Below are 56743 nucleotides of genomic sequence, written 5' to 3' on the forward strand. Positions count from 1 at the left end.
CAGCACCAAGGTTCTTATGCTGGGTGCGCTCGGCGTTGTCTATGGCGATATCGGCACCAGTCCGATCTACGCTTTCCGTGAGGCGCTTCACGCTTCGCCCGGTATCGATACGCGCGCTCAGGTGCTTGGTGTACTGTCGCTGATCGTCTGGGCGCTAACGATCATCGTGACGATAAAATATGTCGCCTTCGTACTTCGCGCCGACAATAAGGGCGAAGGCGGTACGTTATCGCTGATGTCGCTGGCGCGAACCGCCTATCCCAAAGGTGCGCGACTTATTCTGGCGATCGGCCTTTGCGGCGCGGCGTTGTTTTTCGGCGATTCGATCATAACGCCGGCCATCTCCGTGCTGTCGGCGGTCGAAGGCCTCAGAGTGGTGACGCCGACGCTGGACGCCTACGTCGTGCCAATCACGCTGATCATCCTGGCCATCCTGTTCTCGGTGCAGCGCTTCGGCACGGGAAAGGTGGCGGCGGTGTTCGGGCCGGTGACCGCACTGTGGTTCCTGGCTATCGGCGTAGCAGGGCTCTATCACCTGATGGACGATCCATCGATCCTGCTGGCCATCAATCCCTATTACGCGGTCGCCTATCTCGCCAGCACACCCACGGCCGCCTTTGTCACTGTCGGCGCGGTGTTCCTGGCGGTGACCGGGGCCGAGGCACTTTATGTCGATCTCGGCCATTTTGGACGCAAGCCTATCGTGTTGGCGTGGTTTTCCGTGGTTTTCCCATGCCTGCTGCTCAACTATTTCGGGCAAGGTGCTTTTGTGCTGGCCAATGGCGGGAGGCCAACCAATCCATTCTTCCAGATGCTGCCTGACTGGGCACTGATGCCGATGGTGGGGCTGGCGACGGCCGCAACCGTCATCGCTAGCCAGGCAGTCATATCAGGTGCTTTTTCGCTGACCCGCCAGGCGGTACAGCTCAACCTCCTGCCACGCATAGAAGTGCAGCATACGTCCGAAATGCAACTCGGCCAGATCTACATGCCCCGCGTCAATCTGCTCATCTCCCTGGGGGTGATGCTGCTGGTCGTCGGTTTCGGCAGTTCGAGTTCGCTGGCTTCCGCCTACGGCATCTCGGTAACCGGCGAAATGCTGATGACGACGATCCTTTTGTTCGTCGTCATGCGCAAGCTGTGGAAATGGAGGCTGGCGGTCGCGCTGCCGCTGACATTGCTGTTCGGCATCATTGACAGCGGCTTTTTCCTGGCAAACATCGTAAAGATATTCGAAGGCGGCTGGGTGTCGATCACGGTTGCCTGCCTGATGGGGCTGATCATGTGGACCTGGATACGCGGCACGCGCTATCTGTTCGACAAGACCCGCCGCAACGAGATCCCGCTCGATTTTCTTGCCGCCAATCTGCTGAAGAAGAAGCCGCACCTGGTGCCAGGCACGGCTGTGTTTCTGACCAGCGATCCCTTGAGTGCACCGACAGCGCTGATGCACAGCCTGAAGCACTACAAGGTGCTGCATGAGCAGAACGTCATCCTTTCGGTGGTGACGGCGCCACAGCCGGTGGTATCAGACAGCGACCGGGTCAAGATGGAGACGGTCAACGAGCTGTTCATGCGGGTAACGCTGACCTTCGGCTATATGGAACAGCCCAACATTCCGCGCGCGCTGGCGATCTGCCGCAAGCGGGGCTGGAAGTTCGACATCATGACGACATCGTTCTTCCTGTCGCGGCGTTCGCTCAAGGCCTCGCCCAATTCCGGCATGCCGGTGTGGCAGGACAGGCTGTTCATCGGCCTGGCCCGCACGGCGGCCGATGCAACCGAATATTTCCAGATCCCGACCGGACGTGTCGTGGAAATCGGCACGCAAGTCGCTATTTAAAGGCTGATACGGCAGCTTTTATGGGCGCCAGCCATGCCCCGTGGCCGCGAATTCAGCCCGCGACCATTGGATTATAGGCCATTTCCCAAGGAGCCTAGCGTTGCCAACATGGGAGCCATCACGCTACGGCACTTGATATTGCATTGCAGCAAGCGTAGAGCACCGCGCGCTTATCGGAGTGTCGTCCATGGCCCTTGCCAACACTGGTAGTGAGGCAGAACCCGTCGAACAGTCGAGCCATCCGGAAATCGAACAGCATAGCACCAAGGTGCTGATGCTGGGCGCGCTGGGCGTTGTCTACGGCGATATCGGCACCAGCCCGATCTATGCCTTTCGCGAGGCGCTGGTGGCGTCGTCTCACGGCAGCGTTGCGCAACGCGGAGATATTCTTGGTGTCCTGTCGCTGATTATCTGGTCGCTGACGATCATCGTCACCATCAAATACATCATGTTCGTGCTGCGGGCCGACAACCGCGGCGAAGGCGGCGTACTGTCGCTGATGGCGCTGGCGCGCGGCAGTTTCCCCAAGCGCTCGGCGGTGATCCTGGGCATCGGCATTGTCGGCGCCTCGCTGTTTTTCGGCGATGCGGTCATCACGCCGGCGATTTCCGTGCTGTCGGCGGTCGAAGGCATGAATGTCGTCACCCCCACCTTCCAGCCCTATGTCGTGCCGCTGACACTTGTGATTCTCGCCGTGGTGTTCGCGGTGCAACGTTTCGGCACGGGCGGGGTGGGATTGGTCTTCGGACCGGTGACCGCCGTATGGTTTCTGGCGATCGGTCTTTCGGGCCTCAAGCACATCATCGCCGATCCGGAAATCCTGTGGGCGATCAGCCCGCACTACATCGTCGCCTTCCTGATCCATTCGCCCGACGTTGCCTTCGTCACCATCGGCGCCATCTTCCTGGCTGTCACCGGCGCCGAGGCGCTTTATGCTGATCTCGGCCATTTCGGACGCAAGCCCATCGTGCTTGCCTGGCTGTCGATCGTGTTTCCCTGCCTGCTGCTGAACTATGCCGGGCAGGGCGCCTTCGTGCTGGCCAAGAATGGCGTCGTCGGTCATCCGTTCTTCGAGATGAACGAGGGCTGGGCACTGATTCCGATGGTGGTGCTGGCGACCGCCGCGACGGTCATCGCCAGTCAGGCTGTGATTTCGGGGGCCTTCTCGCTGACCAGGCAGGCAGTGCAGCTCAACATGCTGCCGCGCCTCGAAATCCTGCACACCTCGGAAAAACAGTCCGGCCAGATCTACATGCCGCGTGTCAACCTTCTGCTGGCATTGGTGGTGATGATGCTGGTGGTCGGCTTCGGCGAGTCCAGCAAGCTCGCCTCCGCCTATGGCATCTCGGTGACCGGCAACATGCTGGTGACGACGGTGCTGCTCTATGTCGTCATGACCCGCATCTGGAAATGGCGGCTCTGGGTTGCGATCAGCTTGTCGGTGCTGTTTGCCTTCATCGATATCGGTTTCTTCGCCTCCAACATCGTCAAGGTGTTCGAAGGCGGCTGGGCGTCACTGCTGGTGGCCTTCACAATCGTGCTGGGTATGTGGACCTGGGTGCGCGGCAGCCGCTATCTGTTCGACAAGACCCGCCGCAACGAGATCCCGCTCGATTTCCTCGCCGGCAATCTGTTGAAGAAGAAGCCGCAACTGGTATCCGGCACCGCGGTGTTCCTGACCAGCGATCCCTTGAGTGCACCGACAGCGCTGATGCACAGCCTCAAGCACTACAAGGTGCTGCATGAGCAGAACGTCATCCTTTCGGTGGTGACGGCACCGCAGCCGGTGGTGCCTGACAGCGACCGGGTCAAGATGGAGACGGTCAACGAGCTCTTCATGCGCGTGACGCTGACCTTCGGCTACATGGAGCAGCCCAACATTCCGCGCGCGCTGGCGATCTGCCGCAAGCAGGGCTGGAAGTTCGACATCATGACGACGTCGTTCTTCCTGTCGCGGCGCTCGCTCAAGGCTTCGCCCAATTCCGGCATGCCGGTGTGGCAGGACCGACTGTTCATCGGCCTGGCACGCACGGCGGCCGACGCGACCGAATATTTCCAGATCCCGACCGGGCGTGTGGTGGAGATCGGCACGCAGGTGGCGATCTGAAAAGCTCGATCGCCTTACCTTGAAGCGGTGCGGAGGCGGGCATGAGCGGCGAATTGGTGCTTGTCACCGGCGGATCTGGCTTCCTCGGCGCGCACTGTGTCCTTGCCCTGCTGAACGCGGGCTACCGCGTGCGCACCACGGTGCGCTCCGCCAAGCGTGAAGCCGATGTTCTGGCCATGCTCAAGGCCGGTGGCATCGCGCCGGGCGACCGGCTGTCCTTTGCCATGGCCGACCTCATGAGCGACGCCGGCTGGCCGCAAGCGGTCGCCGGCTGTGACTATGTGCTGCACGTCGCCTCGCCATTTCCGCGCGGCATGCCGAAGCACGAGGATGATCTGATCATCCCGGCTCGCGAGGGGGCGCTGCGGGTGCTGCGGGCGGCGCGCGACGCTGGCGTCAAACGCGTCGTGCTGACCTCGTCCTTCGCGGCTATCGGCTACGGGAAGATGCCGCCAGAAGGCCGGCCGTTCACGGAGGAGAGCTGGACCGATCCGACGGCCAACGTCAGCGCCTATGTGAAGTCGAAGACGCTTGCCGAGCGCGCGGCCTGGGATTTCATTGCCACCGAGGGCGGCAGGCTGGAATTGGCGGTCGTCAACCCGGTGGGTATTTTCGGGCCTGTGCTCGGCTCCGACCATTCGACCTCCACCGAATTCGTCCAGCGCATGATGAACGGCGCCATGCCGGGGCTGCCGCGTCTGTCCTTCGGCGTGGTCGACGCACGCGACGTGGCGGACCTGCATGTGCGCGCCATGACCAATCCGGCTGCCAAAGGCGAGCGCTTCCTGGCGGTATCGGGTGATTTCATGACCGTGCGGGAAATCGCGCAGACCTTGAAGACGCGGCTCGGCGACGCGGCGGCGCGCGTCACGACGCGTGAGCTTCCCGATTGGCTGGTGCGGATCGTGGGGCTGTTCAATCCCGAAGCCGCGCAGCTGGTGACGGAGCTTGGCAAGGTCAAGAATGCCACCAACGCCAAGGCGGTGCGTGTGCTCGGCTGGGCGCCGCGCTCGCGCGAAGACGCGCTGGCCGCCACCGGCGAGAGCCTGGTCCGGCTCGGACTGCTCAAGAAGTAGCGCGGCGGCAGGGAGACCTCCCGCCGCTCCAGCTTTCCTGGGATTGCTCTGGTTTCAACCAGCCAGTGCGGCCTTATTGGCTTCGAGGAACTGCTTCAGCGTCCGCGGCTTCCTGCCGGAAAGCGTTTCGACCGCGTCCGTCACCATGTCGATGCGGCCGGACCGCGTGTTGGCATCGAACGAAACGATGACGCGAGCAAACTCCTCGGGAACGCCGGCCGCCTTCACGCCTTCGGTCAGGGCCTCGTCGGGCAGCTGGATGACGTCCAACGGCTTGCCGGTGACTTCGCTCACCAGGGCGGCGATTTCGGCTGTCGTATAGGCCCGCGGGCCTGTTAGCGTATAGGTCTTGCTGTCGGTCGAACCGGAGGCGAGACCCGCGGCGATGGCCGCGGCCATGTCGTCGCGTGAGCCATGGGCGATGCGGCCGTCGCCCGCCGACGTGTACCACTGTCCCGAGGCAATGGCGTGCGGCAGGGCCATGAACAGGTTCTCCTGGTACCAGCCGTTGCGGAAGATCGTATAGGCGATGCCGCTGGCCTTGATCGCCTGCTCAGTGCCGTAGTGGTCGCCGGCAAACAGCACTGGCGAAACCGGCTCCGGATTGGGCATCGAGGTGTAGAGCAGATGTGAAACGCCTGCTTTCTTCGCAGCGGCTACCGCCGCCTCATGCTGCTTCAGACGCCTGCCGGTTTTGAGATCGAGATCGCTGGTCGAAATGATCAGCACCCTGTCGGCGCCCTTGAATGCGTTTTCCAGCGAGGTCGCGTCGTTGAAGTCGGCGGCTCTGACAACGACGCCACGCGCTGCCAGATCGGCGACGCTTTCCGGGTTGCGGGTGGTGGCGATGATCTTTGCCGGCGGAACTTTGTGCGTGTCCAGGAGATAGCGGATGACGCTGCGGCCAAGCTGGCCGGCAGCACCGGTGACGAGAAGTGTTTCGGTCATTGGGAGGTCCTGTCGTTGCGCCAAGCGGCGAGTGCGTACATCGGTCTCAAAATGAGACCAGCACTAAAATAGGAATTGACCCGATGCCGTAAAGAAGGCAGTTTTTCGGGAGGTAGGCACACGCAGGGAACCAGCCATGGACAGCCGGATCGTCAATCTGAGATCCAAACTCGACGTCTACAAAGCCATGACCGGCGGTGGAAACCTTGCCGATTGTCCGGTCCGCGAGGTCATCCAGGGGCTCAACGGCAAATGGAGCTCGCTGCTGATGGCGGCGCTGGCTGAGAAGCCCTATCGCTTCGGTGAATTGCGGCGGCTGGTGCCCGACATCTCGCAGCGCATGCTGACCCAGACGCTCCACGATCTGCAGCGCGACGGCTATGTGCATCGCGAAGTGTTCCCGACCAAGCCGCCCAGCGTCGAATACAGGCTCACCGACCTCGGACGCTCGATGTTCGGCGCCTTGCATCATTTGATCCAGTGGGCCGAGCTCAACCACGATGCGGTGCGCGAGGCGCGTGCCGGTTTCGACGCGACGCAGGCTTGAGCAGCGCGACGGCGTTCGACGGCGCGACTTGATTTCACCAGGCGGCTGAAGGATTGTCCCGGCCAGTTCGGCTTGGGGGGATCGGTATTTCCTACGACATCGCAATTACAGGCGCCGGTCCGGCGGGGCTGGCCGCGGCGCTCTATCTCAAGCGGGCAGGGCACAGGGTCACCATCTTCGAGCGCTTCGAGGAGCCGAAGCCGGTCGGCTCGGGGCTGATCCTGCAGCCGACCGGCCTGACCGTTCTGGCCAATCTCGGCTTGCTCGACGACATACTGGCGCTCGGCGCCCGCATCGACCGGCTGCATGGCGCCGATGCCTCGACCGGGCGCACCGTGCTTGACGTCCGCTACGACGCCCAGCGCGGCCGCCGGTTCGGCCTGGCGGTGCACCGGGCGGCGCTGTTCGGCGTGCTTTTTCGCGCCGCCCGGCGCGAGGCCATCGCCATCGAGACCGGCGTCGAGATCGAGACGGTGGAAGCCGGCGAACGGGCGACCCTGATCCGGGGCAATGGGGCAAAGGCAGGGCCGTTCGATCTGGTGGTCGACGCCAGCGGTTCGCGCTCGAAACTGCGGCAGAGCGTGGCCAATGCAGGCGCGCCACGGTCACTCACCTATGGCGCGTTCTGGGCGTCGCTTGGCTGGCGCGGCGAAGGCTTTGACGAACACGCGCTGTCGCAGCGCTACGACAAGGCCAGCGTGATGATCGGGGTGCTGCCGATCGGCCGGCCGGAGCCGGGCGCAGAGAAGATGGCGGCCTTCTTCTGGAGCCTGAAGCCTGATGATGCCGACGCGGTGCGCGCTGTCGGCATCGACGCCTGGAAGGAGAGGGTCATGCGGCTGTGGCCACAAAGCGAAGCGTTCACCAGCCAGATCGACAGTTTCGACCAGCTGTCGCTGGCCCGCTACGGCCATCACACGATGAAGATGCCGGTCGGCCGGCGGTTGGCCGTCATCGGCGATGCCGCGCACTCGACCAGTCCGCAGCTTGGGCAAGGGGCCAATATGGCGCTGCTCGACGCCGCGGCGCTCAGCCATGCGCTGGCGCGCACGCAGAGTGTCGAGGCGGCACTCGAAGCCTATGCCAAGGCGCGGCGCTGGCACGTGCGTGTCTTCCAGGCGCTGTCGCTGGCATTCACGCCATTCTACCAATCGGATTCGGTGGCACTGCCCTTCATCCGCGACAGGCTGGTGGCGACCGTCGCGAAAATTCCGCCGGCGCCGCAGTTTCTGGCCTCGATGGTCGCCGGCACGGTGATCGACCCGTTCAGGCGGGCAGGATTGACGGAAACGCGATGGGATGTCGGACGAAATCTAGGTCATGATAGGACCGCTTCATAGAGTTTTTCGCCCCGGCAGGTTCGCATGCACACCATGTTCAGAACACGAGAATCGCAACATCTGATGCGCGTTGTTGCATCTGTCCTGGTGATGCTGGCGGCGGCGTTTCTCTCACCGCAGGCGCAAGCCCAGACGCCGGACCAAGCCAGCCAGCAGGGGGCGGCTGGCACTGAAGAGGCGCTGAAGGCCCGCATTGACGCGGCCTACAAACTGATGATGGACACAGGACGCTTCGATGAAGGCTATGCGCAATTGCGGGCCACGCTGCTCGATGCCGCCAGAAGCGACCTCTACGACTTCACCGTGGAGAGCTACTCGAATGCCGGCGCGACGTTCCTCAACAACCAGATTCTCGACTATGCCGAAGAGATTTTTGCCGAAGGGCTGAAAACCAGGGCGATGCAGCAGGATGTCGCCAAGCGCGCCGACTTTTATCTCAACTACGCGATGTTGAAGCAGGCCGAGAAGGACTATCAGGGCTTCGTTTCCATGTGCGCGACAGCCACCAATCTATACGCCCATTACCACGGCAAGGAATCCCAGGAACTCCTGTTTGCCAACGATGTGTTGGCGACCGGGGTCGCCGCATTCGGTCAAATCGCGTCGGCCATCAATATCGAGCAGCGCAATCTGAAGTTGGCTGCGCAGGTAGCCGGTACCGATGATCGTTTCATCTGGAAGCTGCAGAACAATCTGGCCGACATGCTGCGCCAGATGGGGGCTCCAACACGCGCCTTGCAATACGATCTGGCCGTGCTGGAGAAGCGGATCGGCTACTACGGCTCAGATCACTTCAACCTTTTGGTCACCGCCAACAACACGGCGCAGGACTATCTGGACCTTGGCAAATACGACGAGGCCTTGCGCTATTTCCAGCAGGATCGGGACATTGCCGTCGTTCTCAAGCAGGAAGGCAATCTGGTCGAACAGGCGGATGCCTGGCTGCTCTATACCAGGGCACTCTCTGGTGCGCAGCCGCTCGATCAGCCGACAATGGCAAGGCTGCAACAACTGACCACCGACCCGAACTATCCCGAAATACTGGCAATCAAGATCGCCAACCTGCTCGCCGCGCATTTCATCGCAGTAGGCGACACGGAAAACGGCATGAGCCAGCTTGAGCGAGCCCAAAGCATCGCCGAAGCGACGTACGGGGTGGTGCATCCGCTTACCTTTGCCGCGCGGCAGGCCATGGCCAATCTCAGGGCGAAGACGAGCCCGGAGAAGGCGGCTGCCGATTTCGCGACTCTCGACGAGGACATGCTGCGTTGGAATTGGTTCCAGGTAAGCACTGCCGGCAACCCAATCGTGGCCGAGGCCAGCCGCGCCCTGGCCGACGACATGCTGTACGACTATGCGCGCCTCGCTAAAGGCAATGCATCGGTGGTGCCGGCCTTTGCCGAAGCCGTGCGCCGCTGGCCGACGCTTGAAAATGAGAAACGCGATCTGTTGCGCAGACTGTCCCGCTTGATCGATCCGAACGATACGGAGACACGGTATTTGATCCAGACCGGGATTCGGCTGTCCTTGGCTTATCAGGAGTCGTCCTCCAGCGGTGACAGTTCCGACGATCCAGGGGCGGTGCAGCCGGGACAGGTTCAGGCGGCATACGAAAAGGCCACGGCCAGCGTCATGGCCAAATACAATTTCAGCCAGAGCGTGGTGGACAAGCCGCTGCCGTCGGCCGGCGCCCTGCTGAAGCCAAACGAGGCGCTGATCGACTACTTCATTGCCCGCAAGTGGCGGGCGGATCGGGAGAGTGCCGATCCGCTGGAAGACGAGCGCCTCTATGCGATCGTCACCCGCAAGGATCGGCAGCCGTCTCTCTATGATCTCGGCGATCCACGCCGGCTCATCCCGGCCGCTCGCGAAACACGCATGGCGAACCTGAGGTCGACGCGTTCCGCGCAGGAACGGGGCGCGGTGACCTTGGTCGATCTGAGCGCCACATTCACCGGGCTTTATGCCGGTCTGATCGCGCCGTTAGAGCCGTCGCTTGGTGGAGCCGATACGCTTTTCGTGGTGCCGGACGGAAAACTGTTTTCGGTGCCATTCCCCTTGCTGCAGGACGGCAAGGGCGCGTCGCTCGATGACCGTTTCGTCGTGCGCATGCTGACGCGGCCGGAATCGCTGTTGAATGCCGGCGTCGATCAGAGTTTTCCCAAGACGGGCAGAGCCTTGCTGGCCGGCGGGTTGGACTATGCGCGAGGTTCGGAAAAAGGGGCGGAGCCGCTGCCCGGCACCCGCAAGGAGGTCGACGCGATCGCCTCGATCCTGAGCGGTGATCACTATTCGGTCGAAATGCTCACCGGGACGGCGGCCAGCGAGCGGATGCTGCGCAAGGATATGGAGCGGGCGACGATTGCGCATCTGGCCACCCATGGCGCCTACCGTGATGAGAAAGAGGGCGGCGTGGGCGCCGTGAATGCGCTTTGGCAGAGCCAGGTCGTGCTGTCGCAGTCGGGAGACCGGCAGTCGATGAAACGTGATGACGATGACGGTCGGCTCTATGGCATGGAATTGATGAGCTGGGATTTGTCGGGCCTCGACCTGCTTGTCCTGTCCGCCTGTGAGACGGCTCGCGGCCAGGAGACATTCGTCGGCGGTTTGCGCGGCCTGCCGACGGCAATCGGCATTGCCGGCGCAAAACGCTCGCTGTTGACGCTGTGGCCTGTGGACGACGCCGGAACCGCTGCCTTCATGGTTGGGTTCTACGGTCATCTTGCCGCCGGACAAACCTATCCGGAAGCGCTGCGCCAGACCCGCCGCGATGCCCGCGACCGCAAAATATCAGGCGCCCAGGATCCGCGGGTCTGGGCCGCCTTTGTCATGTTCGAGAACTGAGGCCGCTCGAAGCGCATACTTGCTCACGATCCGTGCGTTCAAGCCGATCGTGCCAACGCAAATGGTCCGGCTTGATCGTTTCGGCGGATGAGGCTCGACAGAAAGGATCCCTTTGCTTGCAGAAAAGCATGCAGACGCTGCGGATAATCCGGCGCTACGGCGTGCTTGATCGACGGACGATCATTCAACGCCTTCCGCCAGGCCTGGACGTGCGGCTTGCCGTCCAGGATGCCGAAATCGCCGATCCGGTCGAAAGCGTCGAGATATCTGAAGACAGGCCCGTACACCGCATCGACCAGCGAAAAGCGGTGGCCGGCGAACCATGGCGCGCTCCGCAAGGCATCGTCCGCCAGTTCGGCCTCAAGGCGGTCAAACATTCCCGACAGCGTGCGGGACTCGGCAAGGAAACCGGCCTCGGTCGGTGCTGAATAGAGCCGGCCGATGGCGTTGAGCACGGCCGAGCCGTATTCGATCCAGGCACGGTGCCGGGCACGGGCGTAGGGGTCGGCCGGGTGGAGGGGATTGGCCTGTGTCTCCTCGAGGAATTCGAGGATGACCGCGGATTCGAAGATTGTCGTTTCGTCGCCATTTCGCTGGACGCGCAACAGCGGCACCTTGCCGAGTGGCGAGATCGCCTTGAACCAGTCCGGCTTGTCGGCGAGGTCGATGTCGACGCGCTCGAACGGCACGCCCTTCTCGGTCAACGAGATCGCCGCACGCTGGACATAGGGGCAGAGAGGGTGGCTGACGAGAATGAGCTTGTCGGTCATTTCACTCTCCCCAGACATAGTTCAACGCGCCGTTTTCGACGCGTGTCGACAGGAACATCAGACGGGAATTCTTCGGTGCCGGACCGTCGATGCGTTCGCCCGACAACATGTCGAATGCGGCGCCGTGCCATTGACAGACCAGCCTGCCATCCTTGCAGTTCAACGGCCCGCCGAAATGCAGACAGGCATTGGCGGCGGCGCGGATGCGTTCGCCGCTGCGCCAGACATGGACCTCGCGGCCGAAGAATGGGGCGATCAGGCTGCCTGTCTCGGGGACGTCGGCGATCTTGCAGATCTCGTGTTTCATGGGTTTGCCTTTCGATGTTGATGCAATTGCATTTATATAGATGCAGATGCATTTATCGTCAAGCTTGATGCATTTGCATCTATCGTCTAGGGTGGGCCATGACCGAGAAAGCCACGCCTTCGCCGGAAGCCATCACCGCCTGGGCCCGCCTGATGCGCGTTTCGCGCCAGCTGGTGGAGAATGCCGAGGACGCGTTGAAGGAGAGCGGCTTGCCGCCGCTCGCTTGGTACGACGTGCTGCACGAGCTCGCCGAGGCGGGCGAGGGCGGCCTGAGGCCTTTTCAATTGATCGAGCGCACTTTGTTTGCGCAGTACAACATCTCGCGGCTGCTGGCCCGGCTAGAGGCCGACGGTCTGGTCGAGAAGCTGCCGGTGGCCGATGATGGTCGCGGCCAGACCATCCGCATCACTGCCAAGGGGCGCGAGACGCGCCGGCGGATGTGGGCCGTCTATGGACGATCAATCGCCGACCTGGTTGGCGGCAAACTTTCAGCGGATGAGCTGAAGATGATGTCGGCGCTGCTTGGCCGGCTGCGTGATCCGGCTGTCCTCGACTGATCTTGGCTGCTGTGGCGCGACGCTTCAATGACAGCGCTGGCGCTCGCGGCCGTCGATCTTTTTCCGCGCCGCCCCCTTGCGCGCCGGGCCGGATTGCGCAATATGCCGAACCGTAACGTACGGTACGGCTTGCCGGGATAATCGGTTTGCCTGTCCGCGAGGGAAGAGCGTGTTGCACATCGTGCCTGACATCGACACCAGCGAGACGCTGACGGAGCGGCAGAAGGCCGTTCTGGATGCGGCGTTGCGGCTGTTGGTCGAGGAGGGCGATCAGCTGACCATGACCGCCGTGGCCAGGCGGGCCAGCTGCTCCAAGGAAACACTCTACAAATGGTTCGGCGACCGCGACGGGCTGTTGACGGCAACCGTGCAGTGGCAGGCCTCCAAGGTGCGTGTGGCGCCCGTCGACGCCAAGGGGCTCGACCTTGCCTCGCTGACGGCAAGCCTTGAGCGTTTCGCTTCCGACTGGCTGAAGGTGATTTCCAGCGATACTTCGATCGCGCTCAACCGGGTGGCGGTCGGGCATGCCGGCTCGGGTAAGGACGACCTCGGCGCCGTCGTGCTGGAGAATGGCCGCTTCGCGCTGGCCCGGCGGCTGAAGCCGGTGCTGGAGGCCGGGCGCCAGGCCGGGCTTCTGGATTTCGCGGATGCCGAGACGGCGTTCCGCACCTTTTTCGGGCTGGTCGCCCGCGACGTGCAGATCCGTCTGCTGCTCGGCGACCGGCTGGAATTGACTGAGGCGACGATCGGCGGCGATACCGTACGGGCGACGCAGCAGTTTCTCGCTCTTTTCGGAGCAAAAACCGGGCCGCAGGGCCTCTGATCTTAGAAACGGGAAGGAAGTAAAAAATGCGCGTCTATTACGATCGTGATGCCGATCTCAACCTGATCAAGGGCAAGAAGGTCGCCATCATCGGCTATGGCAGCCAGGGCAGGGCGCATGCGCTCAACCTCAAGGATTCCGGCGCCAAGGAAATCGCCATCGGCCTCAAGGCCGGCTCGGCGACCGCCAAGAAGGTCGAGGCCGACGGGCTCAAGGTGATGAGCGTGGCGGACGCCGCCAAATGGGCCGACCTGATGATGATGGCGACGCCCGACGAGCTGCAGGCCGACATCTACAAGAACGAGATCGCGCCGAACATCCGCGACGGTGCGGCGATCGCCTTCGCGCACGGCCTCAACGTGCATTTCGGCCTGATCGAGCCGAAGTCGACCGTCGACGTCGTCATGATCGCGCCGAAGGGCCCGGGCCACACGGTGCGCGGCGAATACCAGAAGGGCGGCGGCGTGCCGTGCCTGGTCGCCGTCAACCAGGATGCCTCAGGCAATGCGCTCGACTTGGCGCTGTCCTACGCCTGCGGCGTCGGCGGCGGCCGTTCGGGCATCATCGAGACCAATTTCCGCGAGGAATGCGAGACCGATCTGTTCGGCGAGCAGGTCGTGCTGTGCGGCGGCCTGGTCGAACTGATCCGTGCCGGCTTCGAGACGCTGGTGGAAGCCGGCTACGCACCGGAAATGGCCTATTTCGAGTGCCTGCACGAGGTCAAGCTGATCGTCGACCTGATCTATGAGGGCGGCATCGCCAACATGAACTACTCGATCTCGAACACCGCCGAGTGGGGCGAGTATGTCTCGGGCCCGCGCATCATCACCGCCGAGACCAAGGCCGAGATGAAGCGCGTGCTGAAGGACATCCAGACCGGCAAGTTTACTTCGGAATGGATGCAGGAATACCGCGCCGGCCTGTCGCGCTTCAAGGGCATCCGCCGCATGAACGACAGCCACCAGATCGAGGAAGTCGGCGCCAAGCTGCGCGCGATGATGCCGTGGATTTCGAAGAACAAGCTGGTCGACAAGGCCAAGAACTGATCGAAATCTGTTCTTCTTGATCAAAAAAACGGCGCCCCCAGGGCGCCGTTTTCATTTCCGCGTGGCGCGCTTACAGATCAGCTATAGGGCGACCAGCATTGCTGGCGCGGGCCGCCATAGGGCTGGAACGTGTTGTCCCAGGCACGATACGACCGGTAGCGGTTGTAGCACCACCGGACATGGGCATTCGAAAGCCGCCCGGCGCGGTAGTAGCGGCGCGGTGCCGGCGCATAGTAATCGTAGTTGTTGTAGTTGTTGTACATGCTGCCGAGGCCGAGCCCCAGGCCAAGGCCAAGGATCGCGGCACCCGCACCGTCATCATAGTAGCGGCGATGGTGATGGCGGCGCCAACGCCAGTCATCGCCGCCGTTCCAGTTTCCACGGTTCCAGTTTCCGCCATCCCAGTTGTTGCGGTTCCATTGCCGGCCACCGTTCCAGTGGCCTGACCGGCGCCATCTCCAGTCGTTGTTGAAAACCGGGCTATTGTTATTGCCACCAGCCCAGCTGTCGCGCACCGGCGTGACCGCCGGTGCTGTCGTGCTTGTGGGAAGCGCCAGATCCGGTTGCATGATCGGTCCGGCGGCCGATGGCGCCGTGATGCCGGAGACAATGCCGAGCGCAATCAGCCCGGATTTGATGGTGGATGAAAAGAGCGAGTTCATAACACTCTCCAAGAGCTAAAGGCCCCACGCCTACCCTGGAATGGGTCCACTGTGGATCTTTGCGTCTGAACGGCGGATGAACGGAAAGGTTCCGTCAACCATGGCGCGAATGCCGTCAGGTCCAAACGATCTTGGCTTGTGGTCTGCGATCTTGTGTTCCGGCGCTCTTGCAGGCAAAGGTCAGGGCATGTCGCTGCGCCTTGCCACCTTCAATGTCGAGAACCTGATGAACAGGTTCGATTTTTCCGGCTATCGCAACCAGCTCAACGAGGATCGGACGCTGGCGCTGTTCGACATCCAGAGCGAAGCCGAATACAAGATGCTGGAGCAGGCTCGCGCCATCGCGCAGTCCGACGACACGCGCCAGCTGACGGCGCTGGCGATCGCCGCCACCCGCGCCGACATCATCTGCATGCAGGAGGTCGACAATATCGAGGCGCTGAAGGCCTTCGAATACGGCTATCTGTTCAAGATGGTGGGGCAGGGCTATCGGCAGAAATACACCACCTCAGGCAACGACTCGCGCGGCATCGATGTCGCCGTGATGATGCGCAACGAGACCGCGCAGGGACAGCCGATCGAATTCGTGCGCATGACCAGCCATGCCTACGTCACCTACGAGCAGTTCGGGCTGCACACGCCTGAACTGGCGGCCCTCGGCAGCGAGGCCAATGAACGCATCTTCCGGCGCGACTGCCTGGAAGTCGACATCACCGTGGGTGGCGTGCCGCTGACGCTCTATCTCGTGCATTTCAAGTCGATGGGCTCGCCACGCAACGGGCTCGACGGACGCGAGGCGACGATGCCTGTGCGTATCGCCGAGGCGAAAGCCGTGCGCCGGATTATCGAGGAACGCTTCGGTGCGGATAATGCCGCCGACAAGCGCTGGGCGATCTGTGGCGACATGAACGATTACCGCCAGCGCGTGAAGATCGCCGGCGACGACCTCGACGGCTACCGTTTCGAGGTGGTCGACGAGGCGCAGTCCTGCATCGACGTGCTGACCGCCGGCGGCTTCTGCGAGAACGTCATCGAGCGTCGGCCGGAAATGGACCGCTGGACCTTCTATCACACGCGCGGACCCGAAGAGCGGCATCTCTGCCAGCTCGACTATATCCTGCTGTCCAGGGGGGTGGCGGCGAAGAACGCCACCGCCGTTCCCGACATCATCCGCAATGGCCAGCCCTGGCGCACGATCTTTCCGGCTGGCCAGGAAGTCGAGCGCTTTCCGCGCGCCGGCTGGGACCGGCCGAAAGCGTCGGACCATTGCCCGGTGGCGATCACGCTGGACATGGTTGGATAAGCATGATCGGGGCTCGATAGGCGGTATTGGGGCTTAGACGCATGAGTTTCGATCTTCCGCGCAATGTCATCCTGCCCGTCGATGCCGTCGACGTCCGGCTCGATCCCGGCCCGCATCCCTTCGCCAGGGATAATGCCGAGGCGATCGCCGAGAACTGGCAGCGCGAGATAGCAGCCAATCCGGCGCTGTTCGACGGCACGGTGGTGCTGCTGTCGCAGCTTGCCTGGCGTGACAACAGCCTGATCGGCCGCTGCCATGCGGTCAACTACTCCACCTTCATGCTCTGGCGGAAGCAGCGCGAGAATTCCGGAGCCGAGCATGCCTATGCCCATGCCATGCTGGTGGCCGGCGACAATGCGCTGGTGGCGATCCGCATGGGACGTCACACGGTCAATGCCGGCCGCGTCTATTTCGCCGCCGGTTCGTTCGAGCCGGTCGATTTCCGCGATGGGCTGGTCGATGTCGACTTCAACATGATCCGCGAGGTGCGCGAAGAGACCGGCCTCGACCTGTCGGCTGCTGAACGCGGCGAGCGCTACCACGCCTTGTCGACGAACAGCGGCACGGTGATCTTCCGCCGTTATCACGAGCCGGCGCCGGCTGATGAGATCGCGCGGCGAATCTCAGCCTTCGTCGCCAGCGAAACCGATCCGGAGATCGAAGGGCCGGTGGTCATACGCCATGCCGGCGACCTGCCGGACGGGCTGACATCGTATATGAAGCCGCTGATCGAGTGGCACTTTTCCGGCGTGGATTAAGGGCGCGCCTTCTCCTGCGCCGCCTTGCGGTCGTTGCGGGCCGCGACGAGAAACAAGATTAAGCCGATGCCCAGCAACCCACCCATGGCCATTCCCATGGTCTGGCCGACGACTGCCTGGAAATCCGACGTGACGCGATCGGGATTGGCCATGCCGAAGCGGGCGAGATACCACCAGATGCCTGCCAGGGCGGCCTCGATGATCACCATCGTCACGATCAGTCGTGTCTTCTTGCTCATGCGTCGTTCCTCAACCTGAGATGTCTTAGCATCGTCGACCAGAGGGCGACAGTGCTGCCGGTGCAGGCAAGCATCCAAGGTTGGGAATAGCCGTCGCTCGTGATGGAGCCGGCCCGGCTTTCTACTCGTGCCGCAGCGCGTCGATCGGATCGAGGCGCGCGCCACGCAGCGCCGGGAAGAAGCCGAACACCATGCCGATCAGTGCCGAGAAACCGACGGCCAGCAGGATGACCGCCGGGCTTGGCGCGAAGGGGATGGTCAGCGTCGCCGAGGCGAGGCCGGCGAGCCCCAGGCCGATCAGGATGCCGATGATGCCGCCGAGCAGCGACAGCACGGTCGCCTCGACGAGGAACTGGATCAGGATGTGCTTTTCATGCGCGCCGATGGCGAGCCTGATGCCGATCTCGCGCGTGCGCTCGGTGACCGAGACCAGCATGATGTTCATGATGCCGATGCCGCCGACCAGAAGGCTGACGCCGGCGACCGCGCCCAGCATGCCGGTCATGGTGGTGGTGGCGCTGGCCATGGCGTCGGCGATCTGGGTCATGTCGCGGATGCCGAAATCGCTCTCGCGATCCGGCGTGATGCGCCTGATATCGCGCAAAATGTCCTCGACGCGCGGCTGCAACTCGCTGGTCGGCGTGCGGTCGTCGGCGGCGATGTAGATGTTGTCGATGTCGCGGTTGCCGGCGATGCGGCGCTGATAGGCATGCAGCGGCATCAGGACGACGTTGTCCTGGTCCTGGCCGAAGCCGGTGTAGCCCTTGGGCTCGAGCAGGCCGATGATCTTGCAGGAGGTGCGGTTGACGCGGATGATCTCGCCTTCGGGATCGCCGGCGCCGAAGAATTGCTGGCGCACAGTCTCGCCGATCAGGCACACGCCGGTGCCCGAGCGGGTTTCGGAATCGCTGAACGGCCGGCCCGACACCAGCTTCCAGTCGCGTGCGTCGAGATAGGCGCTGTCGGTGCCGGTGACGCCTGAGGTCAGGCTTTCAGTGCCGAAGATGACGCGGACCTGCTTTTGCGAGGCCGGCGAAATGGCGCGCGCGCCGGTGAGATGCGCGACCAGCGCCGCGAGATCCTTCTCGGCCAGCGGCCGCACCATCTGGTCGAGCCCGGCCGGGCCGCCGGGGCCTGCTGGGCGTCCGGCACGAACGACCAGAAGATTGCTGCCGAGCTTGGAGATGTCGGCCTTGACCTTCTGCGTCGTGCCGGAGCCGATGGTCAGCATGGCAATGACGGCGGCGACGCCGATGACGATGCCGAGCAGCGTCAGGAACGAGCGCAGCACATTGCGGCGGATCGAGCGAAGCGAGAGGCGGATGGTTTCCCAGATCACGGTCAGGCCACCTCGACATTCACGGTGTCGGAGGCGACATGGCCGTCGAGGAAGCGGATGGTGCGTTCGGCATAGTCGGCGACATCGGCCTCATGAGTGACCATGGTGACTGTCAGGCCGAGCTCCTTATTGAGCTTTGTCAGCAGCTCCATGATTTCGTGCGTGCGTGCGGTGTCGAGATTGCCGGTCGGCTCGTCGGCGACGAGCAGCGTCGGCCGGGTGACGATGGCGCGCGCGATGGCCACGCGCTGCTGCTGGCCGCCGGAAAGTTCGGCCGGCGTGTGATGCTCGCGGCCGACCAGGCCGACCTGGGCGAGCGCCTGCATGGCAAGGTCGCGGCGCTCGCGGCTGGCCACGCCGCGATAGATCAGCGGCAGTTCGACATTTTCGGCCGCCGTGGTGCGCGCCAGGAGATTGTAGCCCTGGAAGACGAAGCCGACATAAAGGTTGCGCAGCATGGCGCGGCGGTTGCGGTCGAGCCGGCCGGCATCGACGCCCATGAAGGAGTAGGTTCCGGCCGTCGGCGTGTCGAGGCAGCCGATGATGTTCATCGCCGTCGATTTGCCCGAGCCGGAAGGGCCCATGATGGCGACGAATTCGCCGCGCCGGATGGCGAGGTCGACGCCGGCCAGCGCGTGAACCCGGGCCTCGCCCTGGCCATAGCTCTTCCAGACCTTGTCGAAGGTGATGAGGGGCGCGCCCGCGGCCACGGCCTCAGCTCCGCAGCTGCGAGGTGGTGATGACCTGCGCGCCTTCCTCCAGGCCGGACGTGATCTCGGTCAGCTCGCCATCGGTCGAGCCGATCTTGACGTTGACCGCATGCGGCCGGCCGTTCTCCAGCACATAGAGCGTGCGCGAGCCGTCGGTGGGGGCCGTTGCGGCCTGGCGCTGGCGATTGCCGCCCGGACGGCCCATGCGGCCGGTAAACAGGTCGCTGAAGCTCCATGCGCGGGCTGCTTGCTGCGTCGGGCGATAGCGGAAGGCGCTGGCGGGCACGGTCAGCACATCCTTGGCCTGTCTTGTGACGACCGAAACCGTGGCGGTCATGCCGGGGCGCAGCAACAGTTCGTTGTTGTCGACCTCGAGCCGTGCATTGTAGGTGACGACGCCGTCCGTCGTGACCGAAGCATAGGAGATGTCGCGGATCTCGGCGCCGAACGGCCGCTCCGGGAAGGCGTCGACGGTGAAGCGGGCATGCTGGCCAGTCTTGACGGCACCGATATCGGCCTCGTCAACCGCCGCCACCAGCTCCATGTTCCTCAGATCGGCGGCGATGATGAACAGCACCGGCGCCTGCAGCGAGGAGGCGACCGTCTGGCCGGGGTCGACCGAGCGCGTCAGCACGATGCCGTCGATCGGCGCGTAGATGGTGCTGTTGGCAAGGTCGGTCTGCTGCGATTTCAGATCGGCATTGGCGATGGCGAGATTGGCCTGCGCGCTATCAAGCGCTGCCTTCGAGCGGTCGCGCGTCGCCGTCGCTGCCTCCAGCGACTGGTCGGTCGCCATGCCGCGCTTGGTCAAGGCGGCCGCGCGCACCAGCGCGCTCTCGTTCTCGGCGAGCGTCACCGTGGCATCCTCGACATTGGCCGCCGCGCCCTTGGCGGAAGCCTCGGCGCGCTCGATTTGCACCTGCAGCTTGGTGGTGTCGAGGGCCGCCAGCACGTCGCCCTTCTTCACCTGCTGGTTCTCATTCACCGAGACCGAGCGGATGATGCCGGAGAGCTGGCTGGAAATATCGACCTGGGTGAGCGGCTGCAGTGTGCCCGTCGCCGAGACCTGGACAGTGAGGTCGGCCCTGGCGGCCGGCACGGTGGTATAATCGATCCTGGCGGGCGTGCCGGCATACCACTGATAGAGGCCAAGACCGGCGGCGAGCACGATCAGGGTCAGCAACGCATAGAGCCAGCCACGCCGGCGCGTCTTGCTCCGCCCCTTCTTATCGAGCCCGAGCGCCGTCTCGATGGCGGAATCCGATTCCGTCTTTGGCAGATTGACAATCTGGTCCACGTCGGACCCCTATGATGCGTAATGTCCCTGTCTGTGCACAGATCAGGGTTGCCGGTCCAAATATCAAATTAAATTTCGCCCATGTTGGGATTGAGGCAGGAATGCAAACCCGGAATTACTTGCTTTACGATGTGTTTACGACCGAGCGACTGGCCGGCAACCCGCTGGCCGTGGTGTTGGATTGCAAAGGTCTGGACACGGAAGCGATGCAGGCCATCGCGCGCGAATTCAACCTGTCCGAGACGGTCTTCGTGCTGCCGCCGGACAACCCCAAGCACAAAAACCGCATCCGCATCTTCACGCCGGACTATGAAATGCCGTTCGCCGGCCATCCGACAGTTGGTTCGGCAATCGCGCTGGCCGACCTGGCCGGCGAGGACGGAGCCGGCATCTTCGTGCTGGAGGAAAACATCGGCCCGGTGCGCTGCGCCGTCAGCAGGCATGACGGCGCCGCTTTCGCCGAGTTCGACCTGGCGAAATTGCCCGAGCCGTTGAAGCTCGAGGCCGATCCGCAGGCGATCGGTGCCGCCCTCGGCCTGGCGCCGCATGAGATCGGCTTCGAGAATCACCGCGTTGCCTTCTGGTCGGCGGGCGTGCCCTATGTGACCATTCCGGTCGCCAATCTCGAAGCGGCGGGCCGCATCCGGCTGGACAACCAGGCCTGGTCGGAGCTGGCGCCGCGCAAGAGCGAGTGGGCCTTCGCCAGCCCCTATGTCTATTGCCGCGAGACGGTGAACCATGAGAGCGCCTTCCATGTGCGCATGATCGTGCCCGGCACGCCTTCCTACGAAGATCCGGCGACCGGTTCGGCGGCGGCGGCCTTTGCCGGCGCCATCATGCATTTCGATGCTCCGACGGACGGCATTTCGCAGCTGTGGATCGAGCAGGGGCTGGAAATGGGCAGGCCGTCGCGCATCCGCCTGGAACTGACCGTACAGGGCGGAAAACTGGCCTCCGCGCGCATTGGCGGCCATGCGGTCAAGGTGGCGGAAGGCAGACTGTTCGTCTGATCGCGGTAAGGGTTTGTCGATTTGTCGGGAAATGATTCCGGCAGGGCTAGACATGACCGATGGTGGCGGCTATATGCCCGCCAACGCCGGCTTTTGCCGGCCGAGTGGGTGCGTAGCTCAGTTGGTAGAGCAGCTGACTCTTAATCAGCGGGTCCACAGTTCAATCCTGTGCGCACCCACCAAATTCCTTGAAGACTTGGTGGAGAGACCCTGAAAGCGAGACGTGTTTGGCGCGTCTCGAGCCATGCACATGACCGCGACGATGCCGCCACTTTCCCAGCCATGCGCCAGCAGAAACACGCCAGGGAATGGCCCGATGGCGGCCTGGGCATCGGCCATGGAGAAAGTTCCGAATTGAATGGGCCAGATCCCGCGTGGCGCTGCCCGGATCGCAGACCTGTAGCCATCCTCCGAGCCGCGATCGGAAACGCGGCGGCCTGGTTCCGTTCCAGATGCGATGGCTTCGTGGCGTGCCGCATGCCGGGATCGAGCGACGGCGTTCTTGCAGGTTTCGCGAGGGGACAGCAAGACGTCGGTATACCCCGTGCCTTGCCGGGCTGGTCACCGTCCTCGGTCCCGTGAAGTGGCACAGGCGATCCTGGTTCAGGCGTTGAACAGCTTGTTTTCTTTAGTTGTTGCGGAAATATCACGTCTGATGTGAGCGGGCTGTAGTATTATCGGTGTCAGGGTAGATGCTTCGTTCGAGGGATCAAAGGCATGCGGGCTTCCATTTTTATCGGTTCTGTATTCTGCGCGGCTCTGACGGCTGGCACGGCACTTGCCGCTGACCCGACGGTCGAGTTGCCGGTCGCATCGATCTACAACTGGACGGGCGGCTACATTGGCGCGCAGATCGGCGGCGGCTGGAGCAAGGTCGATCAGCCTTGGGGTTTTACCGAGGCTAGTCCGAACATCTTTACCCAGGACAATGCGGATGGAAGCGGTGTCGTCGGCGGCTTGCATGCCGGCTACAACTGGCAATCCGGCTCCCTCGTGTTCGGTGGCGAGGCGGACATCAACGCAACCGGCATAGATGGCGACGACGGCGGAAGCGGAGGCGACATTAATGGCTTCAAGGCGAGATGGGTTGCTTCCGTCCGCGCCAGGGCTGGTATCGCATTTGATCGAGTGCTGATCTACGGTACGGGCGGTTACGCCTACCTCAACGGAAAAGCAGACACTCGAGACGTCGGTCGACAGGAAAGTCACTCGGCTTCATTCAACGGATGGACGGTAGGTGCAGGCGCTGAATACGCTCTCACCGACAACATCACGGTGCGTGGCGAATACCGCTACGCAGATTTCGGCTCAAAGACCGTCGTCTTCAACAACTATGTCGAAGACATTAGCCCGGCCCTGCACACTGTCACGATAGGTGTGTCGTATAAGTTTTGACAGTCTTCGGCGCGGAAGACCGCCGCCCGTCGAGCAGGTGCAGCAAAGTCCTTGACCTGCGCGGTTCACCGTTTCACGCAAACGGGAACCACTCCAGCTCTTGTTTCGACGCAATTCCCAAGAGGGAAGCGCTACGCGCTTTTCCCACGAAAACCGTTACACGCTTCGCGGATTTGCCCTACTTTTCCGACACCCCGGCCTCGGCAAAGCTTGCCATCCTCGCATGGCACTCCAGCGCCGAGCGGACGATGTTGACAGCGAGGCAAGCGCCGGAGCCTTCGCCGAGGCGCATGCCGAGATCGAGCAGGGGGGGCAGGCCGAGCGCTTCGAGCAGGCGGCGATGGCCCGATTCGGCCGAAACATGGGCCGCGATGGTGTGGGAGAGGCCGGTCGGATGTAGTCTGGCCAGCGGGGCGGCGGCAGCCGTGCAGACGAAGCCGTCGAGCAGCACGGGTATGCCGAGATGACGGGCGGCCAGCGTGGCGCCGAAGATGGCGGCGAGTTCGCGGCCGCCGAGTGCCGCGGCAACGCCCAGCGGATCGGCGAGGGCTGCGGCGTGGCGCTTCAGGCCGGCTTCGATGGCGACCACCTTGCGCTTCAGGCCGGCATCGTCGACGCCGGTGCCGCGCCCGGTCCATTTTTCCGCGCCACCGCCGAACAGCGCCGCCGAAATGGCGGCTGCCGGCGTGGTGTTGCCGATGCCCATTTCGCCGAAGCAGACCAGATCGAGGTCCTTAGTCACCGCATCATAGCCAGCTGAGACAGCGGCAAGGAAGGCTTTCTCATCCATTGCCGGCACTTGCGTGAAGTCGCCGGTGGGATGGTCGAGGTCGAGCGGGATGACATCGAGCTCGGCGCCGGCGATGCGGGCGAGCTGGTTGATGGCGGCACCGCCGCCGGCGAAGTTCGCCACCATCTGCACGGTGACTTCTGAGGGATAGGCCGACACGCCTTGCGCGGTGACGCCGTGATTGCCGGCGAAGACGAAGACTTTCACCCGGTCGAGCCTGGGAATGTCGCGGCCCTGCCAGCGCGCCAGCCAGGCGGCGATGGTTTCCAGCCGGCCGAGGCTGCCTTGCGGCTTGGTCAGCGTGTCCTGGCGGCTGGCAACGGCCTTTGCCGCGGCATCGCTGCCGGCGGGCAGGTCGAGGCAGGCGGCGCGCAATTCATCGAGGGATTTGAAGGGCATGGGGGCAAGGTCTCCGAAAGGGAATCAGGTCAAGAGGAAAGCGCTACGGAAGCGACGAGAAGCACCGCGATTTCGCTGACCTGCTGCAGGGCACCGATCGTGTCGCCGGTCTGGCCACCGATCTGGTTGAGGCAAAGGGCATGGAAGGCGGCAAAGAGCAGGCCAAGCAGGATGAGCGCGGCAATGGCGCCACCGGCTCCGAGCAGGAGCAGCGTGATCGCGCCGAGCACGGCGCCGGCGATGGCAGTTTCAAGCGAGACGGTACCGGCGCCGGCCGAGAGGCCGTCAGACCGCGCCGGCGGCAAGAGGTGCATGAAGACGCCCAGCACGCCGCGCGAGGCCGCATGCGCGGCAACAAGGGCAAAGAGAGCCTGGGTGGGATCCACCAGTTCCGAAAGCACGTTCCAGCGGATCAGCAGCGACAGCGCCAGCGCCATGGCACCATAGGCGCCGATGCGGCTGTCGCGCATGATGTCGAGTTTGCGGCCGCGCGACTTGCCGCCACCAAAGCCGTCCGCGACGTCGGACAGTCCATCCTCGTGCAGGCAGCCGGTGGTGATCACGGTTGCAACGAGGGCAAGTGCCGCCGCCGGCCCCATGGCAAGGCCGAACCGTTCCGCCGTGGCAAAGACGATGGCGCCGATCAGCCCGACAAGGAGGCCGGCGACCGGTGCGGCCCAGATCGCGGCGGCAAGGCCGCGGCTGCGAAAGTCGAGGTCGGGCAAAGGCAGGCGGGTGAAGAAGACCAGGCAGAGCGCGACGTCGTCGAGGATTTGCCGGGGCGAAAGGGTCAAATTCGGGAGCTTCATGCACTGGCCCTCGCTATCGCATGGAAGAAGGTACCGCTGACATGACCACGCCGGTAGCCGGAAGCGCCGATCGGATTGCCCTGGCCGTCGGCAAGGTCGGCCAGAGGCTCGTCATTGCCGGTGGCCGTCATCTGCGCATAGTGGAATTCATGGCCGCGGATCAGCGCGCCTTGCGCGCCCAGCGGGCAATCGGCGCGCAACCGCGCCTCGCGATAGCCGAGATTCATCTTTCTCTTGGCGAAGCTGGTGGCATGGCCGAGCAGGCCAAGCATTTCGTGCGTCTCGCCGGAGGCATCCTCCAGCGCTTCCCCAAGCACCATGAAGCCGCCGCACTCGCCATGGATGGGCCTGGTCGCGCCGAAACGCGCCATTCCGGCATGGAAATTCGCAGCAGCGGCAAGCTTGCCGGCGTGAAGCTCGGGGTAGCCGCCGGGCAGCCAGCAGACGTCGCAACTGTCGTCGGGCGCCTCGTCGGCGAGCGGCGAGAACGGAACGATCTCCGCGCCGGCCTTGCGCCAATAGGCGGCAACGTGCGGGTAAAGGAAAGTAAAGGCGCCATCCTCGGCGAGCGCGATGCGTTGACCGGGCGGCTGCAGCGCGTCGGCGAAGCCGCCAGCCGCCGGAGCGAGGGGCGTCGCCAGCCTCATCACGGCATCGAGGTCGAGCGACTTCTCCGCCATGTCGGCCAGCCGGTCGAGATGCGCCATCAGATCATCATACTCGCCAGCCTGGACGAGGCCGAGATGCCGTTCGGGCAGGTTCAGCGTGGGATCGCGCAAGATGGCGCCGACGACAGGCAGGCCGATCGCCTCGATGGCGTCGCCTGACAGCTTGCGATGGCGTTCGCTGCCCAGCCGGTTGAGCACGACGCCGGCCATGCGCACATCCGGATCGTAGGTGGCGAAGCCCTTGGCGACAGCGGCCGCCGTGGTCGACTGGCCCGACACGTCGAGCACCAGCAGCACCGGCAGGCCGTAGAGCCGGGCAAGGTCGGCGGCAGAACCGGTTCGCCCAGGCGCGGCCGGAATGCCGTCGAACAGGCCCATGGCGCTTTCGAGGATGACGAAATCGGTGTCGTCGGCCTGTTGCGCGGCCAGCGCATTGAGCAGCGACGGCGGCATGGCCCAGCTGTCGAGATTGACGCCGGACAGGCCGGTGGCGGCGGTGTGGAAACCGGGGTCGATATAGTCGGGGCCGGATTTGGCGCCGCGCACCTTCAGGCCGCGCCGGGTGAGCGCGCGCAAGATGCCGATGGTGACGCTGGTCTTGCCCGAGCCGGAGCGCGGCGCGCCGATGATGATGGCGCGGGCGGTCATGCCTGCCCCGTCAGTGCCGCGCGCATGGCGACGATGCCGCCGACGACGATCAGCGCCGGCGAGGTCAGCCCTGCTGCGGCCGCTTCCTCGGCGATTGTGGCGAGCGTAGCGACGACGGTCCGCTCCTGCGGCGTGGTGGCGGCGACGATCACCGCCGCCGGCGTCGATGGAGCCAGCCCGCCGTCGAGCAGAGCTGCCGCGATCAAAGGCAAATTGGCCATGCCCATATAGACCACGACTGGCTGGCCGGTGCGGGCGATCGCCGCCCAGTCGATGTCGTCGTCGGTGCCGGCGGCGTGGCCGGTCGCCAGGATCACCGCCTTGTTGATGCCGCGCATGGTGGCCGGGATGCCGGTGGCGGCGAGCGCGCTCAGGCCGGATGTCAGGCCCGGCAGCACGCGGAATGGAATGGTTTCGCGTGCGAGCGCCAAGGCTTCTTCGCCGCCACGACCGAAAATATAGGGATCGCCGCCCTTGAGCCTGATAACGCGGCGGCCTTCGCGCGCCAGCCGGACCAGCAGAGCGGTGATGTCATCCTGCTTCATCGACGGCTGGCCGCCGCGCTTGCCGGCAAAGAACAGCTCGGCGTTTGCGGCAACGGCGACGACATCCGGCGAGACCAGCGCGTCGTAGACCAGCGCGTCCGCCTCGGCCAAAGCCGCCAGCACTTCCAGCGTCAGGCAGCCGGGGTCGCCGGGACCGGCGCCGGCCAGCCAGACATGGCCCGGCTCCAGTGGGCGCGGCTTGAAGTTCAGCCGGGCGAGCGCCTGTTCGAGCGTGGCGTTGCCGCCGTTGTTTTTGCTGCTGCCGCTCACGATCCGTCCCGTCCGCGAAAACGCCGCTGATAGTGGGCGTCGTACAATGAACTTTCGCCGAAACCTTCCGCCGCCAGTGAGCGGCCGACGAAGATGATCGCGGTGCGCTCCATCGGATCGGCGGCCAGCTGCGCCTCGATCGTTTCCAGCGTACCGGTCAGCACCCGCTCGTCCGGCCAGGAGGCGCGGAAGACGATCGCCACCGGACAATCGCCGCCATAATGCGGCGTCAATTCGGCGACGACGCGGTCGATGGCGTGGATGGCAAGATGAATGGCGAGCGTGGCGCCGGTGCGGCCGAAGCCTGCCAGCGTTTCGCCGGGCGGCATTTTTGAAGCGCGGCCGGAGACGCGGGTCAGCACCAGGCTTTGCGCGACTTCGGGAATGGTCAGCTCGCGGCGAAGTGCTGCGGCGGCTGCAGCGAAGGAGGGGACGCCTGGCGTCAGCGTGTAGGGTATGCCGTGCTTTTCCAGCCGGCGGATCTGTTCGGCAACCGCGCTCCACACCGACAGGTCGCCGGAATGCAGGCGGGCGACGTCGTGACCTGCCTTGTGGGCCTCGACATAGGCCGCCTCGATCTCGTCGAGCGACATCGGCGCGGTGTCGATCAGTTTCGTCCCCAGCGCGCAATGCTGCAGCAATTCTGGCGCGACGATCGAGCCGGCATGCAGGCAGACCGGGCAGCTTGCCAGCAGCCTGGCGCCGCGCAGCGTGATGAGGTCGGCGGCACCCGGACCGGCGCCGATGAAATGAACGGTCATGGCGCGTCTCCGCTGATGGCGATGGCGCAGGTGACCGGGCCAAGCATGATGCGAGGGCCAAGCAGTTTTGCGCCGGCGCCGGCCACGGCAAGGGCGGATGCCTCGGAAACCGAGGGCGTGCCGGCGACTTCTTGCGACAGGTCGGAGTGGCTCAGCGTTTCCTCCGAGACGCCCCGAAGAGCCGCGTCATCGACGATGATGACCGGAAGGTTCAACGCGCGGCCGGCGGCGGCAATAGCTGCTTCATCCTTCTTAAGTGCGGCGGTGGCCAGTGCGGAAAGCGCCGTCATGGCCAGCCCATGCGCTTCCAGAGCGGTTTCAATCGCGGCAAGCACGTCTTCAACGCCAACGCCTTTTCGGCTGCCGATGCCCGCGACCATCATGGCTTCACCCAACTCCATTGGGTGACCGGCATGGCCGGCCGCCAGGCCTGCATCGAGCCGACCGGCGAGGCACGCGATATGTTTATCCGGATGAGGTCACCACCAAGCTTTGTGTGCTGCGCGAGAAGCAGGGCTTCCATCTCCAGCGTGACTGCATTGGCGACGAGCCGGCCGCCGGAACGCAGCGCCTTGATGGCAGCGTTCAACACGCCGGTATCGCTGCCGCCGCCGCCGATGAAGATCGCGTCCGGCGTGTCCAGCCTGGCCAGCGCCTTGGGTGCGCTGCCTTCCACCACGACAAGGCCGGGAACGCCACAGGCGGCGGCGTTGCGGTGGATGCGGGCGGCGCGGCCCGGATCGGCTTCGATGGCGATCGTGCGCATCAAGGGGTGGGCGAGCATCCATTCGATGCCGATGGAGCCCGAGCCGGCGCCGATGTCCCACAGCAATTCGCCGCGCCTCGGCGCCAGTGACGACAGGGTGACGGCGCGGATTTCGCGTTTGGTGATCTGGCCGTCATGGTCGAACAGATGATCGGCAAGACCAACCGCGAGTGGCAGGATGCGGGCTTGCGGATCCGAATCAATTTCTATGGCCAGCACATTGAGCGGATTGATGTTTTCGAGGTCGAAGGCATCGGCTCGAGTCGAGCGCTGGTTCTCCCTTGGACCGCCCAGAGCTTCCAGAACCGTCAAGCGCGAGGCGCCGAAATCGAGCTCGGTGAGCAAGCGGGCAATCGCAGCTGGCATTTCGGCATCCGACGTCAGCGCCAGGATGCGTGCTTCGGGCTGCAGCAGCGGCCGGATCAGGTCGAGCGGCCGGCCATGCAGCGAGACGATCTCGATATCCTGCAGCGCCCAGCCAAGGCGGGCGGCGGCCAGCGAAACGGCCGACGGCGCGGGGATGACATGCATCTCCCGGGGCTTGACCTTGCGGGCGAGGGTGGCGCCGACGCCGTGAAAAAAAGGATCACCGGAGGCGAGCACACAGACGTTTCTGCCGGCAAGCGCCAGCACATCGGCCATGCCGGCATCGAAAGGAACCGGCCAGGGCCGCGGCTCGCCCTTGGCGAAGGACGCGACCAGCGCCAGATGCCGCTTGCCGCCGAAGATGATCTCGGCCTTGGCAATCCGCTGCTTGGCCTCGTCGCCGAGACCCGCTAAACCGTCCTCGCCGATGCCGATCACCGTCAGCCATTTCGGCTTGGCGCGGCGCGAACTTTCAGCAGGCATGATGACCCACCGCATTCTGATCCTCGGCGGCACCACGGAAGCCCGGCAACTGGCCGGCAAACTGGCGGTACGCGCTTCGGTCACGCTGTCTCTGGCCGGCCGCACCGAAAGCCCGGTCGCGCAAGGCGTGCCCGTGCGAAGCGGAGGCTTTGGCGGCGCCGAGGGGCTGGCGGCCTATCTCAGGGAGCCCGGCACCGACCTGATGATCGACGCCACGCATCCTTACGCGGCGCGAATCTCCGCCAATGCCGCGCAAGCGGCGCGGCTGACCGGCGTGCCGATCCTTGCTTTGCGCCGTCCGGGCTGGGAGCCAGTCGAAGGCGACCGCTGGACTGAGGTCGATACAACAGGCGAGGCCGCGCAAGCGCTTGGTCCGGCGCCGCGGCGCGTCTTCCTGGCGCTTGGCCGGCAAGAGGTTGCCGCTTTCGAAGCAGCCCCCCAGCATCACTACCTCATTCGCAGCGTCGATCCCGTCGAGCCGAAGCTGGCCGTGCCGGATGCGAGCTATCTGCTGGCGCGCGGGCCGTTTGGCGAGGCGGACGAACGCGCGCTGCTCGAAAAGCATCGCATCGACGTGGTCGTCTCCAAGAACAGCGGCGGCGCCGCCACGTACGGCAAGATTGCCGCCGCGCGAGCGCTTGGCATCGACGTGGTCATGGTCCGCAGGCCGACTTTGCCGGACGTGCCTTCGGCTGAAACCGTCGATGAACTCGCCGCGATGGTCGATCATTTTGTCGAGCCCGCTGCCGAGCGCGGGGTGTAGACCAGCGCCCGTTTATCGCCGCGCTTGATGATGCGTGTTTCCGGCGAGCCGATGATGATGCAGGTCGCCATGTCGGCCTTTTGCGCGTCGACGTCAGCCAGCAGATAAACCTCGATGCGCTCGTCCGGACGGCCGGCGGCGCGGCCGAAAATCACCGGCGTGGTGCCGGGCAGGATCGCGGTCAGGCATTCGAAGGCGCGGCCAAGCTGCCAGGGGCGCGCCTTGCTGATCGGGTTGTAGAGCGCGATGACGAAGCCGGCGCCGGCCGCGGCCAGGAGGCGCAGTTCGATCAGCTCCCACGGCTTCAGATTGTCGGACAGCGAGATGGCGCAGAAATCATGGCCGAGCGGCGCACCGATGCGGGCGGCGACGGCGAGCATCGCGGTGATGCCGGGCACGACGGCGACATCGACGGCGCGCCATTCGGCCGGTCCGGCCTCGATCGCCTCGCAGACGGCGGCCGCCATGGCAAAAACGCCGGGATCGCCGCCGGAAACCACGGCGACGTCGTGGCCCTCGGCGGCCTTGATCAAGGCATCCTTGGAGCGGGCGAGTTCCTCGCGATTGTCGGAGGCGACGCGGGTCTGGTCCGGGCGCAGGTCCAGCCGGTCGAGATAAGGTTTATAGCCGTAGAAGAATTTCGCCTCGGCCACGGCGCGGCTGGCTTCCGGGGTGACCTGGTCGGCATTGCCGGGCCCGAGCCCGATGACGGTGAGACGGCCGCTCATGCCTGCGCTCCCAGCGCGCCGGGCCGGCCGGACCAGCCGGCGACCAGCACAATGGCGAAGTAGGGGGCCTTGTCGTCCTGTTTGTCGGCGAGCTTCATCGAGACGCTGCCGGCCATGGTGCCACGCTCGACATAGACGGCACGCGTCAGCTTGCCTGTGGCCTCCAGCGCACGCCTGATCTTGGGCAGGTTGCGGCCGACCTTCATGATGACGGCGGCATCGGTGTCGGCCAGCCGACGGGTCAACTCGAACTCGCTCATCGTGCCGGGCAGCACGGTCAGCACATCGTCGCCCTGGACGATCGGCACGCCGGTCTGCGACCAGCAGCCGGACATTGCGGTGACGCCGGGGATGACCTCGGTCGGGAAACGATGGGCGAGGCGCACATGCAGATGCATGTAGGAGCCGTAGAACAGCGGGTCGCCCTCGGACAGGACGGCAACCATCCTGCCGGCTTCGAGATGTTCGGCGACCTTTTGCGCCGACTCCTCGTAGAAACCGGTGATCTGCGAGCGGTAGTCGTCGTGATCCTTGTCGATCTCCGTGGTGACGGGATAGAGCAGCGGCAATTCCAGCATGTCCGGCCGGAAGCGCGCCTCGACGATGGCGCGCGCGTTGCTGTTGTTGCCGCGCTTGGCGAAATAGGCGACGACATCGGCCTCGGCCAAGGCCCGCGCGGCCTTCAGCGTCAACAGTTCAGGATCGCCGGGACCGGTTCCGACGCCGACAAGGCGGCCTTTTGCAAGCGCGTTCACAGGCCGGGCCTCGCCAGCGAATTGAGCGCTGCGGCGGTCATGGCGCTGCCGCCAAGCCTGCCGCGCACGATGGCGTAGGGTACGCCATAGGAATTCTCTGCCAGCGCATCCTTCGATTCGGCCGCACCGACGAAGCCGACCGGCATGCCGATGATGGCCGCCGGCTTCGGTGCGCCGTCGCGCAATTTTTCCAGGAGGTAGAAGAGTGCGGTCGGCGCATTGCCGATGGCGACGACCGAACCGCCCATACGCTCGCCCCACAGGTCGATCGCGGCGGCGGAGCGGGTGTTGCCGATCTCCTTGGCAATGCCGTGCGTGCGCGGGTCGCGCAGCGTGCAGATCACCTCGTTGCCGGCCGGTAGCCTGGCGCGGGTGACGCCATGGGAGACCATCTCCGCGTCGCAGAAGATCGGCGCGCCGGCGGCAAGAGCCTTGCGCGCGGCGGAGACGAAGTCGGGCGAAAAGACGAAATGGCTTGATGCTTCGACCTGGCCGCAGGCATGGATCATGCGGGTCGCCACATCGGCCTCGGCGTCGGAAAAGCGCGACAGGTCGGCCTCGGCACGGATGATGGCGAAGGAGCGCTCGTAGATCGCTGTGCCGTCGTGGATGTAGTCGTAGGCGGCCATGCTCATTTCCGTTTTTTAGTTTGGGCCTGTCGGTAAGTCTCGGCGATTGCCGCCGGCCCGAGCCTTGTCAGGCAGGCGGCGGCGGTCTCGCCCTGGAATCGTGCGCTGCGGATCAGCGCAGCGACGCGACTGAAGCCGCGCGCGGCGTCATAGCCCGGCCTGTAGCCGGCAGGAAGAGCCTTTGCCGTCGCGTTCACGACAAGTCCGGCTCCATTTTCGCCGCCGACGATTGTGAGCGCCGCCGGGCCGGGATGCGCGCAGCCCTTGGCGCAGCCGGAAATGTGCAGGGTGAAGTCAAGGATGTCGGCGTTTTCCGTGGCGATCGTCTCGGCGATGTCGCGGGTGGCGATGCGGCCGGAGGCGCAAGCCGGCGTGCCGGGGCAGGCGGCGATGCGCGTGCGCGGGTCGGCGGCGGAGGTGACGAAGCCGAGGGTGGCGGCGATAGTCTGGAGGGGTTGGTTGGTGTCCGTCGGCTGGCCAAGGAAGAGCAGAGCGCGGCCTGGGGCGAGGCGGATTTCGGTGGTGCCGAGGGTGACGGCGCTTTGCGCAAGGTCGATGATTTTATCCGCCGGCATGCTGCCGTAGGGGAGGGCAATGCCGAGGGTGAAAGTGTCGCCGGCTAAGGGAAAAGGGCCGATAGGTTTGCGCGAGGCGCCCCCCTCAGTCCTGCCGGACGCCTCGCGCAAACCTGTCAAGCATAGCCAACCTGCTAGAGACACCAACTGCCGCTCCGACAAGTCCCGCGCATGCGCCTCACGGCCTTTTTCAGCGACCATCCTGAGTGCAGCCACGGCTATGTCTCTGGCGGCATCCGCATCGACCGTTGCCAGCACCTTCGCGTTTTGGCCATCGCCGGCAACCGATACGCTCCAAACGATGCCGTTGTCGGCCCGTACCGCCTTCAGCCGCACATCGGCCGTCACCGCATCCATCGTCAGTTGCCCGCCGCCATCCACCACGACAGACACCTTCGGCCCGAGCCTTGGCGTCAGCCCGGCCTCGTCAACCGCCACCCTGACCCGCTCAGCCAGTGGTCGTGGATCGGCAACCTCCTGCGGATCGATGCCCGCCAGCGGCCCCGTCTCGACCGGCACGCCGGTGCGCACTGCAATGCCCAGCGCGTCGACCTCCGCCGCCAGCAGCGCAGCGCTATCCGCCGTCAACCCGCGAATCTGCAGGCTGCCGCGCGCTGTCACTTCCATGATGCCGTTGCCATGCCGCAGGGCGGATTCGGCCAGACCGATCAACAGCTTCGGCGAAAATGCTCCAGCAACCGGGTTGAGCCGCACCAGCAGTCCATCGCCGGTCTGCATCGGCGCCGACAGGGCCGGGCAGGCGCCGCGACGTGAGAAGGCGTTCATGCCGCCACTCCCAGCGCCTCGGCCTCTGCAATCAGCGCGGCGAGATCGTCGTCGATGGAATTGCGCAAGGGATGCCAGAGGCCGCGCCGGCGCGCCGACAGGAAACGCTCGGCAATGACTTTCGCCGCCGCCGGGTTTTCCCGAAGGATAAAGGCGCGAACATCCGCGTTGCCGACATAGGCGTCGTGCACGGCCTCGATCAGCGCGCCCGATATGGCATGCGTGGTTTCGGCGAAGCCGACCAGCCGGTCGACCGTCTCGGCGAATTCAGAGGCGCCGCGTGGGCCGTGCCGCATCTGGCCTGAGATGAAGCGGGCATTGACAGCGCGGGCGCGCACCACGCGCGATACGGCCTCACTGATCGAGCGCGGCTTCGGCATTTGCGGGTCCGTCGTATCGAGCACGATGACGTCGGCATTCCGGCCAAGCGCCGCAAGCGCGGCTGAAAAGCCGCCGATGAAGGCGACGTCGGCGGAGCCTTCGAGAATGTCGCGGCCGGGGTCGTCGCCGGTGTGGACCAGAAGATCGGCCTCGGCGATGCGGGTTTCGAAGGCGCCGGGCGCGGAGACGCCTTCGCCGCTTTCGCCGCCATAGGCGTGCGAGGTGGCGTCGAGATAGGCGCGGCCGATCTCTTCACGCGCGCCCCAGTCGCCGCTCGACAGGAGATTCTCGACGCCGGCGCCATAGGTGCCGGGTGAGGTGCCGAAAATGCGCGGGCTGATCTTGCCATCGACGCGGGTCCGGGCCGCGAGCGGGTTTTCCGAATCTTCTTCATCGCGGGCGGCAACGGCGTTGGCGGCGGCGTCGATCAACGCGATCTGGGTCGGGAACATGTCGCGGAACAGGCCCGATATGCGCCAGGTGACGTCGACGCGCGGGCGGCCGAGCGTCGCCGGCGGCAGCACTTCGATGCCGGTGATGCGGCCGGTGGCGGCATCCCATTGCGGCCGGCAGCCCATCAGCGCCAGGCCTTGCGCGATCTCCTCGCCGCCGGTGCGCAATGAGGCCGAGCCCCAGAGATCGATGACCAGCGAACGCGGCCAGTCGCCGTGCGATTGCAGATAGCCGCGCACCACTTCTTCCGCCGCCGCCTTGCCCAGATCATAGGCGGTCGGCGTCGGCATGGTGCGTGGATCCGACGTGAACAAATTGCGGCCGGTGGGCAGCACGTCGGAACGTCCGCGCGCCGGCGCGCCGGCCGGGCCGGCCTTGACGTGGCGGCCATCGAGCGCGGCAAGCAGCGCCGACCTTTCAGCCTCGGCACTTTGGCGGCGCATAGCGTCGGGCTCGTCGTCAGCCGCGCGGCCATAGATATGCAGGCCATCCTTGATGGCGAAATCCTTGAGGTCACAGAGCCAGGCATCGATGCGGCGCAGCGCTTCGTCGGGCGCGTCGGTCCTGGCGACACCGGCTTCGGCGGCGAGGCCAGTTTTCTGCGCGGTGTCGACGATCAGTTTTGCCAGGCGGTCGCGGCGGCGGCGGTCGAGGCCGTCGGCCTGGGCGTATTCATCGACCAGGCGCTCAAGTTTGTGCTGATCTTCGTCAAGTCCCGCACCGGCCAGCGGCGGTGGCAGATGACCGAGGGTGACGGCGGCGATGCGCCGCTTGGCTTGTGCTGCCTCGCCGGGATTGGAGACGATGAAGGGATAGATGACGGGCATGGCGCCGGTGACGATCTCGGGGAAGCAGGCCTTCGACAGCGCGACAGTCTTGCCCGGCAGCCATTCCAGCGTGCCGTGGGCGCCGACATGGATCAGGGCGTGGACGCCGAGAGATTTGCGCAGCCAGAGGCCGAAGGCGAGCAGGGCGTGGCGTGGCGGGAGTGTCGGGTCGTGGTAGTCGGCGCGGCGGTCGGCCGAGCGGCCGCGGTCGGGGGCGAGGGCGACGGTGATGTTGCCGAAGGTCGTGGCGCGGAAGGGGAAGTGCAGCGAGGTCGGCGCTTGAACACCCCCCTCTGTCCTGCCGGACATCTCCCCCGCAGGGGGGGAGATTACGCTGTCATCTCTGCCCTCGCCAATCTCCGACGTTGCAAGAGTGGCCTTAGCGCTGAAACTGCCAATCTCCCCCCTTGCGGGGGAGATGTCCGGCAGGACAGAGGGGGGTGCCTCGCGCAAACCTGTCTTGTCTTCCGCTTTCCCCCACGCCGCCTCAACAGCAGTCATTGCCTCGACAGGCAGGTCTCGTGAAAGGTCGAGATACTCATCCAATCCCAACCCACCATCGCCCCGCTCCAGCAAATCCAGCAATTCCCGAGGCGATTGCGGGATCCCTTCAACCCCGTAGCCCTGTTCCTTCAGGTCATGCAGCATCGCCAGCACGCTCGACGGCACGTCGAGGCCGACGGCATAGCCGGTACGGCCAGGCGCGCTGGGATAGTCCGGGATCAGGATGGCGAGCTTGCGCGTCGCGCGGGGCGTCTCCTGCAGGCGAATGAAGGCTGCCACGCGGTCAGCGACCTGCGCGACGCGATCCGGTTCCGACCGGTTGGCGAAGGCGCGGTGGCCAAGCGCGGGATCGACATCGCTTTCACCCTTGAAGGAAATCGCGCCGGCGAGGATGCGGCCGTCCAGTTCTGGCAGCACGACATGCATGGCGAGGTCGGCGGGCGCCAGGCCACGCTGGTTATTCTCCCAGATGTCGCGGCGGGTGGTGGCGACGATGACCTGGAAAACGGGCACGCCGGCGCGGTCGAACAGGGTTTCAACGCCGGGTTCGGCGCCGGAAGCGAAGGCGGTCGCGGCGATGATGGCAACGGGTCTGAGCTTGGCGATGGCGGTTTCCGCGAAGGCCAGGGATGTCGGGTCTTTGAGGCCGGAGACGAAGATGGGGACAGGCGTCATGCCGCGCTGCCGCAGCGCATCGAAAAGGGCGTCGATGGGTGCGACGTCGGCGGCCAGCAGCATCGAGCGGTAGAAGAGAATGGGCACGACCTTTCCCTCTCCCTCGAGGGCGAAGGGGACGACGCCGCGGCCTGGCTCGTAGTAGCCGGCCTTCGGCACCGCCACCGGCTCAACAACGGCCGCGTCCTGCCCAGCCAGCCTGGCCAGCCGCTGCACCAGCGCGCCCATATTGGCCGGGCCGCCCTCGCGGAAATAGCCGAGCAGGGCGTCCAATTCCCAGCGCGGCAGCGTCGAGGCTTCGATCAGCCTGATATCCTCGTCATGGCTTTCACCGGGCAGCAGCGCCAGTTTTATGCCGCGTTCCCGAGCGGTCGAGGCCAGCTGGTCGCAGCCGTAGCGCCACCAGTCGTAGCCGCCGAGGATGCGTACCAGGATGATCTTGGCGTGGCGGGCGACGCTGTCGACCCAGAGGTCGACGGACATAGGGTGGCGCAGGTCGCGAAGCGCCGCCAGCCGCATCGAGGGCAAACGGCCGGCATCCGCCTTCCAGGCGGCCGCCAGTCCGGCGAGGTCGCTGTCGGTGAAGGACAGGGCCACGATATCCGCCGGCGTCTGCCGCAGATCGACCGGCTCGGCGAGATCGTCGAGCGAGGCGGAGGTCGTGGTGAGGATATGCATCGCGGCCCGTGTCTGAAATCAGCCGGCGAGTATACGCTCGATTGCCGGGCGGTTCAGCCCCTTGAGGCCGATGACGACCAGGCGCGAACGGCGGTTGTCCTCGGCGGTCCAGGCGCGGTCATAGTAATGATTGACGCGCGGGCCGACGGCCTGCAGCAAGAGCCGCATCGGCTTGCCGCCGACCTCGACGAAGCCTTTCACGCGCAGCACGTTTTCCTGTTCGGCGGCGGCGGCGACGCGTTGTGCCAGCTCATCCGGATTGGCGATCGAGGGAATGTCGACGATGAAGGTGTCGAAGTCGTCATGCTCGTGGTCGAAGGCGCCGTCATGATGGGATTTGCGGTTCTCGATGTCGTCCTCGACGGCGAGACCGAGCCCGAGCAGCACGGAGGGATCGACCTTGCCATGCGAGGTCGGCACGATCTTCACGGCACGGGCGGAGTGTTCGCCGATGATGGCGTTGGCGCGGGCCGAACCGGCGGCGTCCATAAGATCGCTTTTCGACAGGATGATCAGGTCGGCGCAGGCGATCTGGTCCTCGAACAGTTCCTCGACCGGGTCGTCATGGTCGAGGCTATCATCTTGCGCGCGCTGCGCCTGCAAGGCGTCCATGTCGTTGGCGACCCGGCCTTCGGCCAGTGCGGGACCGTCGACCACGGCGATGACGCCATCGACGGTGACGCGGCTCTTCACCGTCGGCCACTGGAATGCCTGGACCAGCGGCTTGGGCAGGGCCAGGCCCGAGGTCTCGATCAGGATGTGATCGACCTTGGGGTTGAGCGACAGGATCTGGTCGAGCGCCGGCACGAAATCGTCGGCCACGGTGCAGCAGATGCAGCCATTGGCCAGTTCGACGATGTTTTCCTCCGGGCAGGTGTCGATGCCGCAGCCCTTCAGAATCTCGCCGTCGATGCCGATGTCGCCGAACTCGTTGACGATGATGGCAATGCGCTTGCCGCTGGCGTTTTCCAGGAGATGGCGGACCAGCGTCGTCTTGCCGGCACCAAGGAAGCCGGTGACGACGGTGCAGGGGACGCGGGTGACGGAAGCGCTCATGATCAATCCTTCAGCAGGTTGAGGGGAGGAATGCGGGCAACGAGGCCGCGCTTGAGGGAATCGGGCCGACCGCGCCATGGAATGAGGCCGTCGGTCGAGGCGGCGAAGATTTTGGCGCCGGTGACGAGGTCGGCGCCGCTGGTCGCGGTCAGGTCGCCGAAGACATAGCTCCAGCAGCCGTCGCGCAGGATCGCGGCGCTCAGCCGGCGCTTGCAATTGCCGAGGCACTCGACCGTGCGGATGCGGATGTCATCGCCTGCAGCGGCTTGGCGCGTGTCTTCGGCTAGCAGTTCGCCGGCGCGGGGATGGGCGTCGGAGCCGGTCTCGTCGCGGCAGGAGGCGCAGACGATGACGGTGACGCCGGCCAAGGCATCGCCGTCGGCGGACGAATTGTCCGCTGTGCCAGCCGAAAAACTGCTGTTCTGGTCCAAAAACCGGGCTCCTTGCCCGGAAACCCGCCGGGCGATCGGATTCTTTTGTCGCAGACGGCAGGTCTCCTGGCTCGCGGGTCATCGCCTTGGGTGCCGCCTTCCCGGGAACGTCCCAGTGGCTTTCGGCCTTGGCTCTTCGCTTACAGTTGCGGGGACAGCCGCGGATTTGAGATCGAAATCCCGCACCGCATTCCCTCTTAGCCCCTGCCGTTGCGGGCAAGGGACCGTCTGGAGCGGATTTAGGCTTTTGCAGGCAGCGGTGTCAACGCGCGGCTACGACATGGCGATGTCGGCGAGCGCCGGACCCAGATCGCCGGCGGGTGTCACTTCGATGCGTTGAAGGCCAAGCCAGCCCTGCATCTGCTGCAGTTCCTCGAAGAGTTGCGCGGCGGTTTCAGGTGGCGCGCCGGGTTCGGCGTAGGCGGCGTGGGTGCGCAGGACGCTGGCCGGCCGGTCAGCCTTGAGGTCGACGCGGGCGACGATCCGGTCGCCGAGCAGGAAGGGCAGGACGTAATAGCCGTATTGGCGCTTCTCAGCCGGCGTGTAGATCTCGATGCGGTAGTGGAAATCGAACAGCCGCTCCGAGCGCGAGCGCTCGAAGACGACCGGGTCGAACGGCGCCAACAGTGCGCGGGCCTCGATTTTCCGGGGCAGGCGGGCGTCCTTATGAAGGTAGGCCGGCTTGTCCCAGCCCTCGACACGCACCGGCAGCAATTCGCCCAACTCGACCAGTTCCTCCAGCCGGCCTTTCATGTCGGCCGGCGATAGCCGAAAGTAGTCGCGCAGGTCGCCTGATGTCGCCACGCCATGGGCGCGGGCAGAAATGCGCAGCAATTCGCGGTGCGCGTCCTCGGCTGGCGGCACGGGCAGGTCGAGGATCGCCTGCGGCAGCACGCGCTCGGGCAAATCATAGAAGCGCTCGAAGCCGCGGCGGTGCGCCGTGGTGATGCGCCCGGCCCAGAACAGCCATTCGAAGGCATGCTTGGCATGGCTCCAGCCCCACCAGCCGCCCGAACCTTTCTGACCTTCCAGCGCCGAAGCGGCGATCGGGCCGCGCGCGGCGACCTCGCGGTAGATCTCTTCTATATAGGCGGCGTGCTCGCGGCCCCATTTGGCCAGGCCCAGATACATCTCGTCGCCCTGCTCGGCGCGCTGCATGCGCCAGCGCATCAGCGGGTAGGTCTCGACCGGCAGGAAGGAAGCCTCATGCGCCCAGTATTCGAAGACGGTGCGCTTGCGCGTCACGGCGGCATTGTCGAGCAAGGTCAAGGGATAGGGGCCAAGGCGGGAATAAAGCGGCATATAATGCGCGCGCACCACCGCGCTGACGGAATCGATCTGCAGCAGGCCGGTGCGGGAGAGCACGCGGGCGAAGTGGCGGCGGTCGGGTGTGCCATTTGGGCGGGGATCGAGAAACCCCTGTGCGGCGAGCGCGATGCGCCGGGCCATGGCAAGCGAGATTTTTTCCTTCATGCAGGTATCACTCTGGGCGCTTCTGCTGTGGGTCTGACGGGTGATTCCAGCCCATGCTAGCAGGGTTTTAGCGGCAACCCTGTCAGGAGAGAAAAGTGGAGTATAAAACGAAGGAAATCAAACAGGAGCGGATCGGACCAGTTTCTCCGGATATGCCGTCCAGGTCGGCGTTTTGAACAAGGTTTGACTTGCTTCGCTGGAAGTGCTGCGCTAACCCTCGCCGCGTTGCAGCATAGGCCCCTTAAAACGGTTCAGCGGTTAATCTGTCACGCTTCCGCATTAAGGTCCGGTGCTGTAATCAAAGTGGATTGGCGCCAACGGAAAGCCGCTGCATGAACGCACTTCTCAGTTCGTACCTGCCCATCGTCCTGTTCATCGGCGTGGCGCTGGTCGTCGGCCTGGCGCTGCTGGCCGCACCGTTCCTGGTGGCTTACCGCAATCCCGATCCCGAAAAGCTTTCCGCCTACGAGTGCGGTTTCAACTCGTTCGACGATGCCCGCATGAAATTCGACATCCGCTTCTACCTGGTGTCGATCCTGTTCATCATCTTCGACCTCGAAGTGGCCTTCCTGTTTCCCTGGGCAGTGTCCTTCTCGAAGATCGGCATGCTGGGTTTCTGGTCGATGATGGTGTTTTTGGCAGTGCTGACCATCGGCTTTGCCTATGAATGGAAAAAAGGAGCGCTGGAATGGGATTGAACGACAGTTCAGGCACCCTCGTCGCGCCGAAGCCGAAGGGCATCATCGATCCCAACACCGGCAGGCCGGTGGGGGAGGACGATCCCTTCTTCCTCGAAATCAACAATGAGCTTGCCGACAAGGGTTTCCTGGTCACCTCGACCGAGGCGCTGATCACCTGGGCGCGCTCGGGCTCGCTGATGTTCATGACCTTCGGTCTGGCATGCTGCGCCGTCGAGATGATCCACACCTCGATGCCGCGCTACGACTCGGAGCGCTTCGGCGTCGCGCCGCGTGCGTCACCGCGCCAGTCCGACATCATGATCGTCGCCGGCACGCTGACCAACAAGATGGCGCCGGCGCTGCGCAAGGTCTACGACCAGATGCCGGAGCCGCGCTACGTCATCTCGATGGGCTCCTGCGCCAATGGCGGCGGCTACTACCACTATTCCTATTCGGTGGTACGCGGCTGCGACCGCGTCGTGCCTGTCGACATCTATGTGCCCGGCTGCCCGCCGAGCGCCGAAGCTTTGCTCTACGGCATTCTTCTCCTGCAGAAGAAAATCCGCCGCACCGGCACGATCGAACGGTAAATCCATGGCCGCATCCCTTAGCGAACTGTCGACCTATCTCGGCGAAAGGCTGATCGGTCGCGTCAATGGCGCTGACATTGCCTATGGCGAGCTCACCATTCATGTCGAGCCGCGCGACCTCATCGAAGTCGTGACTTTCCTGCGCGACGATGCGCGCTGCCAGTTCATCTCGATCATCGATGTCTGCGGCGCCGACTATCCGTCGCGGGCCAAGCGCTTCGACGTCGTCTATCACCTGCTGTCGCCGAAACAGAATGTGCGCATTCGCGTCAAGGTGCAGGCCGACGAGGAGACGATGGTGCCGTCGATCACCGGGGTTTTCCCCGGCGCCGACTGGTTCGAGCGCGAGACCTACGATCTCTATGGCGTGCTGTTCTCGGGCCATCCCGATCTGCGCCGCCTGCTGACCGACTACGGTTTCGAAGGCCATCCGCTGCGCAAGGATTTCCCGCTGACAGGCTTCGTCGAAGTGCGCTACGACGACGAAGCCAAGCGCGTCATCTACGAGCCGGTCGAGCTCAAGCAGGAATTCCGCAATTTTGATTTTCTTTCCCCTTGGGAAGGCACCGACTACGTGCTGCCCGGGGACGAAAAAGCCAAGACGAATTGAGGCGCCAGAATGGCTGAGACCTCCGTCCGCAATTTCAACATCAATTTCGGCCCGCAACATCCTGCGGCGCACGGCGTTTTGCGCCTCGTGCTGGAGCTCGACGGCGAAGTCGTCGATCGCGTCGATCCGCATATCGGGCTGCTGCATCGCGGCACCGAAAAGCTGATCGAGGCAAAAACCTATCTGCAGGCTGTGCCTTATCTCGACCGGCTCGACTATTGCGCGCCGATGAATCAGGAACATGCCTTCGCACTGGCCGCCGAACGCCTGCTCGGCATCGAAGTGCCGAGGCGCGGCCAGCTGATCCGCGTGCTCTATTGCGAGATCGGCCGCATCATGTCGCACATCCTCAATGTGACGACGCAGGCGATGGACGTCGGCGCGCTGACGCCGCCGCTGTGGGGTTTCGTCGAGCGCGAAAAGCTGATGGTGTTTTATGAGCGCGCCTCCGGCTCGCGCATGCATGCCGCCTATTTCCGGCCCGGCGGCGTCCATCAGGACCTGCCGCGCCAGCTGGTCGAGGACATCGGCAAGTGGATCGACCCGTTCCTGAAGTCGATCGACGACCTCGACAAGCTGCTGACCGGCAACCGCATCTTCAAGCAGCGCAATGTCGATATCGGCATTGTTTCGCTGGCCGATGCCTGGGCCTGGGGCTTTTCGGGCGTCATGGTGCGCGGTTCGGGCGCGGCCTGGGATCTGCGCAAGTCGCAGCCCTATGAATGCTATTCGGAAATGGATTTCGACATTCCGATCGGCAAGAACGGCGACTGCTACGACCGTTACCTCGTGCGCATGGAAGAAATGCGCCAGTCGGCCAGGATCATGCGCCAGTGCGTCGATCTTCTGCTCGGCAAGGAAAGCACCGGCCCGGTGTCGAACCTCGACGGCAAGGTCGTGCCGCCCAAGCGCGCGGCGATGAAGCGTTCGATGGAAGCGCTGATCCACCACTTCAAGCTCTACACCGAGGGCTATCGCGTGCCGGCCGGCGAGGTCTATGCGGCCGTCGAGGCGCCGAAGGGCGAATTCGGCGTCTATCTCGTCTCCGACGGCACCAACAAGCCGTATCGCTGCAAGCTGCGCGCGCCCGGTTTCGCGCATCTGCAAGCCATGGATTTCCTGTGTCGCGGCCACATGCTGGCCGACGTCACCGCCGTTCTTGGCTCCCTCGACATCGTGTTTGGTGAGGTCGATCGCTAAATGTCAGTCCGCCGTCTCGCAGAAGCCAGCGTCCAGCCAGCATCCTTCGCCTTCAACCGGGCGAACGCGGCAGCGGCGAAGCATTGGATCAAGAAGTACCCGAAGGGCCGCGAGCAGTCGGCGATCATTCCGCTGCTGATGCTGGCGCAAGAACAGGAAGGCTGGGTCACCAAGGCGGCGATCGAGACGATTTCGGACATGCTCGGCATGCCCAGGATTCGCGGGCTCGAGGTCGCGACCTTCTACACGCAGTACCAGCTCAATCCGGTCGGCACCCGCGCGCACATCCAGGTCTGCGGCACCACGCCCTGCATGCTGCGCGGCTCGGAAGCGCTGATGGATGTCTGCCGCTCGAAAATCCATCACGACCAGTTCCACACCAACGACAAGGGCACCTTGTCGTGGGAAGAAGTCGAGTGCCTCGGCGCCTGTGTCAACGCGCCGATGGTGATGATCTTCAAGGATACGTTCGAGGATCTGACGCCGGAACGCCTGGCCGAAATCATCGATCTCTACGATGCGGGCAAGGGCGCCTCGGTGGCGCCGGGACCGCAGAATGGCCGCACCGGCTCGGAGCCGGCCTCTGGTCTCACGACGCTGAAAAGCGAAAAGGCGATCCTCAAGTCGACCCGCGACCGGGAAGCCAGGGAGGCAGCGAAGGCCGCCAAGGCGGCACCCGACGCGATCATTGCGGCGCCCGTTCCGGCACCCGCTCCCGTCGCCCCGTCCAACGCCAGCAAGCCGAAGACCGACGCGCCTGAAACCAGCCCGGCGTTGAAGACACCCTCAAAGACCAAGGTGGCGCCGGCGGCGGAGAAGGCGGCGAGTGTTTCGGCGCCGCTGCATTCGGCCGCCAACGCCAACAAGGCAGCGCCGGAAGTCGAGAAGGTCTCCAAGCAGCGCAATGGGCCGAAGGCCAAGGCCGAACCGGCCTCTGCCTTCAAGGCGCCGGAAGCCAAGGCGCCGGCGGCAAAGCCCGCAAAACCGTCGCTGGAGGACAAGAACCGTCCGGCCGGTATCGACAGGCCGGCCGCGGTCGACGATCTCAAGCTGATCTCCGGCGTTGGCCCGAAGATCGAGGGCGTCCTGCATACGCTGGGCATCTTCACCTTCGCGCAGGTCTCTTCCTGGAAGAAGGCCGAGCGCGAGTGGGTGGACGGCTATCTCTCCTTCCACGGCCGCATCGAGCGCGACGACTGGGTCAAGCAGGCCAAGGCGCTCGCCAAGGGCGGCGTCGCCGAATACATCCGCGTCTTCGGCAAGAAGCCGGTCTGAGGGACGAAAAATGCTTCAGGATAAAGACCGCATCTTCACCAACATCTACGGCCTGTTCGACAAGTCGCTGGCCGGCGCCATGGCGCGTGGCGCCTGGGACAACACGCCCGGCATCGTCGCCAAGGGGCGCGAATGGATCGTCAATGAGATGAAGGCGTCCGGCCTGCGCGGCCGTGGCGGCGCCGGCTTCCCGACGGGCCTCAAATGGTCGTTCATGCCCAAGCAGAGCGATGGCAGGCCTAGCTACCTCGTCATCAACGCCGACGAATCCGAGCCTGGCACCTGCAAGGACCGCGACATCCTGCGCAACGATCCGCACACGCTGGTCGAAGGGGCGCTGCTCGCCGGCTTCGCCATGGGCGCGATTGCCGCCTACATCTATGTGCGCGGCGAGTTCATCCGCGAGCGCGAGGCGCTGCAGCGCGCCATCGACGAGGCCTATGAGGCCAAGCTGATCGGCAAGAACAACACGTCCGGCTACGATTTCGACGTCTACATGCATCACGGCGCCGGCGCCTATATCTGCGGCGAAGAGACGGCGCTGCTGGAAAGCCTGGAAGGCAAGAAGGGTCAGCCCAGGCTGAAGCCGCCATTCCCGGCCAATGTCGGCCTTTATGGCTGCCCGACCACCGTCAACAACGTCGAATCGATCGCGGTGGCGCCGACCATCCTGCGCCGTGGTGCAGCCTGGTTCTCGTCCTTCGGCCGGCCCAACAATGTCGGCACCAAGCTGTTCTGTGTCTCCGGCCACGTCAACAATCCGTGCACCGTCGAAGAGGCGATGTCGATCCCGTTTCGCGAGTTGATCGAGACGCATTGCGGTGGCATCCGCGGCGGCTGGGACAATCTGCTCGCGGTCATCCCGGGCGGCGCCTCGGTGCCGCTGGTTCCGGCCGAGCAGATCATCGACACGCCGATGGATTTCGATGCGCTGCGCGACCTCAAATCCGGCCTCGGTACGGCGGCCGTCATCGTCATGGACAAGTCGACCGATGTCGTGAAGGCGATCGCGCGGCTGTCCTACTTCTACAAGCATGAGAGCTGCGGCCAGTGCACGCCGTGCCGCGAAGGCACAGGCTGGATGTGGCGGGTGATGGAGCGGCTGGTGCGCGGCGAGGCGCAGAAGCGCGAGATCGACATGCTGCTCGACGTCACCAAGCAGGTCGAGGGCCACACGATCTGCGCGCTGGGCGATGCGGCGGCATGGCCGATCCAGGGCCTGATGCGGCATTTCCGCGGCGAGGTGGAGCGGCGCATCGACGAGTTTTCGCGCAACGCGCATCGAGCCGAACCGGTGATGGTGGCGGCGGAATAGAAGATTTTTGAATGCTGGAATAACGGGGCGGGGCGAACGAAGAAACGACCAGGAGAACTCTATGGCGCCTTATTCGACACCCTACCCATTGATGCCTAATTTGGACCAGATCGAGAAGATGAACCAGGACCTGACCAGGATGATGCCGAAGGAGATGGCCAGCGCCGTCAACCTTTTCGTGCACCCTGTCGCTGGTGCGGCGGCAATGTCGGCGCTTGGCATCGGGCTTGCCAATCATGCGTTCGGCGTCTGGCTGGGGGCACTCACAGGAGCCGCCGAGGCATCACAGCGCCTGATGCAGCCGCTGATCGAGGATTTCGAGGCGCGCGTCGAGCAATTCGAGGACGCGAGCTCGTCGTCCATCAAGGCGCGGGCGACGGCCAAAACCATGATTGCCGAGGCGCAGTCCTTCGCGCAGGAAGTGACCGACATCGCCGCCAAGGAAGCCGCCACCACGGTGCCTGCGGTAAATGTCGCTCCTGCAACGAGCGAGGCCGCCGACGTTCTGCTGCCCGAGGATTTCAGGCAGCCCAAGGCTATGGACAAGCCGGCGAAACCGTCCGACCTCAAGGCGATATCGGGCATCGGTCCGAAGCTGGAAAAGGTGCTGAACGGGCTCGGCATTTGGACCTATGCCCAGATCGCCGCCTGGTCGCCGCAAGAGATCGCCTGGGTCGACGACTATCTGTCGTTCAACGGCCGTATCGGCCGTGACGAGTGGACTGCGCAGGCGGCTGTGCTGGCCGCGAAGAAGTGAATGAAATGCCGGGCGCTGCGTCTGACGCGCCCGGGAAATGAGATTGCGGGAAATCCGCAGGGGTTTGAAGCGAATGGCAAAGCTCAAGGTCGACGGGAAAGAGATCACTGTACCCGACCACTACACGCTGCTGCAGGCAGCGGAAGACGCGGGCGCGGAAGTGCCGCGCTTCTGCTTCCATGAGCGGCTGTCGATCGCCGGCAATTGCCGCATGTGCCTGATCGAGGTGAAGGGCGGGCCGCCCAAGCCGCAGGCCTCCTGCGCCATGGGCGTGCGCGATTTGCGCCCCGGCCCCAATGGCGAGCCGCCGGAAATCTTCACCAACACGCCGATGGTCAAGAAGGCCCGCGAAGGCGTGATGGAGTTCCTGCTGATCAACCATCCGCTGGATTGCCCGATCTGCGACCAGGGCGGCGAATGCGACCTGCAGGACCAGGCGATGGCCTTCGGCGTCGATTCCTCGCGCTATCATGAGAACAAGCGCGCGGTCGAAGACAAGTATATCGGCCCGCTGGTCAAGACAGTGATGAACCGCTGCATCCATTGCACGCGCTGCGTCCGCTTCACCACCGAAGTCGCCGGCATTTCCGAACTCGGCCTGATCGGCCGCGGCGAGGACGCCGAGATCACCACTTATCTCGAACAGGCGATGACCTCGGAACTGCAGGGCAATGTCATCGATCTGTGCCCGGTCGGCGCGCTGACCTCCAAGCCCTTCGCCTTCCAGGCGCGGCCGTGGGAACTGACCAAGACCGAATCCATCGACGTGATGGACGCCGTCGGCTCGGCGATCCGCATCGACAGCCGTGGCCGCGAAGTGATGCGCATCCTGCCGCGCGTCAACGAGCAGGTGAACGAGGAGTGGATTTCCGACAAGACCCGCTTCATCTGGGACGGGTTGCGCACGCAGCGCCTCGACCGTCCCTATGTGCGCAAGGACGGCAGGCTGGTTGCGGCAAGCTGGGCCGAAGCGTTCGCGACGATCAAGGACGCGGTGTCGAAGACCACGCCCGAGAAGATTGGCGCCATCGCTGGCGATCTCGCGGCGGTCGAGGAAATCTACGCGCTGAAGCTGCTGATTGCTTCGCTCGGCTCTAAGAATGTCGACTGCCGCCAGGATGGCGCCGCACTCGATCCGGCGCTCGGCCGTGCCAGCTACATTTTCAACCCGACCATCGAAGGCATCGAGCAGGCCGATGCGGTGCTGATCATCGGCGCCAATCCGCGATTCGAGGCCTCGGTGCTCAACGCCCGCATCCGCAAGCGCTGGCGGGTCGGCAATCTGCCGGTCGGCGTCATCGGCGATGTCGGCGACACACGCTACGAGTATGAATTGCTCGGTGCCGGGCCGGATTCGCTGAAGGATCTGGCCGACGGCAATGGCACGTTCTTCCAGACGCTGAAGAAGGCGACGCATCCGCTGATCATTATCGGCCAGGGCGCGTTGGCGCGCGCCGACGGCGCGGCCGTGCTCGGCCAGGCGGCGAAGCTCGCCGCTGCTGTCAATGCCGCTCGCGCCGACTGGAACGGCTTTGCCGTGCTGCACAATGCGGCGGCCAGGGTCGGCGGCCTCGATCTCGGCTTTGTGCCGGGCGAGGGTGGCAAGGATGTCGCCGGTATGCTCGGCGAAACGGACGTGCTGTTTCTGCTCGGCGCCGACGAGATCGATATGGGCAAGACCGGCGGCGCCTTCGTCGTCTATATCGGCACCCATGGCGACCACGGCGCGCATCGCGCCAATGTCATCCTGCCGGCGGCTGCCTACACGGAAAAGTCAGGCACCTACGTCAACACCGAAGGGCGCGTGCAGCAGACCAACCGCGCCGGTTTCGCGCCTGGCGATGCGCGCGAGGACTGGGCGATTCTGCGGGCCCTGTCCGACGTGCTGGGCAAGAAGCTGCCGTTCGATTCACTGCCGCAACTGCGCGCCAAGCTCTATGGCGAGTATCCGCATCTGGCCCGCATCGATCAGGTCGCGGCCGGCAATGCCGAGGACATTGCCGGCGTGGCGAAGCTCGGCGGGCGACTGAACAAGGGCACCTTCACCTCGCCGGTCAAGGATTTCTACCTGACCAACCCGATCGCGCGGGCATCGGCCGTGATGGCGGAATGCTCGGCACTGGCCAAGAGCGGCTTCAAGCAGGCGGCGGAATAAGCATGGACACCTTCTTCTCCTTCTACGTGCTGCCGGCGCTGCTGATCCTTCTAAAGTCAGTCGTGCTGATCGTGGTGCTGCTGATCTTCGTGGCCTACATCCTCTACGCCGACCGCAAGATCTGGGCGGCGGTGCAGTTGCGCCGTGGCCCGAACGTCGTCGGCCCCTGGGGCACGCTGCAGGCCTTCGCCGACCTGTTGAAATTCGTCTTCAAGGAACCGGTCATCCCGTCCGGCGCCAACAAGGGCGTGTTCCTTCTGGCGCCGCTGGTATCGGCGGTGCTTGCGATTTCGGCCTGGGCGGTCATTCCAGTCAACCAGGGTTGGGCGATCGCCAACGTCAATGTCGGCATCCTCTATGTCTTCGCCATCTCCTCGCTCGAGGTCTACGGCGTGATCATGGGCGGCTGGGCGTCGAACTCGAAATATCCGTTCCTCGGCGCGCTGCGTTCGGCCGCGCAGATGGTCTCCTACGAAGTCTCGATCGGCTTCGTCATCGTCACCGTGCTGCTCACCGCCGGCTCGCTCAACCTCAGCGATATCGTGATGTCGCAGCAGGGTGGGCTTGGCACCAGACTCGGCCTGCCCAACTCCTTCCTCGACTGGAACTGGCTGGCGCTGTTCCCGATGTTCATCATCTTCTTCATCTCGGCGCTGGCCGAGACGAACCGCCCGCCTTTCGACCTGGTCGAGGCCGAATCGGAACTGGTCGCCGGCCATATGGTCGAATATTCGTCGACGCCGTTCCTGCTGTTCTTCCTCGGCGAGTATGTCGCCATCGTCCTGATGTGCGCGCTGGCGACCATCCTGTTCCTCGGCGGTTGGCTGCCGCCCTTCGACTTCGCGCCCTTCACCTGGGTGCCCGGCGTCATCTGGTTCGTGCTGAAGGTGTGCTTCGTGTTCTTCGGTATCTCGATGGTGAAGGCCTTCGTGCCGCGCTACCGCTACGACCAACTGATGCGGCTGGGCTGGAAAGTGTTCCTGCCGATCTCGCTGTTCATGGTTGTCGCCACCGCAGCCTTCCTCAAGATCACGGGGTTTGCGTGATGTCCGCTTTGTCCCAGGCCGCAAAATCGCTGCTTCTGCAGGATTTCGTCAGCGCCTTCTTCCTGTCGATGCGCCAGTTCTTCGCGCCGAAGGAGACGATCAACTATCCGCACGAGAAGGGGCCGACCAGCCCGCGCTTCCGGGGCGAGCACGCGCTGCGCCGCTATCCCAATGGCGAGGAACGCTGCATCGCCTGCAAATTGTGCGAGGCGATCTGCCCGGCGCAGGCCATCACCATCGAGGCCGGCCCGCGCCGCAATGACGGCACGCGCCGCACGGTGCGCTACGACATCGATATGGTGAAGTGCATCTATTGCGGCTTCTGCCAGGAAGCCTGCCCGGTCGATGCCATCGTCGAGGGGCCGAATTTCGAATTCGCGACTGAAACGCGCGAGGAGCTCTACTACGACAAGGACAAGCTGCTGGCCAATGGCGACCGGTGGGAGCGCGAACTGGCGCGCAACATCTCATTGGATGCGCCGTACCGCTGATATTTGACGCATGGACGAGGCGAGGGGCCTCGTCTAAGGACACAACGAAACTTGCCGACCGGAGGCGGTCGCAAAAATCAAACACGACGAATGTCCTGTTTGGGATAGGAACCCGGGGGAACCCCAATGCTGAGTGGACTAGAGGCGGCCTTTTTCTACCTCTTCGCCTTTGTCGCCGTGGCGTCGGCGTTCATGGTCATTTCATCGCGCAACCCCGTGCATTCGGTGCTGTTCCTGATCCTGACCTTCTTCAACGCCGCCGGCCTGTTCATGCTGACCGGCGCCGAGTTCCTGGCGATGATCCTGCTCGTCGTCTATGTCGGCGCGGTCATGGTGCTGTTCCTGTTCGTCGTCATGATGCTCGACGTCGACTTCGCTGAAATGAAAGAGGGCGCGCTGCAATACGCGCCGATCGGCGCGCTGGTCGGGCTGATCCTGGCGGCGGAGCTGATCGTCGTGCTCGGCGGCTACACATTCGCGCCGAAGCTGGCCGCGACAGTGTCCAAACCGATCCCCGATCTCGCCACGCGCTCGAACACGGCCGCGCTCGGCGACATCCTCTATACCGACTACCTCTACTACTTCCAGATTTCGGGCCTCATCCTGCTGGTTGCCATGATCGGCGCCATCGTGCTGACGCTGCGTCACAAGGAAGGGATCAAGCGGCAGTCGATCGCAGCCCAGGTCGGCCGCACGCCGGCCACCGGCATGGAAATCCGCAAGGTCAAGTCGGGCGAAGGAGTCTGAGATGGTCGTCGGCATCGCACATTATCTGACCGTATCGGCGATCCTGTTCACGCTCGGCGTGTTCGGCATCTTCCTGAACCGCAAGAACGTCATCGTCATCCTGATGTCGGTCGAGCTGATCCTGCTTGCGGTCAACATCAACTTCGTCGCCTTTTCGGCGGCGCTCGGCGATCTGGTCGGCCAGGTGTTCGCGCTGTTCGTGCTGACGGTCGCGGCGGCTGAAGCCGCCATCGGACTTGCCATTCTCGTCGTCTTCTTCCGCAACCGCGGCTCGATCGCGGTCGAAGACGTGAACATGATGAAGGGTTGACGGAACCACCATGTATCAGGCCATCGTCTTCCTTCCACTGCTCGGCTTCCTGATCGTCGGCCTGTTCGGCACGTCGCTCGGCGCCAAGGCGTCCGAATACATCACCTCCGGCTTCCTGGTGATCTCCGCGGTGCTGTCGTGGGTCGCCTTCTTCAGCGTCGGCTTCGGCCATGGCGAAGTGTTCACCGTGCCGGTGCTGCACTGGATCCAGTCCGGCGGGCTGGACGTGTCCTGGGCACTGCGCATCGACACGCTGACGGTGGTGATGCTGGTGGTGGTCAACACCGTTTCGGCGCTGGTCCATATCTATTCGATCGGCTACATGCACCACGATCCGAACCGGCCGCGCTTCTTCGCCTATCTGTCGCTGTTCACCTTCGCCATGCTGATGTTGGTGACGGCCGACAACCTCGTGCAGATGTTCTTCGGCTGGGAAGGGGTCGGTCTCGCCTCCTACCTGCTGATCGGTTTCTGGTACAAGAAGCCGTCGGCCAACGCCGCGGCCATCAAGGCCTTCGTCGTCAACCGCGTCGGCGATTTCGGTTTCGCGCTCGGCATTTTCGGTGTGTTCGTGCTGTTCGGCTCGGTCAATCTCGGCACCATCTTCGCCAATGCGGCGACGTTCGTTCCGGCCGAAGGCGCGCCGCAAGGTGCTGCCGTGCTGACCTTCCTCGGCCATGCGCTGGACAAGCAGGCGGCGATGACCGTCGTCTGCCTGCTGCTGTTCATGGGCGCCATGGGCAAGTCGGCGCAGGTGCCGCTGCACACCTGGCTGCCGGACGCCATGGAAGGCCCGACGCCGGTCTCGGCTCTCATCCATGCCGCAACCATGGTGACCGCCGGCGTGTTCATGCTGGCGCGGCTGTCGCCGCTGTTCGAACTGTCGCATTCGGCGCTGACCGTGGTGACCTTCATCGGCGCCTTCACCGCCTTCTTCGCGGCCACCGTCGGTCTCGTTCAGAACGACATCAAGCGCGTCATCGCCTATTCGACCTGCTCGCAGCTCGGCTACATGTTCGTGGCGCTCGGCGTTGGCGCCTATGGCGCGGCGATCTTCCACCTGTTCACGCACGCCTTCTTCAAGGCGCTGCTGTTCCTCGGCTCGGGCTCGGTCATCCATGCCGTCTCCGACGAGCAGGACATGCGCAAGATGGGCGGTCTGCGCAAGCTGATCCCGACCACCTACTGGATGATGGTGATCGGGACGCTGGCGCTGACCGGCGTCGGCATTCCGGTGACCGTCATCGGTACCGCCGGTTTCTTCTCCAAGGACGCCATCATCGAGAGCGCCTTTGCCAGCCACAATTCGGTTGCCGGCCTCGCCTTCGTGCTTTTGGTCATCGCCGCCTGTTTCACCTCCTTCTATTCCTGGCGGCTGATCTTCATGACCTTCCACGGCCAGCCGCGGGCGAGCCATGAGGTGATGCACCATGTGCATGAATCGCCGCCGGTGATGCTGGTGCCGCTGTTCATCCTGGCTGCGGGTGCACTGTTTGCCGGCATCATCTTCCACAATTCCTTCATCGGCGAAGGCTATGCCGAGTTCTGGAAGGCGTCGCTGTTCACGCTGCCGGACAATCACATCCTGCACGAAATCCACGAACTGCCGCTGTGGGTCGAACTGTCGCCCTTCATCGCCATGCTGATCGGCTTCGCGGTGGCCTGGAAGTTCTACATCCGCTCACCGGAATTGCCCCGAAGCGTCGCCGCCAACCATCGCTTGCTCTACGCCTTCCTGCTCAACAAGTGGTATTTCGACGAGCTGTACGACTTCCTGTTCGTGCGGCCCGCCAAGCGCCTTGGCCATTTCCTGTGGAAGACCGGTGACGGCACCGTCATCGACGGGCTCGGGCCGGATGGCATTTCGGCGCGCGTCGTCGATGTCACCAACCGCGTCGTCAAGCTGCAGACCGGCTACCTCTATCACTATGCCTTCGCCATGCTGATCGGCGTTGCCGCACTCGTCACCTGGATGATGCTCTGATGACCGCCTGGCCAATCCTCTCGCTGGTCACCTTCCTGCCGCTGGTTGGTGTGCTGCTTATCCTGTTCATCAAGGATGACAGCGAAAATGCGCGCCGCAACATCCGCGCCATCGCGCTGTTGACGACGACATTCACCTTCATCATCTCGGTGTTCATCTGGACCGGCTTCGACAATTCTCAGTCAGGCTTCCAGTTCGTCGAGAAGGCCGCCTGGCTCGACTCCGGCATTTCCTACCATATGGGTGTCGACGGCATTTCCATGCTGTTCGTCATCCTGACGACGTTCCTGATGCCGCTCTGTATCCTGGCCTCGTGGGAAGCGATCGAGAAGCGCGTCAAGGCCTACATGATCGCCTTCCTGTTGCTCGAAACGCTGATGATCGGCGTGTTCTGCGCGCTGGATATCGTGCTGTTCTACGTCTTTTTCGAAGCCGGCCTGATCCCGATGTTCATCATCATCGGCGTCTGGGGCGGCAAGCGGCGCGTCTACGCCTCGTTCAAGTTCTTCCTCTACACGCTCGCCGGTTCGGTGCTGATGCTGCTCGCCATCATGGCGATGTTCTATCAGTCGGGCACGACCGACATTCCGACGCTTCTGACGCACAGCTTCCCTGCCAATATGCAGACCTGGCTATGGCTCGCCTTCTTCGCCTCCTTCGCGGTGAAGATGCCGATGTGGCCGGTGCACACCTGGCTGCCCGACGCGCACGTCGAGGCGCCGACGGCGGGCTCGGTGATCCTGGCCGCAATTCTGCTTAAGATGGGTGGGTACGGCTTCCTGCGCTTCTCGCTGCCGATGTTCCCGCTGGCGTCGGAAATGTTCGCGCCGCTGGTGTTCACGCTGTCGGTCGTCGCCATCATCTACACCTCGCTGGTGGCGCTGATGCAGGACGACATGAAGAAGCTGATCGCCTATTCCTCTGTCGCCCATATGGGCTTCGTCACCATGGGCATCTTCGCCATGAACCAGGAAGGCGTGCAGGGCGCCATCTTCCAGATGCTCAGCCACGGCCTGGTCTCGGGCGCGCTGTTCCTGTGCGTCGGCGTCATCTATGACCGCATGCACACGCGTGAGATCGCTGCCTATGGCGGGCTGGTCAACAACATGCCGAAATACGCCACCGTGTTCATGGTCTTCACCATGGCCAATGTCGGCCTGCCCGGCACCAGTGGTTTCGTCGGCGAGTTCCTGACCATGCTCGGCGTGTTCCGGGTCAACACCTGGGTGGCGTTCTTCGCCGCTACGGGCGTCATCCTGTCGGCGGCCTACGCGCTCTGGCTCTACCGCCGGGTGATCTTCGGCGCGCTGACCAAGGACAGTCTGAAGGGGCTGCTCGACCTGTCGTTGCGCGAGAAGGTGATCATCTACCCGCTGGTCGCGCTGGTCATCTTCTTCGGCGTCTATCCCGCTCCCGTCTTCGACGCGACGGCCCAGTCGGTCAAGTCGCTCGTCACCAATGTCACCGCATCCATCGGCGCCGCGCAAACCGCGGCGGCGAACTGACCCAGGGGTTTTGCGAACCATGACGCCGGACCTTCTCTCCAGCCTGTCGCTCTCGACGCCCGAGCTGATCCTTGCCATCGGCGCGCTCGCGCTGCTGATGGTCGGGGCCTATTCGCGCGCCAACACCGCCAATACGGTGACCGGCCTTGCCGTTGCCGTGCTGGTGGTCGCCGGCGTCTGGCTGGTCTTTTCCACGGGGCAGGGCAGCGCCTATGGCAACGCCTTCATCCAGGATCCCTTCTCCCGCTTCATGAAGGTGCTGGCGCTGGTCGGCTCGGCGGTGACGCTCGTCATGTCGATGCGCTTTGCCAAGGCGGAGCGTTTCGACAAGTTCGAATATCCGGTGCTGATCCTGCTGTGCACGCTCGGCATGATGCTGATGATCTCGGCCAACGGCATGATCGGGCTCTATCTCGGCCTCGAGCTGCAGTCGTTGGCGATCTACGTACTGGCGGCGATCAACCGCGACAATCTGCGTTCGACAGAGGCCGGCCTGAAATACTTCGTCCTCGGCGCGCTGTCGTCGGGCATGCTGCTCTACGGCATCAGCCTGGTCTATGGCTACACCGGCAACACCGGCTTCCAGGAAATCGCCTCGGCGCTCGGCAGTGGCCCGCGCCAACTCGGTCTCGTTTTCGGCCTGGTCTTCGTGCTTGCCGGCCTTGCCTTCAAGATCTCGGCGGTGCCGTTCCATATGTGGACGCCCGACGTCTATGAAGGCGCACCGACGCCGGTGACGGCCTTCCTGGCGGCGGCCCCCAAGATGGCGGCGATGGCGCTGATCGTGCGCGTCACTATGGGCGCGTTTAAGCCGATCGCCGCCGATTGGCAGCAGATCATCGTCTTCATCTCGATCGCCTCGATGGCGCTCGGCGCCTTTGCCGCGATCGGCCAGACCAATATCAAGCGCCTGATGGCCTATTCCTCGATCGGTCACATGGGCTACGCGCTGGTCGGCCTTGCCGCCAACAGCCAGGCCGGCGTGCGTGGTGTTGCCATTTACATGCTGATCTATCTGGTGATGACGCTCGGCACCTTCGCCTTCATCCTCGCCATGCGGCGCAAGGAAGGCAATGTCGAACAGATCAGCGACCTGGCCGGGCTGTCATCGACCAACCCGATCATGGCCACTATCCTCACCATCCTGATGTTCTCGCTGGCCGGCATTCCGCCGCTCGCCGGCTTCTGGGGGAAGTGGTACGTCTTCCTCGCCGCCATCAACGCCAACCTCTACGCGCTGGCGATCATCGGCGTGCTGGCCTCGGTGGTGGGCGCCTATTACTATCTGCGCATCATCAAGATCATGTGGTTCGACGAACCGGTCGGCGGCTTCGTGCCGATGGCCAGTGAATTGCGTGTCGTGCTCGGCGTCTGTGGCGCCTTCGTGCTGTTCTATGTGCTGATCGGCGGACCGATCGGCACCTATGCCGAAGCCGCCGCCAAGACATTTTTCTGACGGGATGGCATTTCGGCTGGCCCCAACCTCGGCGTCGGAAGGGTTCCGGCTCGAGGCCCATGACAGCGTCGGCTCCACCAACACGGTGGCGCTGGACCACGCCCGGGCAGGTGACCCGGGCAGGCTGTGGGTTGTTTCCAAGAAGCAGGAAAGCGGGCGTGGCCGGCGCGGCCGCGCGTGGGTGTCGCCCGATGGCAACTTGGCGGCGACCTTGCTCGTCATCACCGGTGGTGAACTACGGCTGGCCGCGACGCTGGGTTTCGTCGCGGGCCTTTCGCTTGCCGATGCACTCGACGCCGCGGTGCCGCAGGGCCGCATCGCCGTAGGACTCGATGGCGCAAGCCAGGGACAAAACCGTTTCGAGCTGAAATGGCCGAACGATGTGCTTGCTTCGGGCGCGAAGCTCGCCGGCATCTTGCTGGAGTCGGCGATACTGGAGGGCGGCCGTTTCGCGGTGGCGGTCGGCATCGGCGTCAATGTGG

53 protein-coding genes, 1 tRNA gene and 1 riboswitch (2 of these 55 running past the window's edge) are annotated in these 56743 nt (G+C 64.3%); of the genes, 31 read left to right on the forward strand and 23 right to left on the reverse strand.

Features of this window, described 5'->3' with window-relative positions; translation table 11 throughout:
* The 3 genes from JG747_RS17740 to JG747_RS17750 all read left to right on the forward strand — a co-directional run.
* Window positions 1–1843 carry the 3' portion of a potassium transporter Kup gene (locus JG747_RS17740; protein WP_019858984.1) on the forward strand. The gene continues 71 nt to the left of window position 1, outside the view, so 1843 of the gene's 1914 nt are visible here — the last part of the coding sequence; its start codon lies beyond the left edge, outside the window; the stop codon is at window positions 1841–1843.
* Between the two features lie 187 nt (window positions 1844–2030).
* Window positions 2031–3950: a potassium transporter Kup gene (locus JG747_RS17745; protein ID WP_202359708.1), complete on the forward strand. Its 1920-nt coding sequence runs from the start codon at window positions 2031–2033 to the stop codon at window positions 3948–3950.
* Between the two features lie 41 nt (window positions 3951–3991).
* The gene (locus tag JG747_RS17750; RefSeq protein WP_202359709.1) at window positions 3992–5026 is read left to right on the forward strand and encodes an SDR family oxidoreductase; all 1035 of its coding nucleotides are present in this window, start codon (window positions 3992–3994) and stop codon (window positions 5024–5026) included.
* Between the two features lie 54 nt (window positions 5027–5080).
* Here JG747_RS17750 and JG747_RS17755 read toward each other — a convergent pair whose 3' ends face one another.
* Window positions 5081–5974, reverse strand: coding sequence for an SDR family oxidoreductase (locus JG747_RS17755; RefSeq protein WP_202359710.1), 894 nt, complete (start codon window positions 5972–5974; stop codon window positions 5081–5083).
* A 136-nt stretch (window positions 5975–6110) separates the two neighbouring features.
* Between JG747_RS17755 and JG747_RS17760 the strand changes: the two genes are divergently transcribed.
* The 3 genes from JG747_RS17760 (at window position 6111) to JG747_RS17770 (ending at window position 10705) form a co-directional block, all read left to right on the forward strand.
* Entirely contained in the window at window positions 6111–6521 is a 411-nt protein-coding gene (locus JG747_RS17760) for a winged helix-turn-helix transcriptional regulator (RefSeq protein ID WP_019858978.1), read from the forward strand.
* A 53-nt stretch (window positions 6522–6574) separates the two neighbouring features.
* Complete coding sequence (locus JG747_RS17765) at window positions 6575–7861, forward strand: FAD-dependent oxidoreductase (protein WP_202359711.1); 1287 nt, start codon at window positions 6575–6577, stop codon at window positions 7859–7861.
* A gap of 63 nt (window positions 7862–7924) precedes the next feature.
* Window positions 7925–10705, forward strand: a complete 2781-nt coding sequence (locus tag JG747_RS17770; RefSeq protein ID WP_202359712.1) for a CHAT domain-containing protein — start codon at window positions 7925–7927, stop codon at window positions 10703–10705.
* A gap of 38 nt (window positions 10706–10743) precedes the next feature.
* Here the strand turns inward: JG747_RS17770 and JG747_RS17775 are convergent, their stop codons facing one another.
* Together JG747_RS17775 and JG747_RS17780 are read right to left on the reverse strand one after the other, a co-directional pair.
* Window positions 10744–11475: a glutathione S-transferase family protein gene (locus JG747_RS17775; protein WP_202359713.1), complete on the reverse strand. Its 732-nt coding sequence runs from the start codon at window positions 11473–11475 to the stop codon at window positions 10744–10746.
* A gap of 1 nt (window position 11476) precedes the next feature.
* Window positions 11477–11782 carry a Rieske (2Fe-2S) protein gene (locus JG747_RS17780; RefSeq protein WP_038647607.1) on the reverse strand — a complete coding sequence of 102 codons (306 nt, stop codon included), beginning with the start codon at window positions 11780–11782 and terminating at the stop codon, window positions 11477–11479.
* A gap of 98 nt (window positions 11783–11880) precedes the next feature.
* Here JG747_RS17780 and JG747_RS17785 point away from each other — a divergent pair, with 98 nt between their 5' ends.
* From JG747_RS17785 to ilvC, 3 genes are all read left to right on the forward strand, one after another.
* Window positions 11881–12339 (forward strand): MarR family winged helix-turn-helix transcriptional regulator, encoded by a 459-nt coding sequence (locus JG747_RS17785; RefSeq protein ID WP_019858973.1) that lies wholly within the window; start codon window positions 11881–11883, stop codon window positions 12337–12339.
* A gap of 169 nt (window positions 12340–12508) precedes the next feature.
* Window positions 12509–13162 (forward strand): TetR/AcrR family transcriptional regulator, encoded by a 654-nt coding sequence (locus tag JG747_RS17790; RefSeq protein ID WP_202359714.1) that lies wholly within the window; start codon window positions 12509–12511, stop codon window positions 13160–13162.
* A gap of 26 nt (window positions 13163–13188) precedes the next feature.
* Window positions 13189–14208 carry a ketol-acid reductoisomerase gene (gene ilvC / locus JG747_RS17795; protein ID WP_010910140.1) on the forward strand — a complete coding sequence of 340 codons (1020 nt, stop codon included), beginning with the start codon at window positions 13189–13191 and terminating at the stop codon, window positions 14206–14208.
* A 77-nt stretch (window positions 14209–14285) separates the two neighbouring features.
* Here the strand turns inward: ilvC and JG747_RS17800 are convergent, their stop codons facing one another.
* On the reverse strand, window positions 14286–14870 hold the full coding sequence (locus tag JG747_RS17800) for a BA14K family protein (protein WP_019858971.1): 585 nt from the start codon (window positions 14868–14870) through the stop codon (window positions 14286–14288).
* A 187-nt stretch (window positions 14871–15057) separates the two neighbouring features.
* On the opposite strand from JG747_RS17800, the gene JG747_RS17805 reads away from it, so the two are divergent.
* Window positions 15058–16173 carry an endonuclease/exonuclease/phosphatase family protein gene (locus JG747_RS17805; protein WP_202359715.1) on the forward strand — a complete coding sequence of 372 codons (1116 nt, stop codon included), beginning with the start codon at window positions 15058–15060 and terminating at the stop codon, window positions 16171–16173.
* Between the two features lie 41 nt (window positions 16174–16214).
* Window positions 16215–16931, forward strand: a complete 717-nt coding sequence (locus JG747_RS17810; RefSeq protein ID WP_202359716.1) for a hypothetical protein — start codon at window positions 16215–16217, stop codon at window positions 16929–16931.
* On the opposite strand, the gene JG747_RS17815 is transcribed toward JG747_RS17810, so the two are convergent.
* The 4 genes from JG747_RS17815 to JG747_RS17830 form a co-directional block, all read right to left on the reverse strand.
* A complete protein-coding gene (locus tag JG747_RS17815) occupies window positions 16928–17170 on the reverse strand; it encodes a hypothetical protein (protein ID WP_019858967.1) in 243 nt (80 codons plus the stop codon). The two genes, JG747_RS17810 and JG747_RS17815, sit on opposite strands and share 4 nt — an antisense overlap.
* A gap of 121 nt (window positions 17171–17291) precedes the next feature.
* Window positions 17292–18509, reverse strand: a complete 1218-nt coding sequence (locus JG747_RS17820) for an ABC transporter permease (RefSeq protein WP_202359717.1) — start codon at window positions 18507–18509, stop codon at window positions 17292–17294.
* Between the two features lie 2 nt (window positions 18510–18511).
* Window positions 18512–19219, reverse strand: a complete 708-nt coding sequence (locus JG747_RS17825) for an ABC transporter ATP-binding protein (RefSeq protein ID WP_019858965.1) — start codon at window positions 19217–19219, stop codon at window positions 18512–18514.
* 4 nt (window positions 19220–19223) lie between these two features.
* Window positions 19224–20516, reverse strand: coding sequence for an efflux RND transporter periplasmic adaptor subunit (locus JG747_RS17830; RefSeq protein WP_202359718.1), 1293 nt, complete (start codon window positions 20514–20516; stop codon window positions 19224–19226).
* Between the two features lie 101 nt (window positions 20517–20617).
* Here JG747_RS17830 and JG747_RS17835 point away from each other — a divergent pair, with 101 nt between their 5' ends.
* From JG747_RS17835 to JG747_RS17845, 3 genes are all read left to right on the forward strand, one after another.
* Window positions 20618–21526 (forward strand): PhzF family phenazine biosynthesis protein, encoded by a 909-nt coding sequence (locus JG747_RS17835; RefSeq protein ID WP_202359719.1) that lies wholly within the window; start codon window positions 20618–20620, stop codon window positions 21524–21526.
* A 106-nt stretch (window positions 21527–21632) separates the two neighbouring features.
* A tRNA-Lys gene (locus JG747_RS17840) sits at window positions 21633–21708 on the forward strand.
* Between the two features lie 535 nt (window positions 21709–22243).
* Entirely contained in the window at window positions 22244–22921 is a 678-nt protein-coding gene (locus JG747_RS17845) for an outer membrane protein (protein ID WP_202359720.1), read from the forward strand.
* Window positions 22922–23099: 178 nt separating this feature from the next.
* On the opposite strand, the gene cobT is transcribed toward JG747_RS17845, so the two are convergent.
* Genes cobT through cbiE form a run of 7 tightly spaced genes read right to left on the reverse strand, consistent with a single transcriptional unit; the run spans window position 23100 to window position 29426 of the window.
* Window positions 23100–24110, reverse strand: a complete 1011-nt coding sequence (gene cobT, locus JG747_RS17850) for a nicotinate-nucleotide--dimethylbenzimidazole phosphoribosyltransferase (RefSeq protein WP_064983926.1) — start codon at window positions 24108–24110, stop codon at window positions 23100–23102.
* Between the two features lie 29 nt (window positions 24111–24139).
* Window positions 24140–24919 (reverse strand): adenosylcobinamide-GDP ribazoletransferase, encoded by a 780-nt coding sequence (cobS, locus tag JG747_RS17855; protein ID WP_202359721.1) that lies wholly within the window; start codon window positions 24917–24919, stop codon window positions 24140–24142.
* Complete coding sequence (locus JG747_RS17860) at window positions 24916–26235, reverse strand: cobyrinate a,c-diamide synthase (protein WP_202359722.1); 1320 nt, start codon at window positions 26233–26235, stop codon at window positions 24916–24918. Before JG747_RS17860 ends, cobS begins: the two co-directional genes overlap by 4 nt.
* A complete protein-coding gene (cobA, locus tag JG747_RS17865; protein WP_038647523.1) occupies window positions 26232–27050 on the reverse strand; it encodes a uroporphyrinogen-III C-methyltransferase in 819 nt (272 codons plus the stop codon). Before cobA ends, JG747_RS17860 begins: the two co-directional genes overlap by 4 nt.
* Window positions 27047–27811: a precorrin-4 C(11)-methyltransferase gene (cobM, locus tag JG747_RS17870; protein WP_202359723.1), complete on the reverse strand. Its 765-nt coding sequence runs from the start codon at window positions 27809–27811 to the stop codon at window positions 27047–27049. The genes cobA and cobM overlap by 4 nt, the downstream gene beginning before the upstream one ends.
* A complete protein-coding gene (locus JG747_RS17875) occupies window positions 27808–28194 on the reverse strand; it encodes a cobalamin biosynthesis protein (RefSeq protein WP_202359724.1) in 387 nt (128 codons plus the stop codon). The genes cobM and JG747_RS17875 overlap by 4 nt, the downstream gene beginning before the upstream one ends.
* A complete protein-coding gene (gene cbiE, locus JG747_RS17880) occupies window positions 28191–29426 on the reverse strand; it encodes a precorrin-6y C5,15-methyltransferase (decarboxylating) subunit CbiE (RefSeq protein ID WP_202359725.1) in 1236 nt (411 codons plus the stop codon). The genes JG747_RS17875 and cbiE overlap by 4 nt, the downstream gene beginning before the upstream one ends.
* Window position 29427: 1 nt before the next feature.
* Here cbiE and JG747_RS17885 point away from each other — a divergent pair, with 1 nt between their 5' ends.
* Window positions 29428–30189 carry a cobalt-precorrin-6A reductase gene (locus tag JG747_RS17885; RefSeq protein WP_202359726.1) on the forward strand — a complete coding sequence of 254 codons (762 nt, stop codon included), beginning with the start codon at window positions 29428–29430 and terminating at the stop codon, window positions 30187–30189.
* On the opposite strand, the gene JG747_RS17890 is transcribed toward JG747_RS17885, so the two are convergent.
* The 8 genes from JG747_RS17890 to JG747_RS17925 all read right to left on the reverse strand — a co-directional run bounded on the left by JG747_RS17890 (window position 30153) and on the right by JG747_RS17925 (window position 40140).
* Window positions 30153–30917 (reverse strand): precorrin-3B C(17)-methyltransferase, encoded by a 765-nt coding sequence (locus JG747_RS17890; protein WP_202359727.1) that lies wholly within the window; start codon window positions 30915–30917, stop codon window positions 30153–30155. The genes JG747_RS17885 and JG747_RS17890 overlap by 37 nt on opposite strands.
* Window positions 30914–31672 carry a precorrin-2 C(20)-methyltransferase gene (locus JG747_RS17895; RefSeq protein WP_064983934.1) on the reverse strand — a complete coding sequence of 253 codons (759 nt, stop codon included), beginning with the start codon at window positions 31670–31672 and terminating at the stop codon, window positions 30914–30916. Before JG747_RS17895 ends, JG747_RS17890 begins: the two co-directional genes overlap by 4 nt.
* Complete coding sequence (locus JG747_RS17900; RefSeq protein WP_202359728.1) at window positions 31669–32301, reverse strand: precorrin-8X methylmutase; 633 nt, start codon at window positions 32299–32301, stop codon at window positions 31669–31671. The genes JG747_RS17895 and JG747_RS17900 overlap by 4 nt, the downstream gene beginning before the upstream one ends.
* Window positions 32302–32303: 2 nt before the next feature.
* The gene (gene cobG, locus JG747_RS17905; protein WP_202359729.1) at window positions 32304–33662 is read right to left on the reverse strand and encodes a precorrin-3B synthase; all 1359 of its coding nucleotides are present in this window, start codon (window positions 33660–33662) and stop codon (window positions 32304–32306) included.
* The gene (cobN, locus tag JG747_RS17910; protein WP_202359730.1) at window positions 33659–37180 is read right to left on the reverse strand and encodes a cobaltochelatase subunit CobN; all 3522 of its coding nucleotides are present in this window, start codon (window positions 37178–37180) and stop codon (window positions 33659–33661) included. The genes cobG and cobN overlap by 4 nt, the downstream gene beginning before the upstream one ends.
* 18 nt (window positions 37181–37198) lie before the next feature.
* Entirely contained in the window at window positions 37199–38236 is a 1038-nt protein-coding gene (gene cobW, locus JG747_RS17915) for a cobalamin biosynthesis protein CobW (protein WP_202359731.1), read from the reverse strand.
* A gap of 2 nt (window positions 38237–38238) precedes the next feature.
* Window positions 38239–38667: a DUF1636 family protein gene (locus JG747_RS17920; protein WP_038647506.1), complete on the reverse strand. Its 429-nt coding sequence runs from the start codon at window positions 38665–38667 to the stop codon at window positions 38239–38241.
* A gap of 39 nt (window positions 38668–38706) precedes the next feature.
* Window positions 38707–38911: riboswitch (cobalamin riboswitch) on the reverse strand.
* 29 nt (window positions 38912–38940) lie between these two features.
* The gene (locus tag JG747_RS17925; RefSeq protein ID WP_202359732.1) at window positions 38941–40140 is read right to left on the reverse strand and encodes a winged helix-turn-helix domain-containing protein; all 1200 of its coding nucleotides are present in this window, start codon (window positions 40138–40140) and stop codon (window positions 38941–38943) included.
* A gap of 332 nt (window positions 40141–40472) precedes the next feature.
* On the opposite strand from JG747_RS17925, the gene JG747_RS17930 reads away from it, so the two are divergent.
* The 16 genes from JG747_RS17930 to JG747_RS18005 all read left to right on the forward strand — a co-directional run.
* Complete coding sequence (locus tag JG747_RS17930; RefSeq protein WP_010910112.1) at window positions 40473–40838, forward strand: NADH-quinone oxidoreductase subunit A; 366 nt, start codon at window positions 40473–40475, stop codon at window positions 40836–40838.
* Entirely contained in the window at window positions 40829–41410 is a 582-nt protein-coding gene (locus tag JG747_RS17935) for a NuoB/complex I 20 kDa subunit family protein (protein WP_015317338.1), read from the forward strand. The genes JG747_RS17930 and JG747_RS17935 overlap by 10 nt, the downstream gene beginning before the upstream one ends.
* A gap of 4 nt (window positions 41411–41414) precedes the next feature.
* Window positions 41415–42020: an NADH-quinone oxidoreductase subunit C gene (locus JG747_RS17940; RefSeq protein WP_019858942.1), complete on the forward strand. Its 606-nt coding sequence runs from the start codon at window positions 41415–41417 to the stop codon at window positions 42018–42020.
* Between the two features lie 9 nt (window positions 42021–42029).
* Window positions 42030–43220: an NADH-quinone oxidoreductase subunit D gene (locus tag JG747_RS17945; protein WP_019858941.1), complete on the forward strand. Its 1191-nt coding sequence runs from the start codon at window positions 42030–42032 to the stop codon at window positions 43218–43220.
* The gene (locus JG747_RS17950; protein ID WP_202359733.1) at window positions 43221–44495 is read left to right on the forward strand and encodes an NADH-quinone oxidoreductase subunit E; all 1275 of its coding nucleotides are present in this window, start codon (window positions 43221–43223) and stop codon (window positions 44493–44495) included. It begins immediately after the preceding gene.
* A 10-nt stretch (window positions 44496–44505) separates the two neighbouring features.
* Window positions 44506–45810 (forward strand): NADH-quinone oxidoreductase subunit NuoF, encoded by a 1305-nt coding sequence (gene nuoF / locus JG747_RS17955; RefSeq protein WP_019858939.1) that lies wholly within the window; start codon window positions 44506–44508, stop codon window positions 45808–45810.
* Window positions 45811–45871: 61 nt separating this feature from the next.
* Window positions 45872–46567, forward strand: a complete 696-nt coding sequence (locus tag JG747_RS17960; protein ID WP_202359734.1) for an NADH-ubiquinone dehydrogenase — start codon at window positions 45872–45874, stop codon at window positions 46565–46567.
* 73 nt (window positions 46568–46640) lie between these two features.
* Window positions 46641–48722, forward strand: a complete 2082-nt coding sequence (gene nuoG / locus JG747_RS17965) for an NADH-quinone oxidoreductase subunit NuoG (RefSeq protein ID WP_038647497.1) — start codon at window positions 46641–46643, stop codon at window positions 48720–48722.
* A 2-nt stretch (window positions 48723–48724) separates the two neighbouring features.
* Complete coding sequence (gene nuoH / locus JG747_RS17970) at window positions 48725–49768, forward strand: NADH-quinone oxidoreductase subunit NuoH (protein ID WP_038647495.1); 1044 nt, start codon at window positions 48725–48727, stop codon at window positions 49766–49768.
* Entirely contained in the window at window positions 49768–50259 is a 492-nt protein-coding gene (nuoI, locus tag JG747_RS17975; protein ID WP_027046992.1) for an NADH-quinone oxidoreductase subunit NuoI, read from the forward strand. Before nuoH ends, nuoI begins: the two co-directional genes overlap by 1 nt.
* Before the next feature lie 126 nt (window positions 50260–50385).
* Window positions 50386–51006, forward strand: coding sequence for an NADH-quinone oxidoreductase subunit J (locus JG747_RS17980; protein WP_019858932.1), 621 nt, complete (start codon window positions 50386–50388; stop codon window positions 51004–51006).
* 1 nt (window position 51007) lies between these two features.
* On the forward strand, window positions 51008–51316 hold the full coding sequence (nuoK, locus tag JG747_RS17985; protein WP_019858930.1) for an NADH-quinone oxidoreductase subunit NuoK: 309 nt from the start codon (window positions 51008–51010) through the stop codon (window positions 51314–51316).
* 10 nt (window positions 51317–51326) lie between these two features.
* The gene (gene nuoL / locus JG747_RS17990; protein WP_038647492.1) at window positions 51327–53300 is read left to right on the forward strand and encodes an NADH-quinone oxidoreductase subunit L; all 1974 of its coding nucleotides are present in this window, start codon (window positions 51327–51329) and stop codon (window positions 53298–53300) included.
* On the forward strand, window positions 53300–54805 hold the full coding sequence (locus tag JG747_RS17995) for an NADH-quinone oxidoreductase subunit M (RefSeq protein ID WP_019858928.1): 1506 nt from the start codon (window positions 53300–53302) through the stop codon (window positions 54803–54805). Before nuoL ends, JG747_RS17995 begins: the two co-directional genes overlap by 1 nt.
* A 19-nt stretch (window positions 54806–54824) precedes the next feature.
* A complete protein-coding gene (gene nuoN, locus JG747_RS18000) occupies window positions 54825–56261 on the forward strand; it encodes an NADH-quinone oxidoreductase subunit NuoN (RefSeq protein WP_019858927.1) in 1437 nt (478 codons plus the stop codon).
* A gap of 4 nt (window positions 56262–56265) precedes the next feature.
* Window positions 56266–56743 carry the 5' portion of a biotin--[acetyl-CoA-carboxylase] ligase gene (locus JG747_RS18005; RefSeq protein ID WP_202362309.1) on the forward strand. 344 nt of this gene lie beyond the right edge of the window, so the window shows 478 of its 822 coding nt (coding positions 1–478); the start codon lies at window positions 56266–56268; its stop codon lies beyond the right edge, outside the window.

This window comes from Mesorhizobium sp. 131-3-5, from assembly GCF_016756575.1.
Taxonomy (GTDB): domain Bacteria; phylum Pseudomonadota; class Alphaproteobacteria; order Rhizobiales; family Rhizobiaceae; genus Mesorhizobium; species Mesorhizobium jarvisii.

Bases quoted from the DNA above. Each gene is read 5' to 3' on its own strand.
- JG747_RS17745 (WP_202359708.1), top strand. From the start codon at position 2,031: ATGGCCCTTGCCAACACTGGTAGTGAGGCAGAACCCGTCGAACAGTCG.
- JG747_RS17750 (WP_202359709.1), top strand. From the start codon at position 3,992: ATGAGCGGCGAATTGGTGCTTGTCACCGGCGGATCTGGCTTCCTCGGC.
- JG747_RS17755 (WP_202359710.1), bottom strand. From the start codon at position 5,974: ATGACCGAAACACTTCTCGTCACCGGTGCTGCCGGCCAGCTTGGCCGC.
- JG747_RS17760 (WP_019858978.1), top strand. From the start codon at position 6,111: ATGGACAGCCGGATCGTCAATCTGAGATCCAAACTCGACGTCTACAAA.
- JG747_RS17770 (WP_202359712.1), top strand. From the start codon at position 7,925: ATGCGCGTTGTTGCATCTGTCCTGGTGATGCTGGCGGCGGCGTTTCTC.
- JG747_RS17775 (WP_202359713.1), bottom strand. From the start codon at position 11,475: ATGACCGACAAGCTCATTCTCGTCAGCCACCCTCTCTGCCCCTATGTC.
- JG747_RS17780 (WP_038647607.1), bottom strand. From the start codon at position 11,782: ATGAAACACGAGATCTGCAAGATCGCCGACGTCCCCGAGACAGGCAGC.
- JG747_RS17785 (WP_019858973.1), top strand. From the start codon at position 11,881: ATGACCGAGAAAGCCACGCCTTCGCCGGAAGCCATCACCGCCTGGGCC.
- ilvC (WP_010910140.1), top strand. From the start codon at position 13,189: ATGCGCGTCTATTACGATCGTGATGCCGATCTCAACCTGATCAAGGGC.
- JG747_RS17800 (WP_019858971.1), bottom strand. From the start codon at position 14,870: ATGAACTCGCTCTTTTCATCCACCATCAAATCCGGGCTGATTGCGCTC.
- JG747_RS17805 (WP_202359715.1), top strand. From the start codon at position 15,058: ATGTCGCTGCGCCTTGCCACCTTCAATGTCGAGAACCTGATGAACAGG.
- JG747_RS17810 (WP_202359716.1), top strand. From the start codon at position 16,215: ATGAGTTTCGATCTTCCGCGCAATGTCATCCTGCCCGTCGATGCCGTC.
- JG747_RS17815 (WP_019858967.1), bottom strand. From the start codon at position 17,170: ATGAGCAAGAAGACACGACTGATCGTGACGATGGTGATCATCGAGGCC.
- JG747_RS17835 (WP_202359719.1), top strand. From the start codon at position 20,618: ATGCAAACCCGGAATTACTTGCTTTACGATGTGTTTACGACCGAGCGA.
- JG747_RS17845 (WP_202359720.1), top strand. From the start codon at position 22,244: ATGCGGGCTTCCATTTTTATCGGTTCTGTATTCTGCGCGGCTCTGACG.
- cobT (WP_064983926.1), bottom strand. From the start codon at position 24,110: ATGCCCTTCAAATCCCTCGATGAATTGCGCGCCGCCTGCCTCGACCTG.
- cobS (WP_202359721.1), bottom strand. From the start codon at position 24,919: ATGAAGCTCCCGAATTTGACCCTTTCGCCCCGGCAAATCCTCGACGAC.
- JG747_RS17860 (WP_202359722.1), bottom strand. From the start codon at position 26,235: ATGACCGCCCGCGCCATCATCATCGGCGCGCCGCGCTCCGGCTCGGGC.
- cobM (WP_202359723.1), bottom strand. From the start codon at position 27,811: ATGACCGTTCATTTCATCGGCGCCGGTCCGGGTGCCGCCGACCTCATC.
- JG747_RS17875 (WP_202359724.1), bottom strand. From the start codon at position 28,194: ATGATGGTCGCGGGCATCGGCAGCCGAAAAGGCGTTGGCGTTGAAGAC.
- cbiE (WP_202359725.1), bottom strand. From the start codon at position 29,426: ATGCCTGCTGAAAGTTCGCGCCGCGCCAAGCCGAAATGGCTGACGGTG.
- JG747_RS17885 (WP_202359726.1), top strand. From the start codon at position 29,428: ATGACCCACCGCATTCTGATCCTCGGCGGCACCACGGAAGCCCGGCAA.
- JG747_RS17890 (WP_202359727.1), bottom strand. From the start codon at position 30,917: ATGAGCGGCCGTCTCACCGTCATCGGGCTCGGGCCCGGCAATGCCGAC.
- JG747_RS17900 (WP_202359728.1), bottom strand. From the start codon at position 32,301: ATGGCCGCCTACGACTACATCCACGACGGCACAGCGATCTACGAGCGC.
- cobG (WP_202359729.1), bottom strand. From the start codon at position 33,662: ATGAACGCCTTCTCACGTCGCGGCGCCTGCCCGGCCCTGTCGGCGCCG.
- cobN (WP_202359730.1), bottom strand. From the start codon at position 37,180: ATGCATATCCTCACCACGACCTCCGCCTCGCTCGACGATCTCGCCGAG.
- cobW (WP_202359731.1), bottom strand. From the start codon at position 38,236: ATGAGCGCTTCCGTCACCCGCGTCCCCTGCACCGTCGTCACCGGCTTC.
- JG747_RS17925 (WP_202359732.1), bottom strand. From the start codon at position 40,140: ATGAAGGAAAAAATCTCGCTTGCCATGGCCCGGCGCATCGCGCTCGCC.
- JG747_RS17930 (WP_010910112.1), top strand. From the start codon at position 40,473: ATGAACGCACTTCTCAGTTCGTACCTGCCCATCGTCCTGTTCATCGGC.
- JG747_RS17935 (WP_015317338.1), top strand. From the start codon at position 40,829: ATGGGATTGAACGACAGTTCAGGCACCCTCGTCGCGCCGAAGCCGAAG.
- JG747_RS17940 (WP_019858942.1), top strand. From the start codon at position 41,415: ATGGCCGCATCCCTTAGCGAACTGTCGACCTATCTCGGCGAAAGGCTG.
- JG747_RS17945 (WP_019858941.1), top strand. From the start codon at position 42,030: ATGGCTGAGACCTCCGTCCGCAATTTCAACATCAATTTCGGCCCGCAA.
- JG747_RS17950 (WP_202359733.1), top strand. From the start codon at position 43,221: ATGTCAGTCCGCCGTCTCGCAGAAGCCAGCGTCCAGCCAGCATCCTTC.
- nuoF (WP_019858939.1), top strand. From the start codon at position 44,506: ATGCTTCAGGATAAAGACCGCATCTTCACCAACATCTACGGCCTGTTC.
- JG747_RS17960 (WP_202359734.1), top strand. From the start codon at position 45,872: ATGGCGCCTTATTCGACACCCTACCCATTGATGCCTAATTTGGACCAG.
- nuoG (WP_038647497.1), top strand. From the start codon at position 46,641: ATGGCAAAGCTCAAGGTCGACGGGAAAGAGATCACTGTACCCGACCAC.
- nuoH (WP_038647495.1), top strand. From the start codon at position 48,725: ATGGACACCTTCTTCTCCTTCTACGTGCTGCCGGCGCTGCTGATCCTT.
- nuoI (WP_027046992.1), top strand. From the start codon at position 49,768: ATGTCCGCTTTGTCCCAGGCCGCAAAATCGCTGCTTCTGCAGGATTTC.
- JG747_RS17980 (WP_019858932.1), top strand. From the start codon at position 50,386: ATGCTGAGTGGACTAGAGGCGGCCTTTTTCTACCTCTTCGCCTTTGTC.
- nuoK (WP_019858930.1), top strand. From the start codon at position 51,008: ATGGTCGTCGGCATCGCACATTATCTGACCGTATCGGCGATCCTGTTC.
- nuoL (WP_038647492.1), top strand. From the start codon at position 51,327: ATGTATCAGGCCATCGTCTTCCTTCCACTGCTCGGCTTCCTGATCGTC.
- JG747_RS17995 (WP_019858928.1), top strand. From the start codon at position 53,300: ATGACCGCCTGGCCAATCCTCTCGCTGGTCACCTTCCTGCCGCTGGTT.
- nuoN (WP_019858927.1), top strand. From the start codon at position 54,825: ATGACGCCGGACCTTCTCTCCAGCCTGTCGCTCTCGACGCCCGAGCTG.